At 66.9% G+C, this 57184-nt stretch carries 54 protein-coding genes and 1 other RNA gene (2 of these 55 only partly in view); 38 read left to right on the top strand and 17 right to left on the bottom strand.

Annotation, left to right across the window (positions count from 1 at the left end; genetic code table 11):
• A protein-coding gene (locus IPN47_18930; GenBank protein ID MBK9410077.1) for an amidohydrolase crosses the window boundary here: on the top strand, window positions 1-1210 show its 3' portion. The gene continues 134 nt to the left of window position 1, outside the view; 1210 of the gene's 1344 nt are visible here — the last part of the coding sequence; the start codon falls outside the window, past its left edge; it ends in the stop codon at window positions 1208-1210.
• Between the two features lie 118 nt (window positions 1211-1328).
• Here the strand turns inward: IPN47_18930 and IPN47_18925 are convergent, their stop codons facing one another.
• From IPN47_18925 to IPN47_18905, 5 genes are all read right to left on the bottom strand, one after another.
• The gene (locus tag IPN47_18925) at window positions 1329-2357 is read right to left on the bottom strand and encodes a TerC family protein (GenBank protein ID MBK9410076.1); all 1029 of its coding nucleotides are present in this window, start codon (window positions 2355-2357) and stop codon (window positions 1329-1331) included.
• 97 nt (window positions 2358-2454) lie between these two features.
• Window positions 2455-4404, bottom strand: coding sequence for an ABC-F family ATP-binding cassette domain-containing protein (locus tag IPN47_18920; protein MBK9410075.1), 1950 nt, complete (start codon window positions 4402-4404; stop codon window positions 2455-2457).
• Window positions 4401-4748, bottom strand: coding sequence for an arsenate reductase (locus IPN47_18915; GenBank protein MBK9410074.1), 348 nt, complete (start codon window positions 4746-4748; stop codon window positions 4401-4403). Before IPN47_18915 ends, IPN47_18920 begins: the two co-directional genes overlap by 4 nt.
• Entirely contained in the window at window positions 4745-6058 is a 1314-nt protein-coding gene (locus IPN47_18910) for a sigma-70 family RNA polymerase sigma factor (GenBank protein ID MBK9410073.1), read from the bottom strand. The genes IPN47_18915 and IPN47_18910 overlap by 4 nt, the downstream gene beginning before the upstream one ends.
• Window positions 6055-6402 (bottom strand): transcription initiation protein, encoded by a 348-nt coding sequence (locus tag IPN47_18905; GenBank protein ID MBK9410072.1) that lies wholly within the window; start codon window positions 6400-6402, stop codon window positions 6055-6057. Before IPN47_18905 ends, IPN47_18910 begins: the two co-directional genes overlap by 4 nt.
• 185 nt (window positions 6403-6587) lie before the next feature.
• Here IPN47_18905 and IPN47_18900 point away from each other — a divergent pair, with 185 nt between their 5' ends.
• Together IPN47_18900 and IPN47_18895 are read left to right on the top strand one after the other, a co-directional pair.
• Window positions 6588-7649 (top strand): alpha/beta fold hydrolase, encoded by a 1062-nt coding sequence (locus IPN47_18900; GenBank protein ID MBK9410071.1) that lies wholly within the window; start codon window positions 6588-6590, stop codon window positions 7647-7649.
• A gap of 55 nt (window positions 7650-7704) precedes the next feature.
• On the top strand, window positions 7705-7977 hold the full coding sequence (locus IPN47_18895; protein ID MBK9410070.1) for a hypothetical protein: 273 nt from the start codon (window positions 7705-7707) through the stop codon (window positions 7975-7977).
• A 45-nt stretch (window positions 7978-8022) separates the two neighbouring features.
• Here the strand turns inward: IPN47_18895 and IPN47_18890 are convergent, their stop codons facing one another.
• The gene (locus IPN47_18890; protein MBK9410069.1) at window positions 8023-8325 is read right to left on the bottom strand and encodes a hypothetical protein; all 303 of its coding nucleotides are present in this window, start codon (window positions 8323-8325) and stop codon (window positions 8023-8025) included.
• 196 nt (window positions 8326-8521) lie between these two features.
• Between IPN47_18890 and mnmG the strand changes: the two genes are divergently transcribed.
• The 14 genes from mnmG (at window position 8522) to IPN47_18820 (ending at window position 24453) form a co-directional block, all read left to right on the top strand.
• Window positions 8522-10456 (top strand): tRNA uridine-5-carboxymethylaminomethyl(34) synthesis enzyme MnmG, encoded by a 1935-nt coding sequence (gene mnmG, locus IPN47_18885; protein MBK9410068.1) that lies wholly within the window; start codon window positions 8522-8524, stop codon window positions 10454-10456.
• 61 nt (window positions 10457-10517) lie between these two features.
• A complete protein-coding gene (locus IPN47_18880) occupies window positions 10518-12623 on the top strand; it encodes a glycosyltransferase family 39 protein (GenBank protein ID MBK9410067.1) in 2106 nt (701 codons plus the stop codon).
• A 303-nt stretch (window positions 12624-12926) separates the two neighbouring features.
• Window positions 12927-13607, top strand: coding sequence for an SIMPL domain-containing protein (locus IPN47_18875; GenBank protein MBK9410066.1), 681 nt, complete (start codon window positions 12927-12929; stop codon window positions 13605-13607).
• A gap of 419 nt (window positions 13608-14026) precedes the next feature.
• Window positions 14027-14836, top strand: a complete 810-nt coding sequence (locus IPN47_18870) for a ParA family protein (GenBank protein MBK9410065.1) — start codon at window positions 14027-14029, stop codon at window positions 14834-14836.
• Between the two features lie 57 nt (window positions 14837-14893).
• Window positions 14894-15826: a ParB/RepB/Spo0J family partition protein gene (locus IPN47_18865; protein ID MBK9410064.1), complete on the top strand. Its 933-nt coding sequence runs from the start codon at window positions 14894-14896 to the stop codon at window positions 15824-15826.
• A 78-nt stretch (window positions 15827-15904) separates the two neighbouring features.
• Window positions 15905-16351: a polymer-forming cytoskeletal protein gene (locus tag IPN47_18860; GenBank protein ID MBK9410063.1), complete on the top strand. Its 447-nt coding sequence runs from the start codon at window positions 15905-15907 to the stop codon at window positions 16349-16351.
• Between the two features lie 249 nt (window positions 16352-16600).
• Complete coding sequence (locus IPN47_18855; protein MBK9410062.1) at window positions 16601-17512, top strand: BMP family protein; 912 nt, start codon at window positions 16601-16603, stop codon at window positions 17510-17512.
• A 2-nt stretch (window positions 17513-17514) separates the two neighbouring features.
• On the top strand, window positions 17515-18288 hold the full coding sequence (locus tag IPN47_18850) for a Nif3-like dinuclear metal center hexameric protein (protein MBK9410061.1): 774 nt from the start codon (window positions 17515-17517) through the stop codon (window positions 18286-18288).
• On the top strand, window positions 18285-19769 hold the full coding sequence (locus IPN47_18845; protein MBK9410060.1) for an ATP-binding cassette domain-containing protein: 1485 nt from the start codon (window positions 18285-18287) through the stop codon (window positions 19767-19769). Before IPN47_18850 ends, IPN47_18845 begins: the two co-directional genes overlap by 4 nt.
• Before the next feature lie 122 nt (window positions 19770-19891).
• Entirely contained in the window at window positions 19892-21040 is a 1149-nt protein-coding gene (locus IPN47_18840; GenBank protein ID MBK9410059.1) for an MFS transporter, read from the top strand.
• Window positions 21041-21127: 87 nt separating this feature from the next.
• Entirely contained in the window at window positions 21128-21604 is a 477-nt protein-coding gene (locus tag IPN47_18835; GenBank protein ID MBK9410058.1) for a hypothetical protein, read from the top strand.
• A gap of 1 nt (window position 21605) precedes the next feature.
• Window positions 21606-22676, top strand: a complete 1071-nt coding sequence (locus tag IPN47_18830; protein MBK9410057.1) for an ABC transporter permease — start codon at window positions 21606-21608, stop codon at window positions 22674-22676.
• Window positions 22673-23593 carry an ABC transporter permease gene (locus tag IPN47_18825; GenBank protein MBK9410056.1) on the top strand — a complete coding sequence of 307 codons (921 nt, stop codon included), beginning with the start codon at window positions 22673-22675 and terminating at the stop codon, window positions 23591-23593. Before IPN47_18830 ends, IPN47_18825 begins: the two co-directional genes overlap by 4 nt.
• A gap of 5 nt (window positions 23594-23598) precedes the next feature.
• Window positions 23599-24453 (top strand): metallophosphoesterase family protein, encoded by an 855-nt coding sequence (locus IPN47_18820; GenBank protein MBK9410055.1) that lies wholly within the window; start codon window positions 23599-23601, stop codon window positions 24451-24453.
• Window positions 24454-24525: 72 nt separating this feature from the next.
• On the opposite strand, the gene IPN47_18815 is transcribed toward IPN47_18820, so the two are convergent.
• Window positions 24526-25476 carry a hypothetical protein gene (locus IPN47_18815; GenBank protein MBK9410054.1) on the bottom strand — a complete coding sequence of 317 codons (951 nt, stop codon included), beginning with the start codon at window positions 25474-25476 and terminating at the stop codon, window positions 24526-24528.
• Between the two features lie 83 nt (window positions 25477-25559).
• Here IPN47_18815 and IPN47_18810 point away from each other — a divergent pair, with 83 nt between their 5' ends.
• Together IPN47_18810 and IPN47_18805 are read left to right on the top strand one after the other, a co-directional pair.
• Window positions 25560-26954: an MFS transporter gene (locus IPN47_18810; GenBank protein ID MBK9410053.1), complete on the top strand. Its 1395-nt coding sequence runs from the start codon at window positions 25560-25562 to the stop codon at window positions 26952-26954.
• Between the two features lie 17 nt (window positions 26955-26971).
• Entirely contained in the window at window positions 26972-28327 is a 1356-nt protein-coding gene (locus IPN47_18805; GenBank protein ID MBK9410052.1) for a 1-acyl-sn-glycerol-3-phosphate acyltransferase, read from the top strand.
• Here the strand turns inward: IPN47_18805 and IPN47_18800 are convergent, their stop codons facing one another.
• From IPN47_18800 to IPN47_18780, 5 genes are all read right to left on the bottom strand, one after another.
• On the bottom strand, window positions 28328-28732 hold the full coding sequence (locus IPN47_18800) for a hypothetical protein (GenBank protein MBK9410051.1): 405 nt from the start codon (window positions 28730-28732) through the stop codon (window positions 28328-28330). It lies immediately after the preceding gene.
• A 24-nt stretch (window positions 28733-28756) separates the two neighbouring features.
• On the bottom strand, window positions 28757-29140 hold the full coding sequence (locus tag IPN47_18795; protein MBK9410050.1) for a prepilin-type N-terminal cleavage/methylation domain-containing protein: 384 nt from the start codon (window positions 29138-29140) through the stop codon (window positions 28757-28759).
• Window positions 29141-29363: 223 nt separating this feature from the next.
• The gene (gene polA / locus IPN47_18790) at window positions 29364-32297 is read right to left on the bottom strand and encodes a DNA polymerase I (protein MBK9410049.1); all 2934 of its coding nucleotides are present in this window, start codon (window positions 32295-32297) and stop codon (window positions 29364-29366) included.
• 211 nt (window positions 32298-32508) lie between these two features.
• Window positions 32509-32709, bottom strand: coding sequence for a cold-shock protein (locus IPN47_18785; protein ID MBK9410048.1), 201 nt, complete (start codon window positions 32707-32709; stop codon window positions 32509-32511).
• A gap of 161 nt (window positions 32710-32870) precedes the next feature.
• On the bottom strand, window positions 32871-34139 hold the full coding sequence (locus tag IPN47_18780) for a GWxTD domain-containing protein (GenBank protein ID MBK9410047.1): 1269 nt from the start codon (window positions 34137-34139) through the stop codon (window positions 32871-32873).
• Window positions 34140-34256: 117 nt separating this feature from the next.
• On the opposite strand from IPN47_18780, the gene IPN47_18775 reads away from it, so the two are divergent.
• Both IPN47_18775 and pyrE read left to right on the top strand, forming a co-directional pair.
• The gene (locus IPN47_18775) at window positions 34257-35300 is read left to right on the top strand and encodes a serine/threonine protein kinase (GenBank protein MBK9410046.1); all 1044 of its coding nucleotides are present in this window, start codon (window positions 34257-34259) and stop codon (window positions 35298-35300) included.
• Between the two features lie 8 nt (window positions 35301-35308).
• Complete coding sequence (pyrE, locus tag IPN47_18770; GenBank protein MBK9410045.1) at window positions 35309-35875, top strand: orotate phosphoribosyltransferase; 567 nt, start codon at window positions 35309-35311, stop codon at window positions 35873-35875.
• On the opposite strand, the gene IPN47_18765 is transcribed toward pyrE, so the two are convergent.
• Window positions 35828-36658, bottom strand: a complete 831-nt coding sequence (locus IPN47_18765; protein ID MBK9410044.1) for a helix-turn-helix domain-containing protein — start codon at window positions 36656-36658, stop codon at window positions 35828-35830. The two genes, pyrE and IPN47_18765, sit on opposite strands and share 48 nt — an antisense overlap.
• A 343-nt stretch (window positions 36659-37001) precedes the next feature.
• Between IPN47_18765 and rnpB the strand changes: the two genes are divergently transcribed.
• Window positions 37002-37378, top strand: an RNA gene (gene rnpB / locus IPN47_18760) — RNase P RNA component class A.
• A gap of 934 nt (window positions 37379-38312) precedes the next feature.
• Here the strand turns inward: rnpB and dnaN are convergent.
• A complete protein-coding gene (gene dnaN, locus IPN47_18755) occupies window positions 38313-39419 on the bottom strand; it encodes a DNA polymerase III subunit beta (GenBank protein ID MBK9410043.1) in 1107 nt (368 codons plus the stop codon).
• A gap of 188 nt (window positions 39420-39607) precedes the next feature.
• Window positions 39608-40993 carry a chromosomal replication initiator protein DnaA gene (dnaA, locus tag IPN47_18750; GenBank protein MBK9410042.1) on the bottom strand — a complete coding sequence of 462 codons (1386 nt, stop codon included), beginning with the start codon at window positions 40991-40993 and terminating at the stop codon, window positions 39608-39610.
• Window positions 40994-41153: 160 nt separating this feature from the next.
• Between dnaA and rpmH the strand changes: the two genes are divergently transcribed.
• From rpmH to mnmE, 5 genes are read left to right on the top strand one after another with little or no spacing between them, the layout of a single operon-like run.
• Window positions 41154-41318, top strand: a complete 165-nt coding sequence (gene rpmH / locus IPN47_18745; protein ID MBK9410041.1) for a 50S ribosomal protein L34 — start codon at window positions 41154-41156, stop codon at window positions 41316-41318.
• A 28-nt stretch (window positions 41319-41346) separates the two neighbouring features.
• On the top strand, window positions 41347-41691 hold the full coding sequence (locus IPN47_18740) for a ribonuclease P protein component (GenBank protein ID MBK9410040.1): 345 nt from the start codon (window positions 41347-41349) through the stop codon (window positions 41689-41691).
• Window positions 41679-41888 carry a membrane protein insertion efficiency factor YidD gene (gene yidD / locus IPN47_18735; GenBank protein ID MBK9410039.1) on the top strand — a complete coding sequence of 70 codons (210 nt, stop codon included), beginning with the start codon at window positions 41679-41681 and terminating at the stop codon, window positions 41886-41888. The genes IPN47_18740 and yidD overlap by 13 nt, the downstream gene beginning before the upstream one ends.
• A gap of 15 nt (window positions 41889-41903) precedes the next feature.
• Window positions 41904-43628: a membrane protein insertase YidC gene (gene yidC / locus IPN47_18730; protein MBK9410038.1), complete on the top strand. Its 1725-nt coding sequence runs from the start codon at window positions 41904-41906 to the stop codon at window positions 43626-43628.
• 37 nt (window positions 43629-43665) lie between these two features.
• The gene (gene mnmE / locus IPN47_18725; GenBank protein MBK9410037.1) at window positions 43666-45039 is read left to right on the top strand and encodes a tRNA uridine-5-carboxymethylaminomethyl(34) synthesis GTPase MnmE; all 1374 of its coding nucleotides are present in this window, start codon (window positions 43666-43668) and stop codon (window positions 45037-45039) included.
• Window positions 45040-45111: 72 nt separating this feature from the next.
• Here the strand turns inward: mnmE and IPN47_18720 are convergent, their stop codons facing one another.
• Both IPN47_18720 and upp read right to left on the bottom strand, forming a co-directional pair.
• Window positions 45112-46050, bottom strand: a complete 939-nt coding sequence (locus tag IPN47_18720; protein MBK9410036.1) for a hypothetical protein — start codon at window positions 46048-46050, stop codon at window positions 45112-45114.
• A gap of 149 nt (window positions 46051-46199) precedes the next feature.
• The gene (upp, locus tag IPN47_18715) at window positions 46200-46847 is read right to left on the bottom strand and encodes a uracil phosphoribosyltransferase (GenBank protein ID MBK9410035.1); all 648 of its coding nucleotides are present in this window, start codon (window positions 46845-46847) and stop codon (window positions 46200-46202) included.
• Window positions 46848-46939: 92 nt separating this feature from the next.
• Here upp and IPN47_18710 point away from each other — a divergent pair, with 92 nt between their 5' ends.
• The 11 genes from IPN47_18710 to IPN47_18660 form a co-directional block, all read left to right on the top strand.
• Entirely contained in the window at window positions 46940-48322 is a 1383-nt protein-coding gene (locus tag IPN47_18710) for an MBL fold metallo-hydrolase (GenBank protein ID MBK9410034.1), read from the top strand.
• Window positions 48323-48327: 5 nt separating this feature from the next.
• Window positions 48328-48915 carry a TetR/AcrR family transcriptional regulator gene (locus tag IPN47_18705; protein ID MBK9410033.1) on the top strand — a complete coding sequence of 196 codons (588 nt, stop codon included), beginning with the start codon at window positions 48328-48330 and terminating at the stop codon, window positions 48913-48915.
• Window positions 48916-49058: 143 nt separating this feature from the next.
• Window positions 49059-49676, top strand: a complete 618-nt coding sequence (locus IPN47_18700; GenBank protein MBK9410032.1) for a YdcF family protein — start codon at window positions 49059-49061, stop codon at window positions 49674-49676.
• 3 nt (window positions 49677-49679) lie between these two features.
• On the top strand, window positions 49680-50387 hold the full coding sequence (locus IPN47_18695) for a hypothetical protein (GenBank protein ID MBK9410031.1): 708 nt from the start codon (window positions 49680-49682) through the stop codon (window positions 50385-50387).
• Between the two features lie 38 nt (window positions 50388-50425).
• The gene (locus IPN47_18690) at window positions 50426-51760 is read left to right on the top strand and encodes an insulinase family protein (GenBank protein MBK9410030.1); all 1335 of its coding nucleotides are present in this window, start codon (window positions 50426-50428) and stop codon (window positions 51758-51760) included.
• Complete coding sequence (locus tag IPN47_18685) at window positions 51757-53130, top strand: insulinase family protein (protein MBK9410029.1); 1374 nt, start codon at window positions 51757-51759, stop codon at window positions 53128-53130. Before IPN47_18690 ends, IPN47_18685 begins: the two co-directional genes overlap by 4 nt.
• A gap of 45 nt (window positions 53131-53175) precedes the next feature.
• Window positions 53176-53727, top strand: a complete 552-nt coding sequence (locus tag IPN47_18680; GenBank protein MBK9410028.1) for an NUDIX hydrolase — start codon at window positions 53176-53178, stop codon at window positions 53725-53727.
• Window positions 53728-54014: 287 nt separating this feature from the next.
• On the top strand, window positions 54015-54656 hold the full coding sequence (locus tag IPN47_18675; GenBank protein ID MBK9410027.1) for a sigma-70 family RNA polymerase sigma factor: 642 nt from the start codon (window positions 54015-54017) through the stop codon (window positions 54654-54656).
• 178 nt (window positions 54657-54834) lie between these two features.
• A complete protein-coding gene (locus IPN47_18670) occupies window positions 54835-55413 on the top strand; it encodes a hypothetical protein (GenBank protein ID MBK9410026.1) in 579 nt (192 codons plus the stop codon).
• A gap of 51 nt (window positions 55414-55464) precedes the next feature.
• Window positions 55465-56517, top strand: a complete 1053-nt coding sequence (gene holA / locus IPN47_18665) for a DNA polymerase III subunit delta (GenBank protein MBK9410025.1) — start codon at window positions 55465-55467, stop codon at window positions 56515-56517.
• A gap of 15 nt (window positions 56518-56532) precedes the next feature.
• Window positions 56533-57184, top strand: partial view of an SPOR domain-containing protein gene (locus tag IPN47_18660; protein MBK9410024.1) — the 5' portion only. The gene runs 410 nt beyond the window's last position; only the first 652 of its 1062 coding nucleotides appear in the window; the start codon lies at window positions 56533-56535; its stop codon lies off the right edge, out of view.

Raw genomic sequence — 57184 nt, 5'->3', positions numbered from 1 at the left:
CGCCGGGGAGATCGAGACCAAGGTCGTCGCCTGGCGCCGGGACATTCACCAGCACCCCGAACTCTCCTTTCAGGAGGTGCGGACCGCCAAGCTCGTCGCCGATCACCTCAAGGCGCTGGGGCTCGAGGTGCAGACCGGCGTTGGCGGGAACGGAGTCGTGGGGGTGCTGCGCGGCGGAAAGCCGGGGCCGGTGGTGGCGCTCCGCGCCGACATGGACGCCCTCCCGGTCACCGAACTCGTCGACCTCCCGTTCAAGAGCACCGTGCGCGCGGTCTACAATGGGCAGGAGACCGGCGTCATGCACGCCTGTGGACACGACAACCACGTCGCCATCCTCATGGGGACCGCCGAGGTTCTCGCCGGGATGAAGGCATCCGTACCGGGCACGGTGAAGTTCATCTTCCAGCCCGCCGAGGAAGCGCCGCCGGTGGGCGGGGCCGGACCCATGATCGAGGCTGGCGTCCTCGAGAATCCCAAGGTCGACGCCATCTTCGGGCTGCACGTCGGCCCCGGGCCGTTAGGCAGCGTCTCCTGGCGCGGCGGCGCCACCGCGGCCGCCGGTGACATCTTTCGCATCGTCGTCCACGGCAAGCAGACCCACGGCGCCTACCCGGCGGCCGGAGTCGACCCCATCGTCGTCGGCTCGCAGATCGTACTCGGCCTGCAGACGATCATTAGCCGCCAGTCCGACCTCACCACGGCGCCAGCCATCCTCACCGTTGGCGCGTTCCATTCCGGCCTGCGCGAGAACATCATCCCCGACAGCGCCTGGATGATCGGGACCGTGCGCACCCTCGACCCGCAGATGCGCACCGAGATCCACCAGCGCCTCACGCGCACCGCCGAGATGATTGCCCAGAGCGCCGGCGCCACCGCCGATGTGAAGATCGAACTCGGCTACCCCGTGACCGTGAATACCACGGCGCTCGCCCGGCGCATGCTCCCGTCGCTGCAGCGCGTGGTCGGCGCCGACAAGACCGTCGAGTCGCGCCCCGGCACCGCGGGCGAGGACTTCTCGCGCTATCTGGAGAAGGTCCCCGGCTTCTTCTTCTCGCTCGGCGTCACCCCCGCCGGCAAGGACCCGCGCACCGTCGCCGCCAACCACTCGCCGCTCTTCTTCGCCGACGAGCAGGCGCTTCGCGTCGGCGTGCGCCTCATGTCCAGCGTGGCCGTCGACTTCCTCGCGTTGGGCGCGCAGGTGCAACCCTGACCAGGTGCAACGCCGCTCGGATGCGCCCCCGGGGCGACATCGGAAGGCGATATCGGCAGGCGACACGCCATCGCACGACGGGTCGCCGGTGCGCGGACGACCCGTCGTACGGTGGCCGCTAGTCCGACGGCATGTCGTGCCGAGCGTCCGCGTCCCGCCGCGCGCGCGCCCACGACGCAATGACCCCCGCCGCGAGAATCGCCGCCACCATCCCCAGCAGCCAGAAGTTGAAGTTCGGCCCGAGGTAGTCCTTGAGCAGGTCGGCCACCAACATCTTCACCCCCACCAGCCCGAGGATGGCCGCCAGCGACACCTTGAGGTAGCGGAACTTCTCGATCGCCCCGGCCAGCGCGAAGTACAGCGACCGAAGGCCAAGGATGGCGAAGACGTTGCTTGTGAAGACGAGGAACGGGTCGGTCGTGATGGCAAAGATCGCCGGAATCGAGTCGACGGCGAAGATCAGGTCCGTCGTCTCCACCAGCACCAGCGCCACCGCCAACGGTGTGAGCACCCACCGCCCGTCCTGCTGAATGGCGAAGTGCTGCTCGTGGTACGTCGGGGTGATCGGGAAGGCGCGGCGCAGCAGCCGCAGGACGACACCGTCGGCCGGCGCGTCCCCTTCGTGTTCCTCCTCGCGCGTCACCAGCATCTTGATCGCCGTGTAGACAAGAAAGACGCCGAAGAGGTAGAGGATCCAGTGGTAGCGCGCGATGAGCGACGCGCCCAACAGGATCATCGCCCCGCGCATCACCAGCGCACCGAGAATCCCCCAGAACAGCACGCGATGCTGGTACAGCGGCGGCACCCGCATGTACTGGAAGATCATGGCGATGACGAAGACGTTGTCCGCCGAGAGCGACAGCTCGATCACGTAGCCCGTGAAGAACTTCACCGCCGCCAGACGCCCGTCGTTCATCACGCCATCGAGCTTGTCCACCTGCAGGCCGAGCCCCAGCCAGTGGTGCTCGTACAGCCCGTAGACGAGCCCTCCGAAGCACACCGCCAGGAAGGCCACCACCGCAGTGAAGCGGAGCGCCTCCCGGATGGTCACGACATGGGCCTTCTTGTTGAGGACCCCGAGGTCGATGGCAAGGACGAGCAGGACAAAGGCGAGAAAGCCGCCCCACGCCCAGAGTTCGGGATTGATGGGAATACCCCTGGTTGAATCGAGTTAGGTCAGCGTCGGGTCGGCGTGCGTCCGACGCGCGTCCCGTGGGTTTCTTGACGGAGTCGACGTCCGCCGCTCACGTGGCATCCAGCGCTTCGGCCGCGACCAGCGCGGCTTCCCAGGTCGCCATCGCGTCGGCCAGCGACGCCTTCACTTCGGCAAGTTCTCGCGAAAGGGCAGTGGCGTGCGCGCGCCCATTCGGGCGCGAGTACAGCTCCTGATCGGCGAGCGCGGCGTCGAGCTCGGCCACCTTCTGCTCCAGCTCCGTGACCCGACCTTCGGCCCGCTCAGCGTTGCGGCGGATGTCGCGCGCATTGCCCCGCTGCTTCGAGTCGCTCTCGGTTCGCTTCTTGGCTTCGATCTTCTCCTGCGCACGGCGCTCGGCCGCCGCCGCTGCCACACGCGCGGCACGATCCTGCTCCTCGCGTTCCCGCGCCTCCTCGAACTCGGCAAAGTCGCCGTCGAAGGCGCGGATCTTCCCGTCCCGGAGTTCCCACACCCGCGTCACCAGCTTGCGCAGCAGCTCCCGGTCGTGGCTCACCAGCACCACCGTCCCGGCGAAGCGCTCGATCGCATCTTCGAGCTGCTCGATCGATTCGACGTCCAGGTGGTTCGTTGGCTCGTCGAAGACGAGGAGGTTGGCCCCCTCGAGCATCATCATCGCCAACGCCACGCGCGCCAACTCCCCCCCCGACAGCGACGACGCCGAGCGCATGACCTCGTCGCCGGAAAACTGCACCATCCCCAAGTGTCCCTGGATGGCCCCGCGCTCCCACATGGGGCGCAGGTCGCCAATGATGTCATACAGCGTCTTGTGGCGCGGCACGTTGGCGAAGTCCTGGCGGTACATCGTCGCCTGGATCCCGCCCCCCATGCGAATCTCGCCCGAGGCGAGTTGTCGCTCGCCGAACAGCGCCTTGAGGAGCGTCGTCTTCCCCGCCCCGTTCGGCCCGATGAGCCCCACCACGTCGCCGCGACGTACCCACCCGGTGAAGTCCTGGAGCAGCACGCGATCGCCGATCTTCACCGTCGCATGCTCGAAGATCGCCACCTGGTCGCCCCCGCGCTCTCCGGACGCGAAGCGCACCGCCATGGCGCCTTCGTCGTCGGGCGGTGGGCTCAGGCGCGGCAACCAATCCAGGCGCTTGCGACGCCCCTTGGCCTGCTTGGAGTTCGTCCCGGCGATGTTGCGCCGGATGAAGTCCTCTTCCCGGGAAATCGCTTTCGACTGTTTGTCAAAGGCCCGCTGCAACGACAGCCGGCGCTCCTCGCGCTGTCGCACGAAGTGCGCGTAGCCGCCGTCGTACGGCACCGCCGACAGGTCCTCCAGGTGCAACACGTGGTCGACCACGCGGTCCAGGAAGGCGCGGTCGTGCGAGATCACCAGGACCGTCTCGTTCGTGTTGCGCAGGTACTCCTCGAGCCAGCGCGTCGTCTCGAGATCCAGGTGGTTGGTCGGCTCGTCGAGCAGCATCACGTCGGCGGGGATCACCAGCTGCCGCGCGAGCGCCACCCGTCCGCGCTCGCCGCCGCTCAGGTGCGACAACGCTTCGTGACGCGCCTGCTCCGGGTCGAACCCCAACCCCGTGAGGACGGTGTCCACGCGCGTGATGTAGCTGTACCCCCCCTCGTGTTCGAATCGCTCCAGGTCCAGCGCATATCGCTTGAGCTGTTGCTCGGTGACCTGCTCACCCGCGTGCGCCAACGCATCGGCCTGCCGCGCCAGGTCGGCCTCCAGGTCGATCAGGTCGCGGAAGGCATCGGCCACAGCCCCCCACACCGTGGTGACCCCGGCAAACTCGCGGTGCTGGTCCAGGACGGCGAAGCGCAGGTTCGGCGTCTTGGCGATCGTCCCCGTCGACGGGCTCTGCTCGCCGGTGAGCATCCGGAAGAGCGTCGTCTTCCCCGACCCGTTTCGCCCGATCACCCCCCACTTCTCCCCCGCCGCGACCGTGAACGTGACGTCGCGCAGGATCGTCGTCGCGCCGAACGAGACACCAATTCCGTTGAACGAGAACTGGGTCATGCCGTCCATTCCTTCCACGCGGACTCGGCCAGCCCGATCGTGAGCTTGTGCTGACAGCGCGTGAGCGGGACGCGCAGCATCATGGGCTCGTCGACCAGCTTCTCCAGCCAGCGGTCGTCCGAATAGCGCGCAACCCCTAAGCCGAGCTCCTGGAAGCGTTTCGACTCCCGGTCGAGGAGGGCCTCAACCCCGAATTTCTGCGCAAAGCGCTTCAACTCCCCCAGCGACGCCCCCCGTTCGTTCAGATCGACGAAATGGGTCCGGATACGTCGCTCGGCGAAGAACCGCAGTGCCTTTCGGGTGTCCGCACTCTTCTTGGTGCCGAATATTTGCACTTCCATCATGCAGAGGAGTCTAACAGGGCCGCGTGGCGCTCCTCCAGCCAGCGTACCAACGGCGTGCTGCGCGTGAGTGCCGACGCACGCCGCAGATCCTGTCGCCCCCCCTCCGCATCCCCCGCCTTGGCGCGGAAGTGCCCACGCACCGCGAAGAACCAGCGATAGCCACTCGCCGCCGGGTCGCGCGACGCCTCCTCCAGCGCCAGCAATGCGGCGGCGGCGCCGAACCGCTGCCCCACCACCACCGCGCGATTCACGCGCACCACCAGCGTCGGCTCGCACTCCAGCAAGAGGTCGTACGCCCGCAGCAGCCCATCCCAGTCGGTCTGGTCGAACTGGACCGCCAGCAAGTGCCGCGACGCGATCTCCGCCTGCAGGTGCAGCGAGGTCAGTCGATCGCCGCGCCCCGCCTTCTCCAACTGCCGAAAGCCCTCCGCAATCAACCTGCGGTCCCAGCGCGTGCGATCCTGCGATTCGAGCAGGACCGGCGCTCCATCCCCCTCCGTCCGTGAGGACAGCCGCGCCAGCTGGAACAGCAGTAGCGCCGCCAACGCGTGGACCTCCGGGGTGGTCGTCGCCGGATGATCGGCCAACAGCAGCGCCAGCCGCGTCGCCTCGCCGCAGAGGTCTTCGCGCACCAGCGCGTCCCCTTCGGTGGCGTCGTACCCCTCGTTGAACATCAGGTAGACGACGCCGAGCACGCGCGGAAGACGCGTCGCCAGTTCCTCGGCATCAGTGGGAATCACGACGCGCGCGCCGCTCTCCCGCAGCCGACGCTTGGCACGCACCAGGCGCTGCGCCATCGTCGCCTCGCTCACGAGAAAGGCCTGCGCTACTTCTCGCGCCGTGAAGCCGGCCACCACCGATAGTGTGAGGGCCACCGCGGCCTCGCGCTCCAGCGCCGGCGTGCAACACGCGAACAGCATCCCCAGTACGTCATCATCGAAGAGGCCCGCGTCGTCCCCGCGAACACGGTCCGCATCGGCCGTGTCGTCCGGATCCATCGCGACCGCCAGCTTTCGCTCCAGCACCGCGCCACGGCGCAGCACATCGAGCGCCTTTCGCTCCGCCACGGTGCGCAGCCACGCCGCCGGTTCGCGCGGCACCCCCTCGAACGGCCAACGACGCAGTGCCTCGAGGAGGGCGTCCTGCACCGCGTCCTCGACCATCGCCAACTGCTCCAGTCCGTAGCGCCTCGCGAGCCCCGCCACGATTGCACCGGCCGACCGGCGAAAGAGGTTGGCGACGAGCAACTGAACCGAATCGTCGCCGCCAGCTGCCTCTCCCTCGGTCGGGCCGGTGCGCACCTCGCTCACCCGATATCGATGGGGCGAATCTCGATCCACCCGCGCTCCAGGTGCGGACACCCGCCAGCGATCGACTGCGCCTCGGCATCGTCGGCCGCCTCGATCACGTAGAAGCCGCCCACCACATCCTTCGCCTCGGCGTACGGTCCATCGGTGACGGCAATCCCGGAACCGCCGCGGCGCATGTGCCAGCCGCCGTTGTCCCCCAGCTTCATGCCGGAGTGCATCTTCCCGGCCTCGGCAATCGAGCGCCCCCACGCGGAGTAGCGTTCGATCATCGCCTGCATGTCGGCGGGGCCCAGGTCGGTGTAGTTCGCCGGGTTCTCGTGCAGGAGCAGGATATACTTGGCCATCGGGTCCTCTATGGATGACGGTGGGAACGACCGCACCATGCGATCGCCTTCACTCCGATTGACGGATGGCGGCGCCTGTACTCGACATCGTCCCTGATGGGTCGCCCCAAAGGGGACCCGCGGCGGATCACGGGAAAGGCCGTCCCTCGCTGCTTCGCTCTTCATCGCGCTCGCCAAACCTCGCTGTGTCGTCGCCGTTCCGTCCACTCCCCGTCCCCGCCTCGGACTCCGCCTTTCGCCCGGCGTGGTGGCTCACCAACCCCCACGCGAGCACGATGTGGGGGAAGTTCTTCCGCACGCCGCCGCCGTTGGATGCGCGCATCGAGCGATGGGACACCCCGGACGGCGACGTGCTCGACCTGATGCGCCTTGCCGCTCCCCCAACCGCCCCGACCTTCCTGCTGCTCCACGGGCTCGAGGGATCGATGCGATCGCACTATGCCGCCGGGACACTCCGCGAGGCGCAACGCGCCGGGTGGCAGGCCAATCTCCTCCTGTTCAGGAGCTGCAACGGCGAACTCAATCGCGCGCCACGCTCCTACCACTCGGGCGAGACCACCGACCTCGCGCACGTCGTCGGGCGCCTCCTCGATGAGCGCCCGGGCACGCCGCTCATCCTGGCCGGCGTGTCGTTAGGCGCGAACGTCCTCCTCAAGTGGCTGGGCGAGCAAGGGCGCGACGCGGTGGGACGCGTGCAGGCCGCCGTCGCCGTCTCGGCCCCCTTCGACCTCGCGCGCTCCTGCGCGCAGATCGACCGCGGCCTCTCGCGCGTCTACGCCTGGAACTTCCTCAAGTCGCTCCGGAGCAAGGCCGTCGAGAAGATTCGCCAGCACCCCGGCATCGCCGACCCGGCACGCGTCCTCGCCGCCCGCTCGCTCTGGTCGTTCGACGATGCCTTCACCTCGGTCGTCCACGGCTTTCGCGACGCCGCCGATTACTACTATCGCTCCTCGTCGATCCGGTACCTCCGGGACATCCGCGTCCCCACACTCCTCCTGAGCGCCCGGGACGATCCCTTCCATCCCCCGGATGTCCTCGACGACGTGGCCCGGATCGCCGCCGGCAACCCCGCGCTCCACCTCGAGTTCCCCGCGCGTGGCGGCCACGTCGGTTTCGTCGAAGGGCGAAGCCCGGCACGTGTCACGTACTACATGGAGCGCCGCATCCCTGAATTCGCCGCGGCCCAGCTTGCCATGGCCGGCACGCAGGCACGCAGCGCTATGGAGGGTTCTCCCTTCGGACGTTAGGATAGGTGGCGCCGGTCGCGCGCTTCCCCTCGACTTCTCCTCTCGTGATGTGCCGATGAGTGACGCCCTGCTCTTTGTCGCGATCTTCGGAGGACTCGTCGTCCTTCGGTTCGTCGTCGCGACCGTGGCGTTCCTCTTCATCCTGCCGCGCGGCGACCGCTGCCCCAACTGCGATCACCCCACGCTACGCGTGGAGTCGGTGCTCTTCGATCGCATCCTCCCCTGGTTCCGGAAGAGTTGGTGCATCACCTGCGGGTGGCACGGCCTGCTGCGCCGGGGGCCGCTCTCCGAACCGACCCCCTCGCGACAGTTCACCGGGAAGCGTTAGGCACGTCCCCCATCCCGTGCCACTCGGCCGCACACGCCGAGCGCCTTACGATGGTGGCCCCTCGCGACGCGCCATCACGTGTACGTCGAGCCAATCGGGCCAGTTGCCGGTGAGTTCGAAGAAGTCCTCGAAGTACGTCAGTCCGGCGTCTTCAAGGTCGGCGATCAGGTCCTGCATCGCATCGTCCTCCGGGATGGGACCGATGCACACCAGCGCCCCTTCCACGCGAAACTCGTCGGCGGTCAGCCCAAGCCGCTCGTCGATCGCCGCGCGGGTCAACCCGCTCCGCTCGAACGCGTCCTTGCGAATGATCAGGGCCGGATGGCCAGCGGGGAGATAGAGCGGCATCGGGGCAATCGGCTGAAGGTCTGGTTCAGGCGGCGCGCCCACTGGCGCGCGTACACGCAAGGACACGCACGCAGACGCGCGCGCTCACACACTGCGCGGCAATCGCATGGGATCGATGCGACGTCCGGATCGCTCGGCACTCTAACTCCGCATCCCGGTGGGTGTAAGCGGGAGGCAGGATTAGCTTCATCACGGTATGTCCGCTCACGAGCAGGATTTCGATGTCATCGTCGTCGGGGCCGGCCACGCCGGAACCGAGGCCGCGGTCGCCGCCACCCGTGCCGGTGCCAGCGTCGCGCTCATTACGAGCGCGCTCGAGACGATTGGCCAGATGTCGTGCAACCCCGCCATCGGCGGCGTGGCGAAGGGGACGGTGGTTCGCGAAGTCGACGCACTCGGCGGGATCATGGCCCGGGCCACCGACCTCGCCATGCTCCAGTTCCGCATGCTCAATCGCGGAAAGGGGGCCGCCGTCTGGGCCCCACGCGCCCAGTGCGACCGAGGCCTGTATCGTCGGGCCGTTCGCTCCCTCATCGAGCAGCATCCGGGGCTGCAGACCATTCAGGGGACGGTCGCGCGCCTCCTGATGGACGATGCCGGGCGAACCGTCTACGGGGTCGAGACACTCGAAGGGCGCCGATTTGGCGCCCGCGCCATCGTCATCACGGCCGGGACCTTCCTGCGCGGCCGGATCCATATCGGGACGGAGACGAGGATCTCCGGCGGCCGCGCGGGCGAAGGGGCCGCCCTGCATCTGGCCGAGCAGCTCGAGCGGTCGGGACTCGAGGTCGGGCGATTCAAGACAGGGACCCCGCCGCGCATCGACGGCCGCAGCGTCAGCATCCATTCGCTCGAACGGCAGGGAAGTGAAGTCGAACTTTTCGACTACTCATGGTCTCACTTCTGGGAGACGCCTAGGCGCCACAACAGCGGCACAAGACACCCTGAGCAGCTCGATTGCTGGATTACGTACCTCGGCGATGCTGGCAAGAAGATCGTAGAAGAGAACATCGCGAAGTCGGCGATGTACGGCGGCGCTATCGCGTCGCGAGGCCCGCGCTATTGTCCGTCGGTCGAAGACAAGATCGTCCGATTCCCTGCCGCCGAGCGACACCAGGTCTTCTTGGAGCCCGAAGGGCACGACACCGCCGAGCTCTACGTCAACGGGATGTCGACCTCGCTCCCCGCCCCGGTCCAGCTCGAGGTCCTGCGCACGATTCCTGGGCTTGAGAACGTGCGCATGACCCGCGCAGGCTACGCGATCGAGTACGACTATTTCCCGCCGACGCAGCTCGATGCCTCGCTGCAGGTGCGCGCCGTCGCCGGACTCTATTTCGCCGGGCAGATCAACGGCACCACGGGCTACGAGGAGGCGGCTGGTCAAGGAGTCGTCGCCGGCCTCAACGCCGCCTTCGCGGCCACCGGCAGGGAACCGCTCTACCTCGGGCGCGAGACATCCTACATCGGCGTCCTCGTCGACGACCTCGTCCACCGGGGTGTGGACGAGCCGTACCGGCTCTTCACGTCGCGTTCCGAGTTCCGGCTCACGGTGCGACAGGACAACGCCCTCAGGCGCCTCGCGCCAATAGCCCTCGAGCGCGCCCTCTTCACAGAAGGAGAGGCGGCGATTGTCGCGCGGCGCCTCGACGACGAGGACCGCGCCATGCGCCTCGCCACCGCGACCAGCATTCGCCCGGAGCAGGCGAATCCGCACCTCGCCGGAACGGGGGGCAGCCCCATCGCGCACTCCCTCAAGGTCGTCGAGCTCGCGCGCCGGCAGGACGTGCAGCTCCGCGATCTCTTCGCGCTCACTGGAGTGGGCGGCGACATCGCCCTCGACGCCGTCGTCACGACGGAGTTGCAGATCAAGTACGCCGGCTACTTCGAGCGCGAGCGCGTGCAGGCCGACAAGATGCGCCGCATGGGGCACTTCGCCCTCGAACTCGACTTGCCTTACGAGTCCATGCAATCGGTCTCGTTCGAGGCACGGCAGAAGCTCGCCATGCAGCGCCCTCGTTCGCTTGCACAGGCCTCGCGCATCCCTGGCGTCTCCCCCAACGACCTGCAGAATCTCGTGCTCGAAGTGGAGCGCCACCGCCGCGTTGCGGGGAAGGCCGACAGCGCGTCCTGAGGGTGGCGCACCCATCGCGCCGCGTGACGTGAAGCCCGGGTCGCGGGCACCCATCTCCCTCATGCCTGCAGACCACTCGCCCTCCCCGTCGTCGCGCCCGCGCGGGCGCCCCCAACTGGCGATTGCCGCGATGCGACTCGCGGCGCTGGTCATGGCGATTCTCGGCTTCGTCCCGTTTGCCAACTGGATCGAGGGCGGGCATGCCTTCGAGAACTACGGCCACTTCATGGGTGAGTGGCTCAACGGCCTGCTCATCGTTGCCGGGTGTGCCGCCGTCCTGACCATTCTCTCGCGGCGCGCACCACTCTGGCGTCCCGGCTTCTTCGCCGGCGTCGTGCGCGTCGCCCACGCTCGGCCGGCACGCACCGGTGTCCTGCTCTTTGGCGTCGCACTCGGTGTCTACCTCTTCGCCGCGCTCTGGGTTCTCTCCGGGCGCCCGCTCCTCATCGACGAGATCGACACGTTTCTCAACGCGCGCATCTTCGCGCAGGGGAAGCTCTGGATCGATCCACCGCGTCATCCGGAGTTCTTCAGCGCGTTGCACGTGATCGACTTCGGCGGGAAGTACTTCACGCACTTCCCGCCGGGGGGGCCGCTGGTCCTCCTTCCGGGGATCCTCCTCGGCGTCCCCTGGCTCACCCACCCACTCCTCGGCGCCACCTCAGCCGTCGTCTTCTGGGGGCTCGCGCGTCGCATCGAAACGCGACCGGCCGTGTCGTTGGCCGCCACCCTGCTCTTTGCGTTCTCTCCCTTTGTCGTCTTCCTCTCCGGCTCGTACATGAATCACGTGCCGGTGATGACCTGCCTGCTCGTCGCGATGTATGCGCTCGTGCGGCAGACCGAGGACGAAGCGACCCACATCGGGTGGGCCGCACTCGCTGGCTTCATGCTTGGCCTCCCAGCCTCCATGCGCCCGATGGACGCGATCTCCTTCGCCGTCCCCGCCGGGATCTGGATGCTGTGGCGCACCGTCAAGCGGCCCTCGCGCCTCCCCGAGCTGCTCGCCGCCGGAGTCGCGATCGCCATCCCGCTGCTCGGAGTGCTCTGGTACAACCGGCAGCTGACCGGGCATCCCCTCACCTTCCCCTTCGAGCTGCTCTGGGGAAAGAGCCACGGACTCGGCTTTCACGAATCGCCTTGGGGAGCGCCTCACACCCCGGCGCGCGGACTTGAGCTCATCAACCTCTATTTCCTGCGCCTTCAGACCAACCTCTTCGAGCTCCCGGGACCGTCGCTCCTCGTCCCCATCGCTGCCCTGCTCGCCATCCCGCGGGTGCAGCGCTTCGATCGATACCTGCTGGCGACCGGCGCCGTCGTGATCACGCTCTACTTCGCCTACTGGGGCGACGGCATCTATCTCGGACCGCGCTACTTCGTTCTGCTCGTCCCGGCGCTGGTCCTGTGGAGCGCGCGCTTGCCGTCGGCACTGCGTGAGCGCTTTCCCTCGCGCGAACTGCTGCATCGTGGCGTCGGCTTCGCGACGCTCAGCGCCCTCGTCATCGCCGCGTTCATGAGCGTCCCGTACCGGGCGCTCCAGTACAAGAGCGGCTTCCTCCCGATGCGCGTCGACTTTGATGCGCTCGCGGAACGACAGGGGGTGCGTAACGCGATCGTCTTCGTCCGCGAAGCGTGGGGGGCCCAGATGATCGCCCGCATGTGGGCCCTCGGAGTCACGCGCAGCCAGACCGAGTCGATCTACCGCGCGGTCGATGCCTGCGTCCTCGACGGGGCACTACGTGAGCTCGAACGATCGAACGTGCGCGACCAGGACGCCTACCGTCAGTTGCAAGCCATGGCCGGCGATTCTGCCCGCTTGCAGACCGGCATTCTCTCTCCCGACAAGTGGCTGCGTGGCCTCCCGGGAAGCACATACTCGGACGACTGCGCCAAGCGCCTTGTCGAGGATCGCGCCGGCTTCACGCTGGCCACGTCGACGCTCGCGTATCCGTCCAGGAGCAACGTCTTCGCGCGCGACCTCCACGCGCGTGACACGCTGCTCATCAAGCAGTACCCGGGGCGCCCGCTCTACCTGCTGCGTCCCGCGTCCAGCGAGATCGGCGCCGAGTTCGTGCTCGAGCGCCTGCGGCCGGACTCGTTGGCCAACGACTGGCAGTCCGCGACACCACTTGGCGGCGTCCCCTCGGGCCTGGGCTCCGGACGGGACTAGCCGTGCGCGTGCTTCGGCGCGGGTCGCTGGATTGCACCTGACGGAATCCCGGCCGTCCACACGACACGTCGCACCAAACGACGGCAGGCGAGACGCACCCACCCATCCATCCCTCGTACGGAAGACCTCGGCGCGACTTCGGACCGTTGCTTACAGATCATTGTACCATAGGGTGACGCCAGACCGATCGAACCGTACGGTTGCGTCGACCCATTTAGTATCACATAGGCACTAATTATGACTCTTCTCCGCCGTTTCCGCGTTCTGGCCGCCGTGCCCACCCTCTCTGCTATCGCATTGGCAATGACTCCGTTGAGCAGCACCGCACAGTCGTCACCACAGGCTCCTCCCCAGATCATCGCGTCTGGCGTTGGCGAGGCGACCATCATTCCCGATCGAGGGATGATCTACCTCTCGGTCGAGACGCGTGCGCCCACGGCTGCCGGCGCGGGGGCCGAGAACGCGCGCATTCAAACGGCCGTGATTGCGGCGCTCCGGGCAAAGGGGGTCCTGGCTGAGCACATGACGACGTCGGGCTACTCGGTAGGCCCTGACGAGCGTTACGACAACGGCCAGCGACAGGTGGTGGGATACATCGCCCGCAACTCCGTTGTCGTGGACGTGCAGAAGATCGGTCAGGTCGGGACGTACATCGATGTCGCACTGGGCGCCGGCGCGAACGCCGTTGGGGGGCTCCGCTACTATTCGACGAAGTACGAAGCCATTCGGCGCACGGCGCTGGAAAGTGCGGTGTCGCGAGCCAAGGCAGATGCGGAAGTGATGGCCCGTGCCGCGGGAGGGTCACTCGGCACGCCAATCGAGATCTCGGCGAATGATGCTGGAGGCCCCCGTCCGATGTTCGATTCGAACGTGCGAATGGCGGCCATGGCGGTAGCCGAAGGGGCGGAGACGCCGGTTGCGGTGGGAGAGCAGAAGGTGACGGTAAGTGTGACCACGCGCTGGACCTTCGTACCGGCGCGCTAGGCGCTGTCCGAGCGTCGGGAGAGGCGTCCCGATTCGAGTGGCCAAAGAGGGGCCGATCGCCGAATTCGGCGAACTTCTGGCCTGAAGGAGGGAAGGGCCCGCGCGAGGTGCGCGGGCCCTTCGTGCCTGAGGGTATCTGCGCTCCTCACATACCTGCGCCCGTTTTCGGCGTGTGGACAGATCCCGTAAGTCTCGCTTTCACAGTACGGTGCTCTGTGGGTATCTCCCGCGCGCGTTTCACGTGAAACGTGCCCACGTTCAGTCTGAGCGGTGCGCCGTCGGATCTGCCTTCCGCCTAGCCCGCCTGTTGAGCCCCGAGGTGGCGGATGTTTCACGTGAAACCGCTGGCACCATCCCGCGGTCGAGGCGATATTCCGCCCCCTCGCACTCCCACCACGCCAATCCCCGGCATCGCACTCGTGGCAAGAATCATCGCCGTCGCAAACCAGAAGGGAGGCGTCGGCAAGACTACCACCGCTGTGAACCTGGCAGCAGCGCTCGCCGCAGCCGAACAGCGAACACTGCTCATCGACGCGGATCCGCAGGGGAACGCGACCAGCGGACTCGGCGTCGACAGAGGCGAGATCAAGCGCACCACGTACGATGCACTGCTGGCCCTCGCTCCCACACGCGACGCCATCATTCGCTCAGTCCAGTTCCGCTCCCTCGATCTCATGCCTGCCACCGCGGATCTCGCGGCAGCTGAAATCGAACTCGTGGATGTCGAGCATCGCGAGCACGCCATGCGACGTGCGCTGGACCAAGTCCGCGACGACTACGACTTCGTCCTCATCGATTGTCCCCCGTCGCTGGGGCTGATCACGGTCAACATGCTGGCGACCGCGAACGGGGTCCTCATTCCACTCCAGTGCGAGTACTTCGCGCTCGAGGGGTTGAGCCAACTCCTCAACACCATCCAACTCGTACAGCGCGCCCTCAACGAGCTCCTTGTCGTCGACGGCGTCCTGCTCACGATGTATGACGCCCGCCTGAACCTCTCGCGCCAGGTTGCCGGCGACGCCCGAGCGTACTTTGGCCCGAAGGTCTTCGACGCCGTCATCCCTAGAAACGTTCGCCTCGCCGAAGCCCCGAGCTTCGGTAAGCCAATCATCGTCTACGATGTCGGATCCGTCGGCGCAGTCGCCTATCTCAGTGCTGCAAAAGAGGTTATACAGCGACTGGGAACGCATGTTTCCGCTGGCGCCGATGATAAGCCTCGCCAGGCTTAGCGAGATTTCCCCTTCTCGATACTCCAGACGTCTTTCCACATGGCCCTCGACGGCAACATGACCGAAAAACCGCGTCGCCTTGGACGAGGGCTCGAAGCCCTGATCGCCGCCGCGGGCGCCCCGCAGGTCCCGGTCGCCGCCTCCGAGACTGCCCCTGCAGCGCCCACGCCCTATCGCACCATCCCGATCGCCGACATTCGCCCCAACCCGTTCCAGCCCCGCCGCGAGTTCAAGCCCGAGGAACTCACCGACCTCGAAAACTCCATCCGCGCCAGCGGATTGCTCCAGCCGGTCACCGTGCGCGAACGCGCCGAGGGGGGCTTTGAACTCGTCGCCGGCGAGCGGCGCTTTCGCGCCGCCACCCGCCTGGGCTGGGGCGAGATCCCGGCCATCGTGAAGACACTCGACGACCGCGAGATGCTCACGCTCGCCCTCATCGAGAATCTCCAGCGCGCCGACCTCAACCCGCTCGACGAGGCCCTCGGCTTCCAGCGCCTCATCGAGGAGTTCGCCCTCACGCAGCAGCAAGTCGCCGAGGCCGTCGGCAAGGATCGCTCGACCGTCGCCAACCTGCTGCGCGTGTTGCAGCTGCCGGAGGGCATCAAGCGCCTCCTGCGCGAAGGGGTGATCTCGTTAGGCCATGCCCGCGCGCTGCTCGCCATGCCCAACGAGCGCCTCATGCTCGAGACGGCCCGGCAGGTGGTGGAGCGCGGACTCTCCGTGCGCGAAGCCGAGCGCATTGCCCAAGAGGCACGCCCGGCCGATGCAGCGCGCCCCAAGACCGGGCGCCCCGCCGCCGACCGCCCGCGCGACGCGCAGTCGGCCGAGTTGCGTCGCCTCACCGAACTCCTGCGACGGCACCTCCAAACCGACGTGCGCATCACCGTCGAAGGCGAGTCGAAGGGCGACATCTCCGTTCGCTTCTACTCGGCCGACGACCTCCATCGCCTGCTCGAGACGATCCTCGGGCGCTCGCTCGACGACGCCTAACGACTGCCGCGGCGCTCGCCCCCCCCCCGCTGGCCGTCCCTCCCTCACTCCCGCGACCCCACGCCCGCACCACCTCCCATGGCCATCTTCAACAAGACCGCCGGCGATCGCCCGGCCACCCGACTTGACTCCGGCAGCGCCGAATCCTCGATGTCCGTGATCGGCAGCGGCATGCGCGTCGTCGGCGACATCGAGAGCAGCGGCGTCATCAAGGTCGAAGGCGTCGTCGAAGGGTCGGTACGCGGCGCACGGCAGCTCCTGCTCGGCAAGGGCGGCACGATCCACGGCGACATCCACGCCATGGATGCCATCCTCGGCGGCACGGTCGTCGGGAACGTCGTCGCGAGCGAACGCGTGGAAGTTCAGGGAACATCCAGCGTGGAAGGCGACATCCTTACCAAGAGCATGGTCGTGTACGAAGGCGGCACCATCAACGGCAACGTGCGCATGGGTGACCCGGCCGCGATCGCCCGCCACACCCCGGCCGCCGGACAACCCGCCATGGGACTGGTCGCCGAGGGGTAGCCCGACGGAGGGAAGGGGGTTGGCGCCCTCGGTAGCCCAACGTGGGTACGTCCGGGGAGCATCTGTTTCTCTACATCGGCACATCTCCCACGGACCGAACATCTTCCCGAGGTTTTCGCTGTGAGCGCGTCGCGATTTTCCACACGTCTCCACATCGTCGTCCACACGGCGATCACCCTCGCGCTCGCCGCATGCAGCGGATCGGGGGAGAAGGGTGGCGCCACCGCCGACTCCACGGCAGCGCCCACCATGCGCGTCGCCCTCCTGACCCCCGGGCCGATCTCCGATCAGTCCTGGAACGGGAGCGCCTACGCCGGACTGATGCGCATCCGCGATTCGCTCGGCGCCGCTGTCAGCCACATTCAGACCAAGACGCCAGCCGAGTTCGAGGAGAACTTCAGGCTCTACGGCGCCCAGGGCTACACCATCGTCTTTGGCCACGGCTTCGAGTTCCAGGACGCGGCAGGGCGTGTGGCCCCGGAGTTCCCCAAGACCATCTTCGTGACGACGTCGGGGAACACCAGCGGCCCAAACCTGGCTGGCATTCGGTTCGCCTTTGAGGAGCCTTCCTATATGGCCGGGATGATCGCCGGCGCGATGACGAAGACGAACGTCATCGGCGCCATCGGCGGCACCGAGCTCCCACCGGTGAAGGACTCCTTCAAGGCCTTCGCCGACGGCGCCAAAGCCGTGAACCCGAATGTGCAGGTCCTCGTCTCGTACATCGGCTCATGGGAAGACGCGAGCGCAGGAAAGGAGCAGGCGCTCGCGCAGATCGCACGCAAGGCGGATGTCCTGTTCCAGAACGCCGATGCGGCGGGGCTCGGCGTCTTTCAGGCGGCGCGTGAATCGGGAAAGACGTACGTGTTCGGGTCCAACTCCAACCAGAACGCCGTCGCCCCTGAGGTCGTCGTGGGGAGCGTGGTGGTCGACGTTCCGCATGCCTTCCTTTCCGTCGCGCGCGACATTGCGGCCGGCACCTTCGTGCCGCGCGTTGTACCGATGGGGTCGAATGCCGATGCCGTGCGTCTCGAGCTCAACGAGGCCCTGAAGTCGGCGATCCCGCCTGCGGTGCTCGTCGCCGTCGACTCGGTCAAGGCCGGGATCGCCGCGGGGAGGATCAAGATCGAACCGGGGCGCCCTTTCCCGCCCACCCCCTAACGATGACTTCCGCCGCCGACATCGCCGTCTGGCTCGACGAACTGCTGGAGTCGCGCGCCTTTCCCGACTACCCAGGGGCGCTCAACGGACTGCAGCTGGATCATCGCGGTCCCGTGCGACGGGTCGCGGCCGCGGTTGACTTCTCCGGACGCACGATCGACGCGGTGCTCGCCGCCGACGCCAACTTCCTCATCCTGCACCATGGGATGTTCTGGGGCGGTGCGCAGCGCATCACCGGTCAGGTATACGAGCGGCTGCACCGACTCATCCAGCACGACGTGGCGGTGTACGCCTCGCACCTCCCGCTCGACGCACATCCGCTCCTCGGCAACAATGCCCGCCTCGCCGCCGCGCTCGGGCTCGAGCCGACCGAGCGTTTTGGCGCCTACGAGGGGGTCCCGATCGGTGTCGCGGGTGAGACGTCGCTCACGACCGCCGAGCTGCTCGCGCGCGCCGACGCGTTCGCCACGAAGTTCGGCGGGCGCGCCCGTGCCTCGTGGATGGACGAGCGACGCCAGACGCAGCGCTGGGCGATCATCACGGGGGCGGGGGCGGGCTCGAAGGAGATCCGCGACGCGCAGGCGCGCGGCATCGACACGCTCATCGTCGGCGAGGGACCGCACCACACCACCGTCGATGCGGCCGACGCCGGCGTGGTGATCATCTACGCCGGTCACTACGCCACCGAGACGCTTGGCGTCTGCGCGCTCGCCGACGTGGTCGGCGAGCAGTTCGACCTGCCGACCACCTTCCTGTTCCTGCCGACCGGGTCGTGACCCTGGCCCTCGAGATCGACCAGCTCCACAAGTCGTTCGGCGCGATCGAGGCACTCGCCGGCGCATCGCTGCAGGTGCGCGAGGGAACGGTGCACGCCTTGCTCGGGGAAAACGGGGCAGGGAAGACGACGCTCATGCGCATCGCCTACGGCATGCAGCGCCCCGATGCAGGGTCGCTGCGCGTCTTTGGAGCGCCGGCGCACTTTCGCTCCAGCGCCGATGCGATCGCGCGCGGCGTGGGGATGGTCCACCAGCACTTCACGCTCGTCCCGGCGATGACCGTCGCCGAGAACGTGGCGTTAGGCATGCGCGGCCGGTACGACGCGGCCACGGCGGCCGATCGCGTGCGCCGCCTCGGCGAGCGCACCGGGCTCGTGCTCGACCCGTCCGCCCGTGTCGAGACGCTCCCGGTGGGCGCGCAACAGCGGCTCGAGATCGTCAAGGCGCTCGCCCGCGATGCGCGGCTGCTCATCCTCGACGAACCCACCGCCGTGCTCGCCCCCGAGGAAGCCGATGAGCTCATGCGCTGGGTACGCCGCTTTCGCGACGAAGGGCGAGCCGTAGTCCTCATCACGCACAAACTGCGCGAAGCGCTCGCGGTGGCCGACGACGTGACCGTCCTGCGACGGGGGCGCACCGTGCGCTCCGGTGCCGCGCGCACGCTCGATGAACCAACGCTCGTCGCGGCCCTCCTTGGGGAGGACGCCGGCGCCGGCGCCACCGCCGCGGCAACACGTGCGGCGGCTCCGCGCCAGGGAGTGGCCGAGCACACGGCCCCGCAGGACTTCGGCGCGGAGACGGTCATCGCATCGCTGCGCACCGTCAGCGTCGCCGATTCGCGCGGAGGCGTCGCGTTGCGCGACGCCTCGCTCGACGTCCACTCGGGAGAGATCGTCGGCATTGCCGCGGTGGAAGGGTCGGGACAGCACGAACTCCTGCGACTCCTTGCCGGGCGGCTCGCTCCCACGAGCGGCCACCTGACGCTCCCGGCGAACATCGCCTTCATTCCCGAGGATCGTCACCGCGATGCGATGGTCCTCGACATGTCGCTCGTCGAAAACGTCGCGCTGCGAGGGCTTGGCGCGCGGCGGGGGCGCATGCCGTGGTCCGCTCTGCGCGCCGCCACCGCCAAGGTGATCGAGCGCTTCGACGTACGGGGGCCAGGCGCCGGCGCCGCCGGGCGCGCACTCTCGGGCGGTAACCAGCAGAAGCTGGTGCTCGGGCGCGAGCTGGCCGATCGCCCGGCGATGGTCGTGGCCGAGAACCCGACGCGTGGCCTCGATATCCGCGCCACGGCCGCCGTGCTCGAACAGCTACGCGCGGCGGCCGACGACGGAAGCGGCGTCGTACTCTACTCGAGCGACCTGGATGAGGTTCTCGGGCTCGCCGATCGCATGTTCGTCGTGCACGCAGGGCAACTGCTCGCTGTGGTGCCGCCGACACGAGAGACCGTGGGCCGCGCGATGCTCGGCGCCGAGTAGTCGTGGCGCCGGTCAGCGCGGCTCCTGGCGCCCCCTCCGCGTCTCCTCCGCCGGCGCTGCCGCCCGCGCGCGCACGAGTCGCGACGCAGCTCTCCATCCTCTTGCTCGCCGTCGTCCTGGGGATGTCGCCGTGGTTCAGCGCCACCGTGGTCGCGCAGGCGATGGCGGCCGAGTGGGGCGTGGGTGCTTCGGGAGGGAGCGCCATCTGGCTCACGCTCGGGGTCCAGCTGGGCTTCGTCATCGGCTCCACAGTCAGCGCCGCGCTGCTCTTGAGCGATCGCTGGCGGCCGGCGCGACTGGCGATGTGGAGTGCCTTTCTCGCCGCGGCGGCCACGGCCGCGCTGGTCCTCCCCGGCATCGGAGGCGCTGGCGCTGTCGGGCTCCGAATTGCCGTCGGCGTCGCGCTGGCCGGCGTGTACCCACCGGGAATCAAGCTTGCCGCCGGCTGGACCACGACACGGCGCGGGACCGCGATTGGCGCGCTGGTTGGTGGAACGACGTTGGGGTCGGCCGTTCCGCACCTGCTCGCGCTCACCGTCTCCACCACCGCGTGGCGTTCGCTCGTCCTGCTCGCCGCTGCGTGCGCCGCGATCGGAGGAGTCCTGTTTGGCACGCTCGTTCGAGAGGGCCCGTTTCAGGGACGTTCGGCGCGCTTCGACCCCCGGGCGCTCGGGCAGGTGCTGCGAAATCGCGGGGCACGCCTGGCCTCGCTCGGCTATCTCGGCCACATGTGGGAGCTGTACGCCATGTGGAGCACGATCGGCCTGTTCTGGCGAGCGGCCGTGGAGCGGTACCTCGCCCCCGGATGGCTCGCGCCCACCATGGCCTTTGCGTCGATCGGGGCAGGGGCAATCGGCTCAGTGGTGGCCGGGCGCATCGCCGATTCGGCAGGACGCAGCAACGTCACGATCGTCGCGATGGCGATCAGCGGTGCCTGCGCCATCGCGATCGGCCCGGCCCTTGGTGCCCCGATCATCGTGCTCATCGTCATCTCTCTGGTGTGGGGCGCCTCGGTCGTCGCCGATTCGGCGCAGTTCTCGGCGGCCGTCACCGAGTTTTCGCCCGGGGACTACGTCGGGACGGCGGTGACCGTGCAGACCGCGTCGGGCTTCCTGCTCACGATGGTCACGATCCGGATGGTCCCGACGTGGGTCGCCTGGTGGGGATGGGAATGGGCGTATCTCCCGCTGGCGATCGGGCCGATACTGGGCATTGGGGCCATGTGGCGCCTGCGTCCGCTGGAGCGTCACGGGCGAGTGCGACACGGCTGACCTCGTTCATGTTCTGGTGACAGCGGGACACCCTGCCGCGCTGTCGCGTTGGCTCGTCCGCGTGTCATTCGAGTAATATCCACGCGTATGCCTGTCCCGACTCCGCAGACGCTGCCGAAGGTCGCGCCGCCCGCCAAGGCTGCGCGGCGCGTCAAGCCGTGGATGATCCTCGTCGGGATCAGCATCGGGTGGAAGGTGGTGGTGCTCACGCTGGGGGCGGCGGTCCCGCGCTGGGTCATCGGCGACGGACTCGACCTCGTCCCGTTCGCCTCGCGCGCCTACGCGCAGCAGGCCAAGATCACCGCATTGTCGCTGTGGGATCACCCGCTGGAGCGACTGGGGATCGTGCAGGCGCTCCGGGTGATGCGCGTGGACAGCGCGACCGCCCCTGCGCCAGGCGCCGCCAGCATCGGCGCGCGCGGCACCGTCTCCAAAGCCGCCAGCTGCAAAGGCCGCACGGCGACCGTGCGGGCCTACACCTACTTTGCCATTCCCTACTCCGAGGCGCGCACCGTGTGCGACACGGGAGTGGTCGAGTACCGCGTGTTCAAGCGACGCTCGTAGCATGAGCGCTCCGGCGCCCGGGCGCCTGCCGGCGTTCGCCGGTTCCCTCTCGGTCGCGGTCCTCCTCGCCCTCGGCATCGTCGCCCTGCTGGCGGCGGTGCTTGCCGCGAGCGGCTTCGACGTCTCCTCCGCGTTGACCGCCCTCGTCCGCGGCGCGGCCGGGAGTTCGTACGCCGTCTTCTCGGCCACGCTGGTGCGAGCAACGCCGTTGATCCTCACGGGACTGGCGGTGGCGTTGGCCTTCCAGGGGGGGATCCTCAACATCGGCGCCGAGGGACAACTGCTGGCGGGGGCGGCGGTCGCGTCGGCGGTGGCGCTGGGATGGGGAGATTCGTTAGGCGCCGGCGCCCTGGTCCTCGCCCTGGTCGCCGCGGCGGCGGCGGGTGCGGGCTGGGCTGCCGTCCCGGCCTGGCTCAAGCGCCGCTTCGGCGTGCTGGAGGTCATCAGCACGATCATGATGAACTTCGTGGCGCTGTACGGCGTGGGCTACCTCGTGCGTGGCCCGCTGCAGGAGCCGACGCGCATCTATCCGCAGTCGTCGTCGCTCCCGGCCGCCACGCACCTCCCGATGCTCATCCCGGGGACGCGCCTGCATGTCGGCTTCGCCGTAGCCGTGATCGCGGCGCTCATCGCCTGGCACGCGGTGCGCAACACCTCGGCCGGCTTCCGGCTGCGTGTCGTTGGGGCCAACCCGCACGCGGCCGCCAGCGCCGGAGGGGTCGATGTGGCCGCCGTCAGCCTCCGGGCCTTCCTCGTGAGCGGGGCCCTCGCCGGCCTCGCCGGCGGGGTGGAAGTGGCGGGGGTGACCTACGCACTGTACGAGAATATCTCGCCGGGCTACGGCTATACGGCGATCGCAGTAGCCCTGCTCGCCGGACTGCATCCCGGGCTGGTGCTGCTGAGCGGAGTACTGCTGGGCGCCCTGGAGGCCGGGGCAGCCGCCATGCAGCGTGACGCCGGAGTCCCGCTCGTCCTCGTGAGTGTGGTCGAAGCGATGATCATCCTCGCGATCGTCGGCGCGCGAGCGGTCCTCGCGCGGCGCGTGCGCGGCGCCGTGGAGGTGGGGACATGACCGATGCCCTGACCACCTTCCTCGAGGCGACGGTGCGTACCGCCACCCCGCTCGCCCTCGCGGCACTGGGCGAGGCGGTCTCGGAGCGTGCCGGCGTGATCAACGTGGGGCTCGAAGGGGTGATCATCGCGGGGTGCTTCGGGGCCGTGGTCGGGGCTAGCACCGGAAGCGTCACCGCCGGGCTGCTTGCCGGAGTCGCGGCCGGCATGCTGGCGGCACTCATCTTTGCGCTCTTCGTCGTCTGGCTGCGCACCGACCAGATCATTACCGGGACCGCGCTCACGTTAGGCGCGTTGGGGCTCACGGGGACACTGTACCGCGCCGTCTTCGGCACCGCGGGCGCCGCGCTCAGCATCCCGACCATGCGCCCACTCGCCATCCCGGGGTTCAGCGCCATCCCCTTCGTGGGACCGGCGCTCTTCCGGCAGCCGGTCGTCACGTACCTCCTGTACGCGCTCATCGCCCTCGTCTGGTGGGTCCTCTATCGCACGCACCTCGGCCTCGCCGTGCGCGCCGTCGGCGAACACCCGGAAGCCGCCGAGGCCGCGGGCATCCGGCCCGCCCACCTGCAGGCGGGGGCCGTGCTGGTGGCGGGTGCGTTAGGCGGGATGGCGGGGGCGTCGCTCGTGCTGGCGCAGGTGGGAACCTTCGCCGAGGGGATGTCGGCTGGTCGCGGCTTCATTGCGATCGCGATCGTCGCGCTCGGGCGCTGGCGACCAGTGGGGGTGGCGCTGGCCGCGCTCCTCTTTGGTGCCGCGACCGCGTTGCAGTACCTCTTCCAGTCGTCCGGCAGCCAGCTCCCGTACCAGCTCTTCCTCGCCCTCCCGTATGCCCTCACCCTGGTGGTGCTCGCCGCCGGGACCGCCCGCGTCCGCGCGCCGGCGGCATTGGGACGCCGCGACCTCGGGATGCCCTGACGCTGATGCTGGTCGCGCTCGTCCTGTTCGCCGCGATCGCGCTCGGCGCGCTCGTCTGGCACGTAATCGCCTTCGCCCCGGGTGACCTGCGGCTGACCTTGCACGACGTCGCCATCCCGGACCTCCCGCCGGCGTTCGAGGGCTATCGCCTCGCCATCCTCACCGACTTTCATCACGGCCCGCAACAACCCCTCGAGCGAGCGGAGCGCGCCGTGGCCTTTGCCAACTCGCAGGCGCCGGACCTCGTGGTCCTGCTGGGCGACTATGGGACATCCGAGGGGATGATGCCCGGGCTGTCGCGACGGTACTACCAGCGCACCTACGCCGAACTCGGCCCGGCCCTACAGAAGTTGCGCGCCCGTGACGGCGTGGTCGCCGTGATCGGCAACCACGATCACTACGCCAGCGCCGACGAGACGGCCAGTTGGCTGGGAGCGTTAGGCGTGCGCGTCCTGCGCGGCGAGCGCCTCGAGCTCGCCGTCGATGGCCAGGTGCTCCATGTCGTCGGCATCCCGGACCTGTGGGAAGGCGAGGTGAGCACCGCATCGGTCGCGGCGCTCGTCGACCACCAGACGCCAACCATCATCCTCTCGCACCACCCCGACGCCGTGCAGCACTGCGCCCACCCGGGCGTGCACCTCGTACTCTCCGGGCACACGCACGGCGGTCAGGTGGTCCTGCCGTGGATCGGGGCACTCGTGACCCGCTCGGAGGTCTGCACACGCCAGCACCCCGCCGGGTGGGTCCCCAATCCCCATGCCCGACTATTCGTGTCGCGCGGCATCGGCACGCAGATCCCGCTGCGGTTTGGCGCCCCACCAGAGGTCGTGGTGCTTACACTGCGCGCGGCGCGCGACTAGTTCGCGAAGCGGCGCAAGCACACAAGCACTCGCGCGGGTCGCCCGTGCGCCGTGCGCGCGTGGAGCATGGTGTCAGCAGCCCACGTACGGACTGGTCCAGCGCAGGCGCCAGCGGCGCGCGCCGGCACGCTCCAGCAACGCGTACACCACGCCGTCACCCACGTAGCGCGCAAGCAGGACCTCGACGTCGCGGGTCGGGGCGAATCGCGCGATGGCGAGCAGCTCGCTCGATTCGATCAACTCCTCGCCCCCGGCTGCACGCTCGGTGTAGGCGATGTCGAAGCGTCCGCGGCTCGTGCTGTCACGCTCGGCGATGACCAGGAGATGCTCCTGTTTGGGGTTCGCCTCCTGATTCAGCGTCCGCATCACCTCCGCCACCAACCCGGTCACCCCCGGGGCGATCTCGAATCGGTACGCCCGCCGCACCTGATAGGGGAGCCCGCGCAGCTCGGCCACCGTGTCGCCCGGTACCGCCGAGGCAATGCGCGCGACCTCCATCGCCAAGCGCGATGAGTCAGACGAGGAGAGGGCCGTGATCGAATCGTAGGCGATCGGGGAGAGCTTCCCCCGCTCGAAGCCCACCACCCACGAGCGCGAGGCGGTGTCGGCACTTACATCCGACAGCTGCACGAGCGGCCACCCTGAGCATTCCTCCGGCGCGTCCAGCGGCACGACGCCGCTCACCGTGGCACCGCTGACCACGCGACCGTTGGCCAGCAGGTCATACGCGGTCCCCTTGAGCGGCGAGGCATCGAGTTTCGACGCATCCACCTCCGCGTCGCTCGCCACGGCGGGAAAGACCACGCTCGCCGTGGTCGCATTGGGCCCGATGACCAGGAAGACAGGGCCTGCCGACGAATCCCACGGCGCCTCGATCGGCGTCGTGGGCGTGGTGACCCCTCGAGGTGGCGGGGGGGAGACCGCCGCCGTATCGTTGCTCGGCGCCGGCGCCGGCTTGTCGCACGCGACGCCCAGCAGCAACACCCCTCCGAGCACCAGTCCACGCGCGGATCGACGGCTCATGCCGAGTAATCTGTGCGCGGCGTCAGTTGCGTCAACCAAGACACCCACGCCGCGTCCGGTGTTCGGCCCCTCTCGAACCGCCCATGTCGCCTGACGACTCCGCCCGTGCCCCCGCGGCACCACGGTCCTTTCTCGCACGCATTGGACTTGACCGCTCCGACTTGCGAGCGTGGGCGATGTACGACTGGGCGGTGTCGTCGTTCCAGACGACCATACAGGTCGCCGTCTTCCAGATCTACTTCGTGAGCGTGGCCGCGGCCACGCTCCCTGGCAGCCGCGCCACGCAGGCTTGGGCCAACGCCAACACGATTGCGTCCATCCTCGTCGCCATCGCCTCCCCCGTCCTCGGCGCGATCTCCGACGTTGCCGCCGCCAAGAAGCGGATGCTGGCGATCTTCATGCTCATCGGCGTCGTGGCGGTGGGCGGGATGTACTTCATCGAGCGCGGCGACTACGTCCTCGCCTCCTGGCTCTACATCATCGCCACCGTGGGGGCCACGGCGAGCGTCGTCTTCTACGAGGCGCTCCTCCCGCACCTGTGCCGCCCTGAGGAGATGGATCGCGTGTCGAGCGCCGGCTACGCGTTAGGCTACGTCGGCGGCGGCGTCCTGCTCGCGCTCAACCTCGCGTGGATCCTCGCGCCGCAGGCATTCGGCCTCCCGCACGGCGACGCCGCCACCCCCGAGCAGAAGACGCTCCCGGCGCGCCTGGCCTTTGTCTCGGTCGCCGTCTGGTGGCTCCTCTTCTCCATTCCGATCCTCCGTCGCGTCGCGGAGCCGGCGCGCACCGTGGAGCCTGACGAGTCCACCACCGGGATCAACCTGTTCGTCACCCCGTTCCGCCGCATGGGCGAGACGGTGCGCGAGCTGCGCACCTTCAAGCACGCCTTCCTGATGCTCCTGGCCTTCCTCATCTACAACGACGGAATCCAGACCATCATCCGCATGGCGACGGCGTACGGCACGGAGCTCAAGATCCCCTCGAGTGCCCTCACCGTGGCGATCCTCATCGTGCAGTTCGTCGGCATACCGTTCGCGTTCCTCTTCGGGATGCTCGCCGATCGCATTGGGGCCAAGCGCTCGGTCTTCCTCGGCCTGCTCGCCTACACCGCGATCAGCGTGATCGGCTTCTACATGAAGACGGCGCGCGACTTCTACGTCCTCGCCTTCCTCGTCGGCATGGTGCAGGGCGGCACCCAGGCGCTCTCACGTTCCCTTTTCGCCTCCCTCATCCCGGCGCACAAGTCGGGCGAGTTCTTCGGGTTCTACTCCGTCTTCGAGAAGTTTGCCTCGATCTTCGGCCCGCTCCTCTTCTCGATCACCATCGCCACCACTGGCAGCAGCCGCAACGCGATCCTCGGCGTCATCATCTTCTTCGCCGTGGGCGCGGCGATCCTCGCCCGCGTGAACGTCGAGGAGGGACGACAGATGGCGCGTGACGCCGAGCGAGACCTCGTGCGCATCAACGGCGGCCACTGAGCTCCGCGAGCGGCCGCATGCTTTACAAGATCCTGCGCGTCCTCGCGACCATCGCCGTGCGGTGGTACTACCGGCGCATCGAAGTCGAGGGGTTGGACCGCATCCCCGCCTCGGGGCCGGTGATCATCGCCGCCAACCACTGGAACGCGCTCGTCGATGCGCTCCTCATCGCCACCGCCACCTCCCGCCATGTGCGGCTGACGGCCAAGGCGACGCTGCTGGACAATCCCGTCACGCGCCTCCTCGTCTTCGCCGTCGGCGTCATTCCGCTGCGCCGCGTGAGCGATGAGCAACGGACGACCGACGGCCCCGTGAGCGAGTCGCGCAATGCGCAGTCGTTCTCCGCCATCCTCGACGCACTCGCCGCCGGTGAAGTCGTCCTGATCTTCCCCGAGGGCAAGAGCCACTCCGAACCCGAGCTCGCCCCGCTCAAGACCGGGTGCGCGCGCCTCGCCCTCATGGCGCATGCCGAGCGCGGGCTCGCACATGTCCCCATTGTGCCGGTCGGACTCACCTTCGAACGCAAGGGACGCCCACGGTCCCGCGTCGCCATTCAGGTCGGGCGGCCGGTCATCGCCGATGGCCTCGATGACGTCTCCCCCGAAAGCGTCCAAGCACTCACCACCCAGGTGGATGACGCCCTGCGCCGCGTCACCCTCAACTTCGCGTCGCACGACGACGCCGAGCAGGTGCTCGAGGTCTCGGCCCTGCTCAACCAGCTGCTCGACCGCGTGCGACCGCTCGAGGCCCCCGACGCGCCGCTCAGCGACGCCGTTCGCATCGCCCGCCGCCTCGAAGTGGCGCGCCAGGCACTGCCGTCAACACCGAACGAGACCGCGTCGCAAGCCGACGCCTTTCTCGCACGCCTCGACGCGTTTCGATCCCGCACCCGGACGGCCGCCATCCCGATCAACGACCTGTGGATGTCGGTCTCGGTCGCGGCCGGCGCCTGGTTTGCCCTTCGCGAATGCGTGATCGCGATCCTCGGCTTTCCCGTGGCGCTCTGGGGGCGCATCAACCACTGGATCCCGATCACCCTCGCCCGGTGGGTGGGGCGCGCGACCTCGACCAACCCGGACGAGCCCGCGATGCACACGCTGGTCAGCGGTCTCGTCTTCGTCCTCGCATTCTACCTGCTCGCCGCCCTGTTCATCGGCCATCACCACGGGGCGATCTGGGCCGTGGCATATCTGGCGTCGCTGCCGCCGTCGGCATCGTTCGACTTCTGGCTCTCCGATCGGATCCGTCGCGCGATCCGTCGGGCGCGAGCCTACCTGTCGATGCGCCGCGATCCCACCTTGCGCGCGTCGTTGCGCGCCGAGGCGAGCGACCTTCGGGCCGAGGCGCGCCGGCTGGACGCCGCCCTGCGCTGATCAGGCGTCCCCGTGTGGCGGCGCGTCGGTCGCGGCGGGGTCAGGGGTCGAGGAGGGCGTCCTGGGCGGGAGGAAGCGCCCCAGAAGGTCCCAGTGCCACGCCTCGCGACGCTCTGTGGTGCGAGGGTCCTTGAGCGGCTTGAACTGGAGTCGTGCTTCGGTGAGCCCGACGGCGCGCCCGTAGGCCAGCAGCCGTTCGCGGTCGGTCGACACCAGATGGGCCATGGCGCGCCCCTTCCAGACGTGGCGATGCAACCAGAGCCCACCGTCCATCGCGTGGATCATCCCATCGCGACGACGTTCGAACTCGATGTACAGGGTGTATTCGTCGAGCACCCCCTCGAGCGGCGAGTCGGATCGCGCGTCGAGGTCGGTGCGGTCGCGTTCATCGTGGGGCGCCGTCATGACGCCCAACGATAACGCGTCACCCTATTGGCAGTTAATGACCCCTTCGACGATGGCCGGCGCGTACGCGGGGACCCCGCCCATGAAGAGCGCGCATTCGATCGGGAACGCCTGCGGGTGCGTCACCTTGGCCGACCATCCGCCCCCGGTCACACTCCCGAAGGTGAAGCTCACCCCAGGCGAGGGGAGGAGGTTCAGCTGCACCAGATTCGAGGTGTACGTCCCGTTCTGGTAGAAGTACGCCTCCTCGGCCGTGGCCAGGTTGCGCAGGTCCGACTTGAGGGCCGCGAGGTTCGCCTTGCCCTTGGTGTTCTGGAACTTGGGGACGGCGATGGCCGCGAGCACCCCGATGATCACGACGACGATCAGGAGCTCGATGAGAGTGAAACCACTGCGTCGCTGGCGCATGTGCGCACCTTGGCTGGCGTGCTGTCGAACGGGAGCCCCGCGGCTGTGGGGGCTGGACTGCCTTGGGGAAAGGCAATGCCGGGGCCGTTCGGCGCCCACAAAACCAACGGGTTGTTGCGTATAGACTTAGCAACCCCATGTGACGTCACGCACAATTCCTGAACCGCGTCGATTCGCCTCAGATCGCGCAGGATGCAAGGCGGCCTGGTGAGCCGCGTCCCGACTATTTGGTGTCCAGCCAGTTGTCCCCGACGCCCAATTCCACCACCAGCGGGACGTCGAGCTGGGCGGCCGATTCCATCTTCGTGCGCACCAGCACACTGAGCGGCTCTACCTCGTGCTCCGGGCATTCGAAGACCAGTTCGTCATGCACCTGGAGGAGCATCCGCGCCTCGAGCGCTCCCGCATCGAGGGCGCGCTGGATCTCGATCATCGCGATCTTGATCAGGTCGGCGGCCGATCCCTGAATGGGCGCGTTGGTCGCCACACGCTCGCCGAACGCCCGAATGTTGAAGTTGCGCTCCTTGAGCTCGGGGATGTAGCGACGGCGGCGGAAGATGGTCTCGACGTAGCCGTTGGTCTTGGCCGTCTCCACCATCCGATCCAGGTACTCCCGCACTCCGCGAAAGCGCTCGAAGTAGGTCGTGATGAACTCCTTCGCCTCGGCGTTCGAGATCTTGAGCTGGCGTGAGAGGGCGTGCGCACCCTGCCCGTAGATGGTGGCAAAGTTGATGGTCTTGGCACGACCGCGCATTTCGGAGGTCACGTCGGCCAGCGGCACGCCGAAGATGATCGCCGCCGTTTCCCGGTGGATGTCTCCCCCCGACTGGAAGGCCTGCACGAACGCCGGATCGTGCGAGAGGTGGGCGAGCAACCGCAGCTCGATCTGCGAGTAGTCGGCGCCGACGAACTTCCACCCCTTCTGCGGGACGAAGCCGCGCCGGATGTCGCGCCCGAGTTCGCGCCGGATCGGGATGTTCTGCAGGTTGGGATCGCTCGATGACAACCGTCCCGTTGCAGCCACCGTCTGGTTGAACGAGGTGTGCAGGCGCCCGTCGCGCGGGTGGATGAGCGCCGGCAGCGTGTCGAGGTAGGTCGACTCGAGCTTGGCCAGCTCGCGATACTCCATCAGCAACGTCGGCAGCGTGTGCCCCTCATCGGCCAGCTCCTGCAGCACGCTGGCGTCGGTCGAGGGGCCGGTGGCGGTCTTCTTCTTGATCGGCAGCTGCAACTTCTCGAACAGGATCGCGCGCAGCTGGGGGTTGGAGTTGATGTTGAAGCGCTCCCCCGCCTCGACGAAGATCTCTTCCTCGACCCGTTCACGCTCCCGCGCGAATCGCGTCTTGAGCGAGTGGAACCACGCCACGTCGATCGACACGCCGGTCCATTCCATCTCGGCCAGCACGTCCACGAGCGGCATCTCGATGTCGTGAAAGAGTGCCGTCATCCCCGCCGCCTCCAGCAGCGGGGCAAAGTGCTCCTGCAGGCGCCACGTCATGTCGGCGTCCTCGCACGAGTAGTCGCGCGCTGCCTCGATGGGGACGACGTCGAACGGAAGCTCGGTCTTCCCCTTCCCGCACAGCGCCTCATACGAGGTCATCGTGTGGTCCAGGAACTCCGACGCCAGCAGGTCGAGCGAATGCGAGCGGCGCCCCGGGTCCAGGACGTAGCTCGCCAGCATCGTGTCGAACGTCAGCCCGCGGACCGCCACGCCAGCGGTGCGCAGCACCAGCACGTCGAACTTCGAGTTCTGGCCGATCTTCCCGATCGTCGGATCCTCGAGGAGCGCGCGAAAGTCGCGCAGCGCGTCGCTCAGCAGTGGCGGCAGGTTGCGCACGGGCGAGGCACCATGCGCCAGCGCACGCGCCGCGATGCTGTCGCCCGCTGGCCCCCGCGACGTCGACGCGGCCGTCTTGGCGTTTCCCGCTGCCGGCGCATCCCCCTCACCTCCGAAGATGAGCGATCCCTGCTCCGGCTCCCACATGCGATGGGTGAAGGGGAGATAGAATGCCTCGCCCGCACCCGTGGCAATCGAGATCGACACCAGGCGCGAGCGCAACGGATCGACCTTGGTCGGGCTCCCCGGATCGGCCACCGTTTCGGTGTCGAAGGCAAAGCGCCCGGCCGCACGCAACGTCGTCACCAGGGCGCCTAACGCCTCCTCGGTGTCGACGACCGTGTAGTGCACGCTGGCCGCGACCGGTGCGTGCTCGGCCAGCGATTCGCCTGCGACGACCGCGGGAGCCGGCGCGTCCTTGACGTCCTTCAGCAACGAGGTGAACTCCAGCTCGTTGTAGAGTTGCCGCAGTCGGGTCGCGTCGGGAGTGCGCCGCTCGAGTGAGGCCAGGTCGAGCGTGATCGGCACGCTCTCGCGGATCGTCACCAGGTCTTTCGAGAGACGCGCTTGCTCCACGTGCGCCAGCAGCGCCTCACGCGGGCGCTTCTTCGTGACCTCTGCTGCATGCGCGAGGATCGCCTCCAGGTCGCCATACGCGTCGACGAGTTCCTTCGCCGTCTTTTCCCCGATCCCCGGAACGCCGGGCACGTTGTCCGAGGTGTCGCCGACCAGTGCCAGGTAGTCAGTGACGAACTTCGGCGCGACGCCCAGTCGATCGCTGGCATTCTCCATTCCGACCCAGCTCTCATCCACCGATGCCGGTCCGCCGCGTCCCGGATTGAGGAGCCAGACCCCGGGCCGTACCAGCTGCTGGAAGTCCTTGTCCCCCGACACGATCACGACGTTGACGCCCTGGGCCACGCCCTGTGACGCCAAGGTGCCGATGACGTCGTCCGCCTCGAAGCCCTCCACCGCGAGCACCGGCACGCGGAAGGCTTCCAGCAGCTCCTTGATCCGCTCCACGCCGGTGTCGAAGTCGGCCTGAAGTTCATCGGTCAGCTTCTCGCGCGTCGCCTTGTACGCCGGGTAGACCTCGTGCCGGAACGACAACCCGGAATCGTGCACCCACCCCAGGTACTCGGGGCGATGTTTGGCCACGAGACGCTGGAGGAAGTTCACCACTCCCCATGCCGCCGAGGTGTTCTCTCCTCGGGCCGTGGTCAGGGGACGCGAGAGGAGGGCGAAGAACGCGCGATAGATGAGCGCATAGCCGTCGACCAGAAAGAGCGTCGGCGACGGTGGCGGGGTGACAGGGGGCACGCGAGGGCGGGGGCGAAGGTCCTGGATCCGCGGCGAAGAGCGCGTGGGATCGTTCGCACAACTCTAGCGCCATTCCCGGCCGCTGGAGAGACCGCCCGCTCACCCGGCAGCTCGTGACGCGCGTGCCGTGTGCCACCGAAAGCCAAACCGCCTGCCACACGCGGGCAGGCGGTATAACGACTCAGCGTGGTGACTCGGGAGCGCGGCGCGCTCAGGCGCGGGTCACACTGCTCGCGTGCAGCCCCTTTGCCCCACTCTCCACCTCGAACTCCACTTCCTGCCCTTCAGCGAGAGTCTTGAATCCGTCCATCTGGATCGCAGAGAAGTGCACGAAGACGTCTTCTCCCGACTCCTGCTCGATGAAGCCAAAACCCTTGGCGTCATTGAACCACTTCACCTTCCCCTTGGCCATACGAGTTGCCTCCTACCAGGTATCGGAACGCATGCGAGCTGGACCGGAGCCTCCAGCAATCCTGCGCCGGCCTATTTAGGACCGATATTCTGATATGTCAAGAGAAGACTATGTGAATCAAAGGGATAAGGGCCTTCGCATGTATGGACTCGTTGACACAACTAGGGTAGCACGCGCCTGACGACACCCTCGAACTCCGTCTCGGAACTGATCGTCATTCGCCACCGCCCGAAGCCAGTCTGGTCGATGAACACGATCTGTAACCGGTGCTGGCGGTACTCCCATATCTGCGACCGTCCGCGCTGGTTCATGTCGCTCAGGTTGGGTTCGATGACCTGATCCGGTGGTCCGAGCGCAACGAACGCTCGTCCGCGATCGGTCAGCCACCCCGCCGCTCCCTCTTCTCGGAAGCGCGCGTTGGCCTGGGCAATGCGCGCGAAGTAGTCGCGCATCCCCTCGTGCAGCGGTGTCTGCGGGACCGGGTCGGTCTCGCGCAGGAACGCCGCCCACAGCGCGGCCCGTGCATCCGGCGCGGCGTCGCGCATGGCCTGCAGCCGCGGTCCCGAAACGAAGTAGCGCAGGTACTCGAGCATCTCGTTGAACGTCGCGACCGGGAGGTCTTCACCAAACGCGACGAACAACGGCGTCCGCAGCGTGTCGCGGCTGCCGAAGCGCGACACGCCGATCGACATCACACCGACGCCGAGGCGCGACACCGGGACGTTGAAGGTCCCGGCGAAGAGGTTGCCGCGGCGTGGGAGCGACAGCGAGTCGCTCCACAACGTCGCGTTCGCACCCTCGGCCCGCACCGAGATACGCAGCGGAAAGGTCGTCCCCGCCCCGTATCCTTCCACGTAGACCGGCACGATCGTGTCGCGCCCGAAGACCACCGTGCTCCGTGGCGTCGCCACGAAGCGCGGGAGCGAATCCAGCGTCTCACGAGGCGTCGCCTCGTAGAACGTGATCGGCGACGACACCGACCCATCCACGAACTTCGGCACCCCGATCGTCGCCTCGATCGCGCTCCCGCGTGACACCGAGTCGTCGCGGACCGTGAGACGTACGTCGTACATCCCAGGGGCGAGCGTCACGATCTGCCGAAACAGCACCGCCTCGTCGGTTCGCTGGGTCTCCCGAAATGCCAGGACTCGCACACTCTCCTTGGCATTGATGTCCTGCACGACCGTCGTCCCGCGCTTGATCTCGAGGCCAACGCTGTACGACGCGCGGTACCGGTCACCCTCTCGCCCGAAGCGGAGCGATCGGTTGGCCATGGAGACCGTCAACACCATGACGGTCGAGTCGTTGCTCTTTGCCGCGAGAAAGCCCAATGCCCCGACAAACGGGGTCTCTCCCCCTTCGGCGAGCAGACCGAGTCGCCGGTACAGCGTGATCGGATCCGGCTGCGTCGGAATGCGTCGATTCGACACAGCCGCCGCCGGGGCTGCTGTGGGCTGCGGAGCCTGACCTCCGGGAGTCGCGCCCTTCCCCGACGCACAGGCAGCGAGGGTCACGACGGCGGCGAGCGCGGTGAAGAATGTGCGCATATGGCGGGAAGCCGCGTTCTGGACGCGTGCAAGGGAAGCGTGCATGGCGTGCGAGCGAGGAAGATACCAGTCCAGCGAATTGTTGCGCATTGCTTGCTGCCCTACTGGGGGACCATTAGGTTCGGCGCCGTGTCCAAGGAAAATCTTGTCGGGCGATCGCTCGCCGGCTACACGCTCAAAGCTCTCGTGGGAGAAGGCGGCACTTCTGTCGTCTATCGCGCTGAGCATCCCACCAACGGCCAGGTGGCCTTCAAAGTGCTGCGCGACAAGCTGCGGCACGAGAAGACCGCCGTCGCGCGTTTCAACCGCGAAGCCGAGTTCGGCAAGCGCGTCATTCACCCCAATGTCATCCGTACGATCGAGACAGGGGAAGCCGACGGATACCACTACCTCGTCATCGAATGGGCCCCCGGCGAACTTCTGGAGTCCTACGCCAAGGAGCACGCCCCACTCCCCCGCGACGAGGTCGCCCGCATCATCCTGAGCATCGGGGAAGCGGTCAAGGCAGCCCATGACTCCGGCATCGTGCATCGCGATCTGAAACCCGACAACGCGATGTACGATCCCGTATCCGGGGCCACCAAGCTCCTCGACTTCGGAATCGCAGCCGCAACGGACACGCGCCAGGATGAGCGCCTCACGCGCGCCGGCTACTTCGTCGGCACGTTGATGTACGTCGCCCCCGAGGCACTCTCCGGTGAACTCGTCACCCCGGCGGCCGACCAGTATTCGCTCGCGACCATCGCCTACTTCCTGCTCACGGGAGCCCTGCCGTACCTGGCCAAGAGCCCCCGCGAGATGTTCACGCAGCTCCTCTCCCAGCCTCCCATCTCCCTCAACAAGGCACGGGCGAACCTCGATTTCGGTTCGCGTGTCGAGGGGGTCATCATGAAGGCGCTTTCCCGGCAACCGGGCGATCGCTACCCCGACATCCTCGTCTTTGCCCGGGAACTGCACGACGCACTCCTCGCTGCGGCTCCGGCCCCGGAGCAACAGGAAGAGTCCGGCCTCTTTTCGAAGATGCGGGGACTGTTCCGCCGCTAGCTTCAGTCATGGACACGCAGCAACAACTCGTCACCCTACTCGCGCAGCGTTCGGCCCGACGCGGACACTTCGTCCTGTCGTCCGGGCGGACGTCCAACCTCTACATCGACGCCCGCCTAACGACGATGAGCCCCGAAGGGCTCGCGCTCATCGGCGCCCTTGGCCTGGCTACCGTGCAACGCGTCTTTGGGGCCAACACGGTCGATGCGATCGGTGGGCTGACACTCGGCGCCGACCCGATCGCGTACGCGATCGCCTATGCCAGCGCCAACACCCCTCGCCCGCTACGCGCCTTCACCGTGCGCAAGGAAGCGAAGGCCCACGGCGCCGGACGCCAGGTGGAGGGACCCTACCGCGAGGGAGATCGCGTCGTGGTGGTGGAGGATGTCATCACCACCGGTGGCTCCGCGTTGAAGGCAGTCGAGGTCCTGCGCGCACATGGTGCGGAGATCCTCGGAGTCCTCGCGCTGGTCGATCGTGAAGAAGGCGGGCGCGAAGCGCTCGAGGCCGCCGGCCTGACGGTCGTCTCACTCGCCCGAGCCGCCGACATTCTTCCGCTCCTCCCGTCGATCTAGCTCGGCCACATCGGATCGGGGATCGACCGCCGTGCGCTCCGGCGCGTGCGATCGTGCCCTCCCGGTCGATTTTTCGATGCCGATTGTGCGTGCCGAACGGCCAAACGGATCGAACCGTTGCCACGCTGCGAGGTGACGCAGCACGAGTTGCTCCCGAAAGCAATCGAGCATGCCGTCGCCATCGTAGCGGACACGAAACTCGACCGCGCTCATGTTCAGGAGCGCGCGCACATGCCGGCTGAAGCTCTGCGGTGAGGAGTAGTCGAGCTGCACCGCCACGCTCGACACCGAGACGCCGGGATTCTCAAACAGCCGTGCCGCGCAGGTGAGGCGGGCATAGGCCAGGAACCGCTTGGGTGGCGGAAGCTGCGCCCGAAAGAACCGGCTCATGAGCGTCCCCGGCACGATCCCGAGCGTTCGCGCGAACCCACGAATCGTCGGGGTCTTGGCCGCCGCATCAAAGAGCAGCGAGAAGAAGCGCCGCGCCCCTGCTGGCGCATTGGCGAGATCGAGCGCCAGACGAGACATGGCAACGCGTTGCACGTCCGACGTGCGCTCGCTGAGCAGAACTGACCGCAGCTCGCGCCATCCGGTTGGTTCCCGCACATCGATGAGCGTACGTATCCCACATTGCCCGAGCGAGAGCACGGTGCGTACGGTCGCGCGATCGAACTGCGAGAGGATGGCCACGGTTGGAACGCGCGGAAACTCGCGCACCATGCGCGCCATGCTCGAGACACTCGTGCGCTGCGCCATGGCCGTCGACAGAATGAGGGCGCGCACACGCTCGTTTCGCAGATCGCGTCGGAGATCGTCGACTGTTTCCCGGTGATACGCCTGGATCAACCCCATCCCGACGGCATCAACCCGCATTCGCTCATCGGGGGTCAGCATCGTCGTGACACGCGTGATGTCGCCACGCGGAAGCCCTCCTTCCGTTCCGGCACCCAAGGATGCCCCATGCCATTCCCCAGTCATCGCGTGTCGTCCGTTGATGTCGGACGCAAGCCTACACGCGACCCGTCACGCATCCGTCACCTCTGGTTCCGGCACGCGCCAGCAGAACGGGGTGATTTTGGTCCGCCCGTCACGTGAGACCTACCCCTTATATTCCCAGCGTCAGGTACATGCTGGCCGGATGATCGCGTCAGAGACGGGCAACTGTCTTCTGCCGAGGAAAGTCCGGGCTCCTTGGACAAACTGCCAGGTAACACCTGGGCACGGTGTTTCTACCGTGACGGAAAGTGCCACAGAAAACAAACCGCCAGTATTTCGGTACTGGTAAGGGTGAAAAGGTGGGGTAAGAGCCCACCGCGTCATCGGTAACGATGGCGGCACGGTAAACCCCGGTCGGAGCAAGGCCAAATAGGCGGCGAGAGACAGTCCTTCTCGACCAAGACGCCGCGGGTTGGCTGCTGGAGCGTGATGGCGACATCACGCCGAGAGGAATGATCATCCGGATCTTTGATCCGACAGAACCCGGCTTACAGGCCAGCATGCACCTGACACCTCCCCCTGCTCGGGCGGTCGAACGAACACGTCGATTTCATCGGCGGCTCGTCGACCGCTTCCGTGTTTCCGGGGGGGTCCCCCTGATCATCGCGATCCTAGTCGTCGCCAGCTGCACCACTGCACCACGAGTTGCAGTTCCGGCCCCACCGCCGGCGCCGACTGAACCGACACTGCCTTCCACCGCACCGACGTTCCGGCCATCGGCATTGAGTCCCGATGCCTCCACGTACGACGTGATCTCACAGGTCACGACAACAGAGACTGCCTCGACCGGTGATGTTGTCCGTGACAGTATCGAATATCGCGAAGCCCTGCACGCGATCCTCGCCCTTTCCGCCGGTGGCCTCGCCAGCGTGTCGCTCCGATCTGACTCGGCTACATCGTGGTCCGAGGACGTGATATGGCCCCGGAAGTGGCAGCTCGATTCAAGCGTCCCATTGCGCACGTGGTGCGCCAATCAGCTTCCACCCCGCGAATCGTACCCGACTCCGTAGCAGGTGAATGCTCGTCAGTTGCAACACTTGCTTCACCACTTCTGCCGGCATTGGCGCTTCGTCTGGCCCTGCAAACAACCAAGGAGCCACGTGCAGCACGTGACTCCCTGGTGTATTCCTCATGTCAGGCCGGTACGATCATTCACAACGTCGTCGAGATCAATTCTGCGACCTACGAACCCTCATCAGGTGTCGCTGACACCATTCGATACGAGATCCGTGGTGCGGTCGCCGCTGACTCCACCCGCACGCTCCCAATGCGATTGACCGGTCAGATCAAAGGGGAGGCATTTCTGGTACGTGAACGACTTCAGCGGTCCCTTCCCGTGCATGCGCAGGTTGTGCTCCAACTCGATCTACGCTTCGAGAACAGCCTTCGTACGCAACGGGTGCAACAGCGCGTCGTGACCGACTACCGACCTCGCTCTTGATCAGTCGACCAGGCGCAATGGCATCACCAAGCAGAGGTACTTGCCATGTTCCTGCCAGTTTTCCGGTTCCAGTGTGGCCGCGCGCTCCGGCTCCTTGAAGGTGAACCGAATCTCTTCTGTCGGCATGTAGCGCAGAATCTCCAGCAGATACATCCCGTTGAACCCGATATCGATGGGATCTCCATCATAGCGGATCGGAAGTTCGTCTTGTCCTTCACCCAGGTCCGGAGTCGCTACCGAAAACTTCAGCAACGCTGAATTGAACGACAGTTTCACCCGATGCGTCTGATCAGATGCAACGACTGCCATGCGTTTCAGCGCACTTTGCAGTGCCGACTTGTCGATCATCGCAACGCGGTTGTTGTCACGCGGAATGACTTGATCGTAGTTCGGATACGGCCCTTCGATCAGTCGAGTGAAGACCGAGGTAAACGGCGACCGAAACGCAAGATGATTCTCTCCGCGCGCCACTTCGAGCTCCTCGTCCGAAGGAAACAAACGACGGACTTGTTCGAGAGCCTTTGGCGGGATGATGAAATCACCAGTTAGCGTCCCAGTATAGGGAATCTCCATCTTCGCGAGACGGTGGCCATTTGTCGCCACCATTCGTGTCTCCTTCTCCCGAACTTCCCACAGCACTCCGTTCAAGATTGGGCGACTTTCTTCTGTCGAGACAGCAAACGCAGTATGCGAAATCAGTTTTTGAAGATCACCTGATCGCACGCGCCATGCTTTGCTGAAATCAACCCCAGGAAACGCGGGAAACTCATCTCGAGGAAGTCCGAGAAGCTTGAAACGAGAACGTCCACATTCAAGCGTGATTCGTTGTTCTCCAGCTGCTGACAGCTTCACCGGCGCGGGAGGCAGCTCACGAACGATTTCTGTCAGTTTTTTCGCTGGAACCGTGATAGCACCTGGAGACTCCACATCAGCTAGAACTTCGGTGCTTACCCCAATATCCAGATCAGTCCCAGACAGACGCAGACCCTTATCAGTCGTCTCGAGAAGAATATTCCCAAGCACTGGCAGTGTCGTCTTCGTTGGAACCGCTGCAGCGACAGCTGTGAGAGCTTCCTGGAGCTTCTCACGACTGATGGTAAGACGCATTGGGGTGTCTGGCCTCGTGTCGGAGGACTTTAGGTGTTGTATCTAGGTTTGTAAAAGAAGAAGAAAGCAGTAGAGCTAGTATACTGTGTTGAAGAATTGGGAAAAGGGGGCAAGTGGTTGATTTATTGGCACTTGGGCAGCGACTAGAAATGTGGAGTGTCGCTGTATGAAATGTGCGGGAGCGGTGATTATGACGTTAGACGGCGGCGTGCCTGTGCAATTCGAGCTTGGAATGTTGAATCTGACTCTGAGAGCTCGCCTGCTCGTTCTAGGCTGTGGATAACTGTCGAATGATCTCGTCCGCCAAATCGTTGGCCTATCTCGACGAGCTGCATTCCGAGTAGCTCTCGACAGAGATACATGGCTGCTTGGCGTGGAACAGTGAGTGTCTTTGTCCTGGTCTTCGACTTGAGCCCATCCGGAGTCACTCCCCACTCGGATGCGATGATCTCCTGAATTCGTTCCGGAGTTATGGGAGCCAGTTCACTGAGCTTGCCATTGTCATCACGTCTCAGCTTGTCTCGCAGGGCTTCCTGCGCCAGTGCAATCGTGATGTCTCGTCGTCGTAGCGAAGAGTACGCAAGAAGGCGAATAACGGCTCCTTCAAGTTCCCGTACACTGGAACGGATATGCTCGGCGAGGAACCGAATGACCTCATCCGGGATGGTCTGTTGGAGCTGATCTACTTCCGATTTCTTGCGGAGGATTGCGATACGGAGCTCCAAATCAGGAAGCTCGATGTCCGCGACCATTCCCCACTGAAATCTCGTGACCAGTCGCGCCTCAATACCTGGGATTTCGGAAGGAGGGCGATCGGACGTCATGATGATCTGACGTCCGTTCTCGTACAGAGTGTTGAAGGTGTGGAAAAACTCTTCTTGCGTGGCTTCCTTTCCCTTCAGGAAGTGCACGTCATCGATCAACAGGAGATCACACTCGCGGAAACGCCGGCGAAACTCGTTGGTGGCACGAGTCTGAATGGCGTTGATGTACTCGTTGGTAAACTGTTCCGCGCCCATGTTGAGAACTCGCAGCGTCGGATTTCGCTGCAGAAGTTCATGCGCGACGGCCTGCATGAGGTGAGTCTTCCCGACCCCTGTTGCGCCGTAGATAAAGAGCGGATTGTAGACTCGACCAGGTGCCTGCGAGACGGCAAGCGCGGCAGCAGCTGCAACTTCGTTGGATTTGCCGATGACGAACTGATCGAACGTGTAGCGAGCTGAGAGAACCGGGGGGGTGTGAGTTCTGTTTTGTGCGCTCGACCCCTTGGGTGCTGCCGGACCTGTTTGGGAGAACAAGTCCATCTGCGGTCGCTGCTGTCGCTCCTCGTCGGCGCGAAAAACGACATGACAGGGGTGCCCCAAAGCCATAGGAGCGCAGGAGTCGATGAGGTCCCCGAATTTGGATTCGTTCCAATCAGCGGCGAACTGGTCGGCGACACGCACCACGAGTTGATTGCTCGTAACTTCAATAGGCACAGCCGGTTCGAGCCATGTACGGAACATCTGTTCCGGCATGTCTCGTTTCACATATTCGAGCAGTCGCTGCCAGGCGTCGTGCGCCGAGAGGTCCATTTGTGTGTGGAAAAGGCAGGGCGGGCGAACGTAGGCACGGTGTGTGGAAAAGTCAATTCCTCGCGAATGCGAGCAACAGCTAACCCGTTGACATACAAGGCGTAAGCCTCTATCCTTCGCGTTCTTTCCCCACGATTTTCAGTAGCTTTCGGAGATAGGAATGGGCAAGCCGACGTATCGTCCGCGGAACAAGCGCCGACTTCGCACGCATGGCTTCCGTGCGCGCATGGAAACGCGCTGGGGGCGTGCTACTCTGAGCCGCCGTCGCAAGAAGGGGCGCAAGCAGTTGACGGTCAAACTGCCGTCGAAGTACGCGGCCGCCTAGCCACCGCCGGTTTGCGCGCGCGAGTCGCCTGACGCGCGGTGCAGACCTCGAGCGGATTCGACTTGAGGGGAAGGCTCTCCGAACGAGCGCACTACTGGTTCGGGTGAGTGCTTCCCCTCATGCGCGCCCACGAGCCGGGGTGGTCGTGCCGCGCTATGGCCATGATGCCGTGGCACGCAACACGCTGAAACGGCGGCTGCGGGAACTCGTACGGACGGTCGTGCTACCGTTAGGCATTCCTGTGGACCTGGTGATCTGGGCGCAGCGTTCGGCGTACGGACGCCCTTTCGACCGGTTGCGTGACGACGTGGAGCAGTTGGTGCCCAAGCTGCAGCGACTGGACCCGAGGAGGGACGCGGCATGCGACACGTAGCCGTGGCGCTGGTGCGCATCTATCAGATGTTCATCGGTCCGCTGCTTCCTGCAGTCTGCCGGTTCTACCCGTCCTGCTCGCAGTACGCCATCGAGGCGCTCCAGAAGCATGGCGCGTTTCGCGGTTCCCTCCTGGCCGCGCGGCGCATTGCCCGCTGCCATCCGCTGCATCCCGGCGGATTCGATCCTGTGCCCTGATCCACTCTCGCTGCGATGGATAAACGCACCATCTTGGCCCTCGCGCTGGTCGCGATCGTCATCATCGTCACGCCGAAGCTGTTTCCGACGGCGCTGCCCAAGACTCCCGCCAAGACGCCTGCAGCTGCTGGTGCAGCCGCTGGTGCGGCCGCTGTGACCGGCTCGACCGGCGCCGCGAGTGCGACGCCCGCTCCGGCGTCGGCTCAGACGCCCCAGACCGTGGAGGCACTGCCGACGGTCGCGGCGCAGGGAGCGGCGACGCAGGACTCGACCGGTGCGTTCCGACCGGAGTCGACCTCTGTCTCCAGCGCTGCCTCGGATTTCCTCTTCAGCAACGTGGGCGCTGCCCCGCTGCAGGTGCGGCTGCCGAGCTTCAAGGCGCTCGACAAGGTCAACGCGAACGTCACGATCACCGCCGGGACGGGGCAGTCAATCCTCGGCTATCGAGTATTAGGGGTCAACGATACGCTCTCCCTGGGCAAGGTCCCGTTCACGCTGGAGCGTTCGACGGCGAGCACCGGAGCGTCGGTGCTGACCTATCGCGCCACGGCCAACGGTCGGGCGCTCGAACTCAAGTACACGATCGTCCCAGACTCCTTCCTGGCGCGTGTAGAGGGGACGATTGGGAACGATGCGTCGGGCAATCCGGCGCGCTTCGTCCTGATCGACCTGCCGTCGACGTTCCATTCCTTCGAGGCGGATTCGATCGACGACCAGAATCACTTCGCCTACGCCGCCAAGCCGCGCACGCGGAATGCCGAGGGTATTCCCTTCGGGAAGCTGGATCCAGGGGAACGCTCGCTGGTACAGGGACCGCTTGCTTGGGCGGCGGCCAAGTCGAAGTACTTCATCGTTGGTGTGCTGGCAGCCGATGGTGACGACAGCTTTGCCGAGACCGTTGCCGTCGGCGGTCCTCGGACGTCGAAGCGCGCCACCGCCGCGACCGGCACGATCGTGACACGACTGAACAACGGCACGTTCCGGTTCGAGCTGTACGCCGGCCCGCAGCAGTACCAGCGGCTCAAGGCACTCGGGCGCGAGTTCGAAAACTCGAACCCGTACGGCGGCTGGTTGCAGGGTGTGGTGCAGCCGTTTGCCACGATGGTGATGAAGATCCTGCTGTGGATGCGCGCGACCCTCAAGCTGGATTACGGGTGGTTGCTCGTCATCTTCGGCGTCGCGGTCCGACTGATCCTGTGGCCGTTGAATCACGGCGCCATGCGCACGAGCATGAAAATGCAGCGCATCCAGCCGGAGCTGAACGACATCCAGAAGCGCTACAAGGCCGACCCGGCGAAGCTGCAGTCGGAGATGATGCGGGTGTACAAGGAGCATGACATGAGCCCGTTCAGCACCTTTGCCGGGTGCTTGCCGCTCCTGCTCCCGATGCCAGTGTTGTTCGCGCTCTTCTTCGTCTTCCAGAACACGATCGAGTTCCGTGGTGTCCCGTTCCTTTGGCTGGCGGACATCTCGATCAAGGACCCCTTCTACATCGTGCCGTTGCTGATGGGGGTCTCGATGTTCTTCCTGTCGTGGGTGGGGATGCGCAACTCACCGCCCAATCCGCAGGCGAAGATGATGCTGTACATCTTCCCGGTGATGATGACGTTCCTGTTCGCCAACTTTGCTTCGGGCCTCAACCTCTATTACGCCATCCAGAACATTGCGGCGATTCCGCAGCAGTGGTTGATTGCCAACGAGCGAGGGAAGCAGGGAGGCGGGGCGGGAAAGAAGGGGTGACAACGGCCACGGCCATCTAGCAGCACAAGGAGCGTCGATGCTGGTCCGCAATGACACCATCGCCGCGCTGAGCACCCCCGCCGGGCGCGGCGCGATTGCGATCGTGCGCCTCAGCGGGGGTGACGCGCATCAGGTAGCGGCCAAGCTGATTTCGCCGTGGCCGGCCCGCGCACGCGAGGTGTCGCGCTGCGTCGTGCGAGACGAGCGCGACGACGCAATCATCGACCGGGCACTCGTCACACGATTCGATGCTCCGCGCTCGTATACCGGTGAGCCGATGGTCGAAGTGGCGTGCCACGGGGGCGTGGCCGTCTCGTCGGCGATCCTCGAGGCGCTCTCGCGTCTCGGGATCCGGAGTGCGGAGCCCGGCGAGTTCACGCAGCGCGCGGTGCTCAACGGCAAGCTCGATCTGCTGCAGGCGGAGGCCGTCGCCGATCTGGTCGACGCACGCACGCATGCGCATCGACGCGCCGCCATACGCCAACTCGACGGCGGACTGACGCGGACACTGCGCGAGCTGCGCGAACGCATGTTGCACGTCGAGGCGCTGCTGGCGTACGACATCGACTTTCCCGAAGAAGATGACGGGCCGATCGCGCGCGAGACGATATCGGCCGCCGCCGGCGAAGCGCGAGCCGGAGTCGAACGACTCCTGACCACGGTCCCGCTTGGTGAGATCGCGCGCGACGGCGCCGTCGTCGTGATCGCCGGCCCACCGAACGCGGGAAAATCATCACTGTTCAACGCCTTGATCGGGGAGACGCGCGCGATCGTTACGGACATCCCCGGGACGACACGCGACGCGATCGAGGCGAGAGTCGAATCCGGAAGCTGGCCGCTGCGGCTGGTGGATACGGCGGGCCTACACGAGACCTCCGACGTCGTCGAGCGGCTGGGCATTGAGGTCAGCGAGCGGCACATCCGGGATGCCCATGTCGTGCTCGTGTGCGGTGAGACGCCGGCGGCGCTTCGCACGGCGCTCGGGCACGTGGAGGCGCTGGGAACGACGCCACGCGTCGCGGTGCTGACGAAGGCGGATGTGCTTGCGGCGAACCTCGTCGCCGAGGCGGATGAGCTGGAGGGCGTTGAAGCGACGGTCGCAGTGAGCGCGACGATGCGCGAGGGACTCGATCGCCTGCTAAGCGAAGTGCACTCGGTGCTCGAGCGATACGTGGGCGACCTGCATCCGGAGCTCCCGGTGGTCACGCGCGAGCGTCATCGCACGGCGCTGCGCTCGGCTCAGGACGAGCTCGATCGTTTCCTGTCCATGTGGGGCACACGTGCGGCGCCGGCGTCGGTGGCGGCGGTGCACATCCGGAGCGCGACGCATGCCCTGGACGAGTTGATCGGGAGCGTGGAAGTGGACGATGTCCTCGACCGTGTCTTCCGATCGTTCTGCGTGGGGAAGTGAGCCGCGCCCCACGCCAAGGCGGCGGCGGCGGCACCGACGCGGTCGACCCGGGTCGTACGCTGCGGTGACGCGTTAGGCGGAGGCGGCGGTGTTGCGGGCCACGTCGAGGAGGTCCTCGGCCGAGGCGCGAATGGCCCAGGCGGCGCCGCGCTGCTCAATGGCGGCCTCCACCATGCGCGCACCGATGTAGTAGCCAGCGCGCTCGGGGATTACGACGCGATCGACCGTGCGCGCATCGTCGCCGGTGCCTCCCATGAGGTACCGCAGCCGCAAGCCGAGGGCGTGGTGGTCGAACTCCTGTGCGACAGCGCGCGCGATGTGCGACTCGAGCTCGCGCACGCGGGCGTACTGGCGACGCCCGTAGCCATAGTACTCCCAGGCGGCATGCCCGGGGCTCACGAGGCGCGAGACGCTGACGGCGAGCCCTTCGTTGGCGAGGAGTTCACGCACCGAGGCGCGGCGTCCGGTCTCCCAATAGGAGTAGTAGCCGTCGGCCTCGTCGATGAGGTGCCGCATCTCGCTGCGGCTGCGCGGCGAGGTGTAGCGTACGGCGTGCGCGATCTCGTGTGCGAGCCAGAGCGGGATGAGCTCGGGGTCGAGGCCCAGTCCCTGCGTTTCGGGGTTGGCGATCCCGGTGAAGTGCTCGAGGCAGACGAAGGCGATCCCGCGACCCGCGACGACCAACTCGCCGGCGTTGGCGCCGCCCACGCCCACCATGAGCACCACATCGATATCGACATCGGTGCCTAACAACTCGGCGCACCGGGCCTCGGTGTCACGCGCCAGGGAGACGACATCCGTGCGCTCGAGCATCGCCCGCAAGTCGGAGCGATCGGCCTGCGTCGTCATCTTCACGACGTCGAGGAAGTGCTCGCTGTCGGGATCGAAGACGTAGTTATGCCAATAGGCAGACAGCCGGGCGCGGTACGACTCGAAATACTGCTGGTAGGCGGCGACTCGGTCGGTGCTGTTCAGGACTGCAAAGAAGTCCGGCAGCAAATTGATGAGCATCAACGACCAAGGCGCAGGTGGAGCGGCGCAGCAGATCCCGGAATCGGCCGGAATGTAGTAATGCTCGTGTTTGCGAACAAGAGACGATTTTCCCAGCAGTCGTCAGCTGCCGTGAGACCAAGCAACTCGGCGTGTGGCGGCGCCAGCGTTCAGCGCGTGCCGAACAGTCGGTCGCCGGCGTCGCCGAGCCCGGGGAGGATGTAGCCGTGTGCGTTGAGTTCGCGGTCGAGCGCGGCGCAGTAGATCGGCACATCGGGATGCGCCTCGTGCACGCGCCGCACACCCTCGGGCGCCGCGACCAAGCAGAGAAAGCGAATGCGCGTGGCGCCGGTGCGCTTGAGCGAGGCGATGGCGGAGACGGCGCTCCCGCCGGTGGCAAGCATCGGGTCGAGGAGGAAGAAGTCGCGCTCGGCCGCGTCGCCGGGGACCTTGAAGTAGTAGTCGACCGGTTCGAGTGTGTCGTGATCGCGATAGAGACCGATGTGCCCGACGCGCGCCGAGGGGACAAGGCGCAGGATCCCTTCGACCATGCCAAGGCCTGCGCGCAAGATCGGGACGAGCGTGAGCTTCTTGCCGCTCACCTGCCACCCGGTCGCCTGTTCGAGCGGTGTCTGGACGACGATCTCGTCGAGCGAGAGCGACGCAGTGGCCTCGTAGGCCATGAGCATCGCGATCTCGTCCACGAGCTCCTTGAAGATCTTCTTGGGCGTCCGGCGGTCCCGCATCAGCGTGAGCTTGTGCTGAATGAGCGGATGCCTGACGATCGTGAGCGAGGGCTCGGCAGGGGTGGTGTGCATGGCGGCCAAGGTACTAATTTCGCGCGCACGACAGAAGACTGGGACGGGGGCGCACGCGCCGCCGCCATACCGACGAAGGCGGGAGTGCACGCGTGGAGATCGAGTTTGCAGGCGCCGCACGTGAAGTGACGGGGTCGTGCCACCTGGTGCGCGCGAACGGGAAGACGATTGCGCTCGACTTCGGCCTCTTCCAGGGGCGACGCGCCGAGTCCGAGGCCAAGAATCGCCGCCTGCCGGTGAATGTCGCGGAGCTGGATGCCGTGGTGCTCTCCCACGCGCACATCGACCACTCCGGGCGCCTCCCGCTCCTCTTGCACGAGGGGTACACCAACACGATCTGGTGCACGCCGGCGACGCGCGACCTGTGCGCGATCATGCTCGCCGACTCGGCCCACATCCAGGAGAAGGACGCCGAGTACCTAAGCCGACGAAACAAGGCGCACGCCGACCCTCTCTACACGATGCGCGATGCCGCGCAAACGGTGGAGAACATGATCTCCGTCCCGTTCCACAAGCGCGTCGAGATTCTTCCGGGAATCCACCTCACCTTCGTCGAAGCGGGACATATCCTGGGCTCCGCGTCGGTGATCCTCGAGTGCGCGGAGGGTGGCACGGTGCAGCGGCTCGTCTTTTCCGGCGACATCGGACGTTCCGGGCTCCCGATCATTCGGGACCCGGAGCCGCCGGCAGGGGCGGACGTGGTCATCATGGAGTCGACCTACGGCAACCGCGACCATCCGGCACTCGAGGATGCGCAGGCGCGGCTCGCGGAGATCGTGACAGAGGTCGCGAAGCGCGGAGGCAAGCTGCTGATCCCGGCCTTTGCGGTCGGACGGACCCAGGAGTTGGTGTACGACCTGCACGCGTTGGCGCGTGCCAAGCGCATTCCCGAGATCCCGATCGTCATCGACTCACCGCTGGCGATCGACGCCACGTCGGTCTTCGAGATGCACCCGGACATCTTTGACCGCTCCGAGCACCTGGTGCAGGAGGCGGCGGAGCTGTTCCGGTTCGAGATGGTGCGGTACACACGCGACACCGAGGAATCGAAGGCGCTCAACGCGATGCGCGGGCCGATGGTGATCATCGCGGCGTCAGGGATGGCGGAGTCCGGGCGCATTCTGCATCACCTGGCCAATGGAGCGGACGATCCACGGAACACGATCCTCATCGTCGGCTTCATGGCCGAGCACACGCTCGGGCGACGCATTCTCGAACGGGCGCCGGTGATCAAGGTGTTTGGCGAGGAGGTGCCGCTGCGAGCGCGGGTGGAGGTGCTCAACGGGTACAGCGCCCACGGCGACCGGGGCGACCTGCGGCGTTGGGTGCATCGGGTGCGCGGGAGCGGCCCGGGGCCACGAGCGGTCTATCTCGTGCACGGCGAAGCGGAGGCGCAGGACGCGTTTGCGGAGGTGCTGCGTGAGGACGGATTCCACGTCGTGGTGCCGTCGTTGGGCGACCGCGTGACTGCCTGACGAGGATGCCCGCCGCCCGCCGCCAGGACGTGCGTGCCAGCGAGGCCCGCGAGCGGTTGCTCGCGGCGACGCTGCGCTGCGCTGCGCGCGATGGGGGCGGGGCGCTCTCGCTGCAGTCGATCGCCGAGGAGGCGTCGGTGTCGAAGGCGCTCGTCCTGTATCACTACCAGGACAAGGAGCGCCTGCTCGCCACGACCATTCGCTGGCTGACGGGGCGCCTCCTCGCGCGCGAAGCGAGCGCGCTGGCGCAGAGCACGGCGGGCTCGGTGCTCGAGGACTTCTGGCGCTGGCTGGACGAGGAGCTGCAACGCGGTGAGTTGCGCGTGCTCATCGAGCTCGCGCAGGAACGTGGCGTGGAGACGCGCCGGGCGCTGGAGGAATCGGCGCTGCAGCGACAGCAGACGGCCGAGCAGACGGTGTCGCGTGTGTTCCAGCTGCTGGACCTCTCGCCACGCCTTCCGGCGGCGATGATCGCCTCGAGCGAACTGGCGTTTCGCGATGGGTTGGTCCTGTGGGCGTGGAGACAACCTGATCGCAGCGCGCGGGTCGCCTTCGACGTGTTCTGGCTGTCGCTCCTGAGCCTGGCGCGGTAGACGAGTCGTCCCGCGCCGCTGGTGTCACGCGAGGGGCCGAATTGTCGCGCGCCGTGCTTGGTATTCGCGAAGATTGCGCGCCCGGGGACAGGGAGCGCAGCGACCCTATCGTTGCGGGACGACGGGGCCTTATTGTTCGCGTGATGGAGTCCTCATCGTGGACGGCCCGGCGACTGGTCCTTGGAGGGCTGCGCCTCTTCGCGGCGGCATGGTTGGTGTCGCTGGGCGGTGTGCTGCTGTGGGGAACTCGGGATAGCGCGCGTCCAGCGGACGCGATCGTGGTGCTGGGCGCCGCACAGTACGCGGGGCGGCCGTCGCCGGTGCTCAAGGCGCGCCTCGATCACGCGCTCGGACTCTGGAAGCGCGGACTCGCCCCGCACGTCATCCTCACCGGCGGCAAGGGCTCGGGTGACACCACCAGCGAGGCGGCCGTCGGACGGGTATACATGCTCCGTCGCGGCGTCCCGGACAGCGCCCTGTTGCTGGAGAACGAGGGGCGCAGCACCGCCGAGTCGCTTGGTGGCGTGTCGCGACTGGCGAGCAGCCGGCAGATCAGCAACGTGATCCTGGTGAGCGACCCGTTTCACATGATGCGGTTGCAGATTCTCTCGTGGCGTTACCACCTGCGCGCGGTTCCGTCCCCGACACAGACGAGCCCGATCTCAGCCAATCGCATGGAGTCGATCACCTACGTGCTTTCTGAATCGCTCAAGGTCCCGCTCACCGCGCTGCTGGCGCTGACGCCGGGGGCGACGAGCTAGGTCATGCGAGATGTGATCGGCGGCGGGCGACCGGGGCGGGTGGGGGCGGGCGTGAGGCGACGCCTCGCGCTGGCGGTTGTCACGTGCCTAACGTCTATGCCGGCGGCGGCGCGGGGGCAGGAGAAGGCACTGGAGCGACCGGCGGAGCGCTCGCCGGGCCGCACGCCCGAGTTCCTGTTCCAGCCGGGGATGCTGAGCGCCGACTTCGTCTCGGCGCCGGAGGGCTATCCGTCGACGAGCGGCTTCAACCTCCGGTTCTCGACGCTCGTCCCGACGTCGTCGAAATGGTGGACGCTGATCGTGGGGGCGAGCGTGACGCCGTACGGCACCTCGGGGATCACGCCACGCAGCACGAACACGCCTGTCCTGTTTGTCGGAAACGTCTTCCCCGGGATCGCGGCGCGCCGGACCGGGGGGTGGCTGGAGCTGCAGTTTCCCTTCTACCTCACCTACACGTACGGTGGCGGGGGGCCGCGCAACCGTGCGATCTACGGTCGCGACTTCGTGGCCGAGGCGGCCCTGCAGGTGCATGTGGGCCAGAAAGTCCTTCGGGAACTCGGACCGGCCTTCGCGCGGTTGCGCCTGTACGCGATGGTGAACCAGGTCATCACGCCTAACGAAGACCCGACGAGCGGTCGCACCGATCGCTTCAACCCGATGGCGCTCTACGGGATCACGATCCCGATCGGTCGATACAGCACCGAGCGCTGACCGGCAGTCGCTCCGTCCCTTCGCCCCGCCTCCCCGCCATGCAACTTCCCCTCGAGACCTACCGGTTGGACAACGGGCTGCGCGTGACGCTGTCGGAGGACCATACGGCGCCGATCGTGGCGGTGAACCTCTGGTACCACGTCGGGAGCGCGAACGAACGTCCGGAGCGCACCGGCTTCGCGCACCTGTTCGAGCACATGCTCTTCCAGGGCTCAGAGCATGTGGCGGCCAACGAGCACTTCGAGCTGGTGCAGCGCGCCGGGGGGACGCTCAACGGCTCGACCTGGCTGGAGCGCACCAACTACTACGAGACGCTTCCGTCCAACCAGCTGGCGATTGCACTGTGGCTCGAGGCAGACCGCATGGCGCGGCTGCTTCCTGCGATGACACAGGAGAAGCTGGACACGCAGCGCGACGTGGTGAAGAACGAGCGGCGCTGGTCGGTGGACAACCAGCCGTACGGCACATGGTGGGAGAAGCTGCCGGCGCTCGCCTTCCCGCCCGATCATCCGTTCCACCATTCGCTCATCGGGTCGATGGAGCACCTGAGCGATGCGACGCTGGACGACGTGGCCGAGTTCTTCCGGACGTTCTATACCCCCGACAACGCCGTGCTGTCGATCGTTGGGGATGTGGATCCGGTGGAAGCGAAAGGGCTGGTGCAGCGGTACTTCGGAGGGATTCCGCGCGGGACGGGTCGTCCATCGCTCCCTGACATGGGGGTACCGCCGGTGTTCGGGGAGTGGCGCCGCGAAGTCGTCGCGGACGACGTCATGGTGCCCCGTCTCTTTCTCGCGATGCGAACGCCGATCCTTGGCGCGGCGGACTACTTCTCGGCCTCGGTCGCCGGCGCGGTGCTGGGATCGGGACGAGGGAGCCGCCTGTACCAGCAGCTCGTGCGCGAGCGGCAACTGGCATCGTCGGTGTCGGTCTTCACCTTCGACCTGGCCAAGGGGAGCGACCTCCTGATTGTCGATGCCACCGCCCGCCCAGGCGTCGATGGCCAGACGCTGGAGCAGGCGGTGGGCGAGGCGCTCGACGCCATGCACGAGCGGGGGGTTACCAGCGACGAGGTGGCCCGCGCCGTGGCGTTGATCACCACCGACCTGGTGACGTCGCTACAGTCCGCACAGTCGCGCGCCGACAAATTGTCGCAGTTTGCTACTTTCTTCGGCGATCCATCGATGGTGAACGAGCAGGTGGAGCGATTCCAGGCCGTGACGGCAGACGACGTGAACCGCATCGCCCGCGCGCGACTGGGGCGCGACAATCGGGCCTCGCTGTTGTACGTGCCGCGGGAGACTCCCGAGGGAGATGGACCCGACGGCGCCGCATGGGATGACGTCGGTACGAAGCCGGAGGAACTGGCATGAGCGCCGCCGAGCGTCCGCAGCCGGGGGTGCCGCGCCCGTACGCCTTCCCCACGGCCGAGCGGCAACGATTTGCCAACGGCCTCGACGTGCTCGTGGTCCCGCTACGTCGCCTCCCCATCGCGACGGCGCTCCTGATGTCCGACGCCGGGGCCGAGTGCGATGCGGTCACCCTGTCGGGGGTCGCCTCGCTCACCGCCGAGGCGCTGGCCGAGGGGACGCGCTCGCGCGACGCCGTCTCGCTCGCCGACACGTTCGAGCAGCTGGGCGGGTCGCTCGACACGGGAGTGACGTGGACGCACGCCGAGTGCAGCACGACGGTGCTGGCGGGGCGGCTCCCCGACGCGTTGCAGCTGCTGGCCGAGGTGCTGCGTGAGCCGGCCTTTCCCGAGGGAGAGGTGACACGCCTTCGGGAGGAGCGGCTGGCCGAGCTGCTGCAGCAACGGACGGAACCGCGCGGGCTCGCCGACGACATGTTCGCGCGCTTCTGCTTCTCGGCGGCGAGTCGCTATGCGCGGAGCGAGGGCGGTGACGAGGAGACGGTGGCGCGGCTCACGCGCGACGCCGTGGTCGCGCATCATGCGCACTTCATCGTCCCCTCCCGAAGCCGCCTCATCGTCGTCGGCGATGTCGACGTGGACGGGGTGATGCAGCTGGCGGAGTCGGCCCTGGGGACGTGGCAGGCGACGGGCGCGACGTCTCCGGCGGTGGAGGTGACCCCCGCGCAGGCGCACCGTCAGGTGCACCTCGTAGCCAAGGCCGACGCCCCGCAGTCGGAGCTGCGCGTCGGTCATCCGTCGGTCACGCGCGCGCACCCCGACTTCCATGCGCTGTCGGTGATGAACGCCATCCTGGGCGGACTCTTCAACTCTCGGATCAACCTGAACCTGCGGGAGCGGCACGCCTACACGTACGGCGCCTTTTCCCAGTTCGACTGGCGCCGTCGCGCGAGTGCGTTCGAGGCTGCCACCGCGGTGCGCAGCGACGTGACGGCGGCGGCGGTGCGCGAGATCCTCCACGAAATCGACCGGATGCGGAACGAGCCAGTGAGTGCGAGCGAGTTGTCGCTGGCGGTGGACTACCTCACCGGCGTCTTCCCCATTCGCTTCGAGACGTCGGCGGCGATCGCGGCGGCGTTGGCGATGCGCGAAGGGTACGAACTCGCCCCCGACTACTACGACACGTATCGCGAGCGCATTGCCGCCGTGACGGTGGACGAGGTGCTGCGCGTGGCGCAGACGCACCTCGATCCCGCGCGCCTGCAGGTCGTGGCGGTGGCCGATCCCTCGGCGGTTCGCGACGACCTGACGGCGCTGGGGATCGGCGCGGTCCGGGAATACGATGCCACGGGTGCCCCGGTGACGTCGCCGTAGGGCGTTGGTGCAGCGAATAAGTCACTCGCAGAGAACAAATACATCATGACCGACTCCCCGAAGGTGGACTCCGTTCGGGTCTACAACGGACGCATCCTGAACCTGGACCTCGACCGGGTGCGCTTTCCGGATGGGTCGGTGGGCGAACTGGAGATGATTCGGCACCCGGGCGCCTCGGCCGTCCTGCCGTTCGCCAGCGACCCGCTGGGCGACGATCCCCAGCTCCTGCTGATCAGGCAGTACCGGTATGCAGCCGAGGCCTTCCTGTACGAAATCCCGGCCGGGCGGCTCGATCCGGACGAATCGCCGCTCGAATGTGCCAAGCGCGAGCTTCGCGAGGAAACGGGATGCACCGCTGCGCGTGTCGAACCCTTGATCACCATCTACACGACGCCCGGCTTCACCGACGAGAAGATCCACCTGTTCATGGCCAGCGGGCTGACGATGGGGGAGAGCCACCGCGAGGCCGACGAGTTCATCGAGGTGGTGACGCGCCCGCTGTCGGAGGTGCTGCAACTGATCGAACGCGGCGAGATCGTGGATGGCAAGACGATGATCGCGATCCTGTATGCGGCCGGTTTCAGGCTGGGGCGTTAGCTGGAAATCCGGTATTGAAGCGCGGGCGTAGGGGAGAGGTGCGAGGCGGACTGTCCTGTCATTCGGAACACGGGGTTGTCATCCCCAGAGGACGAATTGGCTGACTGGCTCGACAGGTAACGTGACGTGCGACACGGTAAGTCCTTGATAATCATGCAGTTGTGTGGTGTGCCCAAGTGGCGGGCAAACGGGGCACGCCACGTGCCCTACAGGATGGCAGGACGTCGGACATGTTCCCCTGTTGACCGACGAGCGGGACCAACCAGCGAGACCTGAGGATACTCACCATGGCTCACTCGGCACTCCAATCGGCGCCCCTCTCCTCCGCGGGTTCCGCGGTCAGGGAGCAGCTCCGACAGGTGGACGACGGCGCGGTGGTGAGCGCCTTCCTGGGCGGAGAGGAGCGGGCGTTTCAGGAGCTCGTGGACCGGTACCAGACGCGCCTCCTCAACTTCATCTATCGCACCATCGGCGACCGCGAACGCGCCGAGGACCTGGTGCAGGAAGTGTTCATTCGCGTGTACCGACACCTGCACCGATTCGATCGGTCCAAGAAGTTCTCGACGTGGATCTACACGATTGCCTCGAACCTGGCCAAGAACGAGTTGCGCAATCGCTCGCGCAATCCGCTCGTGCTCTTCCAGGCGATCCGGAAGAACTGGCAGGACGAGGATCGTCCGCTGCAGTTCGAGGACCCCTCGTCGCGGCCGGACGACCTGTATCGCAAGCGCCATCTGCGTGACTTGGTGGAGCAGTCGGTGGATCAGCTCCCCGAGCACCACCGCCAGGTGTTCGTCCTCCGCGAGCTGGAGGGGAAGTCGTATGAGGAGATCGCCGAGATCACCGAGTGCAATCTCGGGACGGTCAAGTCGCGGTTGAACCGGGCGCGCAACGCCTTCGCGGCGATCATCAGCCCGGGGCTCCGGTAAGGCGGCAGACGGACGAGGAAATGATGGACGAGGGCCTTCCACGGAAACACCGTGGGGGGCCCTTCGTCTTTCTCTTCGGCGAGCGCTAGTATTTGATGCACGCCGTGTGCAAAATGGGAACCCGATCCGTGCGGGTGGGTACCCTCCCTCGTCGTCAGCCCCCAAGGTTTCGCGCGTCATGGATTGCAGGACGTTCCGCCGCCAGCATCTCGCCTTCGTCGATGACACCCTCCCGGGTGTGGACGTCGCGCCAATGGAACGTCACCGGAACGACTGTGCTGCCTGCGCGCGGCTCGATCGCGACGTGCGCCGCAGCCTCCTGCTGATCCGGAACAACCTCCCGACCATCCAGCCGTCCGCCGACTTCTCCGTTCGCCTCGCGCGGCGGCTGGAGGAAGAGCGGAAGCGCCAGGCCATGCCGGCGCCCATGTTCAAGGGACCGGGATTGAGCGGCTTCCTCTCCATGTCGATCGGCGTGGTCGCGATGGGGATTTTCGCCGTGGTGATGACCGACCGGCGCGAGATGGGGAGTGCGCCCCGCCTGCCGAGCGTGGTGATTCGCCCGAGTGGTGCGCCGTTGGGCGTCAACTCGACGCTCCCGGTGGCGCCGCCGGCCTTCGTGGCGTCGGTGTCGACGGGGATGGCGGTGTGGCCGGCGTTGTTGATGATGGAGGAGGCGCAATCGCGCTTCGCCGGCCGTCGGGGCGCAGGTGCGGTTCGTTCGGTGAGCTACACGCCCGACACCCCGCAGCACTGATCGCGAGCGCCGCCCCGGAGCCAGGGGGCGGGCGCGCTATATTGGGCCACCATGAGTGCCCAGGGGCTCCGCGACCTGCGGAAGGCGATCGCGAATCGCACCTTCGAGCCGGCCTACTTCTTTCACGGCGACGATGAGTACCGGAAAGAGGCGGCCGTTCGCGAGCTGATCGCGGGTGCCGTCGACCCCGCGACGCGCGACTTCAACTTCGATCTCCTGCGCGGCGCCGACGTGACGCCGGAGCAGCTCGCGTCGGCAGTGAACACGCTGCCGATGATGGCCGACCGCCGCGTGGTGGTCCTGCGTGACGTGACCGCGCTCAAGAAGGACGCGCGCGCGGTGCTCGAGCGCTACCTCACGCGCCCCTCGCGCGACACGGTATTGATCATGACGGCGCCTGCGGGGGCCAAGGCCGACAAGGGGATCGATCACGGCGCCACGACGATAGGCTTTGCGGTGTTGCGCGAGCAGGAGCTGCTGGAGTGGGTCACGCGCCACGCCCAGGACGTGCATGGCGTGACCATCTCCGACCGCGCCGTTGCGCTCCTCCTTTCCTCCGTTGGGGCTGACGCGGGGCAGATGGCGTCGGAGGTGGACAAGCTCGTCAGCTACACACAGGGAGCGCCGATCGACGAGGAGGCGGTGGCCGCGGTGGTCGGGGTGCGCCATGGCGAGTCGCTCGGCGACTTTCTCGATCGCGTGGCGGCGCGTGATGCCCCGGGCGCCCTGGCGCTCATCGAACACGTCCTGCTGCTTCCCAAGTCGGGACTGGTCCCGATCATCATCGCGCTCACCGTGCAGACGCTGGCGATCGGGTGGGCGCGACAGGCGCGGGATCGCGGGATCGCCGAGCACCGGTTAGCCAGCGAACTCTTCGGGTTGCTCAAGGAGACGGGCGCCTATCCGATGCGGTCGTGGAGCGAGGCGACGGAGTGCTGGAAGAAGAACGTCTCGCGCTGGGACATGGCGAGCGTCGAGCAGGCGCTGGCCGCGCTGCTCGCCGCCGATCGTGCGGCGAAGGACACGAAGCTCTCCTCGGACGACCAGATGCTGGCGTCGCTGGTGTGCGCGATGTGCACACCAGCGCGCCGGTTCGCTGCCTAACGATCTTTTCCTCCCATGCCGATTTCCCGACACGTTCCGCCGCTCGTCGCGGTCGCCGCGCTCCTGTTGGCGCTTCCGGGACGTGCGCGTCCGGCGCAGGCGCAGCGCCCCGACTCGACCGTCGCCCGCGTGCAGCGCCTGGTGAATGCCGGCGACCGGGCCGGGGGGCGCGCGCTTGCCGATTCCCTGCTGCAATCGGCGGCGGAAGGGACGCACGCGTACGCCGAGGCGCTGTATGCGCGCGCCTTCGCCTCGTCGAGTGCGGTGGAGGCCGAGCGCGACTACCTGCGCGTGAGCGTGGAATACTCCCTGTCGCCACGCGCCGAAGAGGCGACGATGATGGTGGCGCAGCTCAAGCTGGCGCGAAGCGACCGTCTGGGGGCGCGCCGCAACTTCGAGCGCTTGGTGCGCGAACACCCCGATGGGGCGCTGACGTCCAAGGCGGCGTTCTGGGCCGGGCGACTGGCGCTGGAGGATGGGGACCTGGTACGAGGGTGCCAATCGCTGGGACTCTCGCGCGCCCGCGTGTCGTCGGACGACGTAGAGCTGGCCAACCAGATCGACTACTACAGCCAGCGCTGCAGCGCGAGTGCCCTCGCGGCCGCGGCGAGTGCAGCGGCCGCCGATTCGGCGGCGGCGACGGCCGCGACCGGGACGGCGGGTCGTA

This window comes from Gemmatimonadota bacterium (genome assembly GCA_016719105.1).
Lineage (GTDB): Bacteria > Gemmatimonadota > Gemmatimonadetes > Gemmatimonadales > Gemmatimonadaceae > SCN-70-22.
The sequence above is the reverse complement of the archived record's forward strand: the minus strand, read 5'-3'. Positions and strand labels throughout refer to the sequence as shown.

Excerpts from the sequence above, each read along its gene's own strand:
- IPN47_18920 (MBK9410075.1), bottom strand. The coding sequence starts at position 4,404 with ATGACCCAGTTCTCGTTCAACGGAATTGGTGTCTCGTTCGGCGCGACG.
- IPN47_18915 (MBK9410074.1), bottom strand. The coding sequence starts at position 4,748 with ATGATGGAAGTGCAAATATTCGGCACCAAGAAGAGTGCGGACACCCGA.
- IPN47_18905 (MBK9410072.1), bottom strand. The coding sequence starts at position 6,402 with ATGGCCAAGTATATCCTGCTCCTGCACGAGAACCCGGCGAACTACACC.
- IPN47_18895 (MBK9410070.1), top strand. The coding sequence starts at position 7,705 with ATGAGTGACGCCCTGCTCTTTGTCGCGATCTTCGGAGGACTCGTCGTC.
- IPN47_18890 (MBK9410069.1), bottom strand. The coding sequence starts at position 8,325 with ATGCCGCTCTATCTCCCCGCTGGCCATCCGGCCCTGATCATTCGCAAG.
- mnmG (MBK9410068.1), top strand. The coding sequence starts at position 8,522 with ATGTCCGCTCACGAGCAGGATTTCGATGTCATCGTCGTCGGGGCCGGC.
- IPN47_18880 (MBK9410067.1), top strand. The coding sequence starts at position 10,518 with ATGCCTGCAGACCACTCGCCCTCCCCGTCGTCGCGCCCGCGCGGGCGC.
- IPN47_18875 (MBK9410066.1), top strand. The coding sequence starts at position 12,927 with ATGACTCCGTTGAGCAGCACCGCACAGTCGTCACCACAGGCTCCTCCC.
- IPN47_18865 (MBK9410064.1), top strand. The coding sequence starts at position 14,894 with ATGACCGAAAAACCGCGTCGCCTTGGACGAGGGCTCGAAGCCCTGATC.
- IPN47_18860 (MBK9410063.1), top strand. The coding sequence starts at position 15,905 with ATGGCCATCTTCAACAAGACCGCCGGCGATCGCCCGGCCACCCGACTT.
- IPN47_18855 (MBK9410062.1), top strand. The coding sequence starts at position 16,601 with ATGCGCGTCGCCCTCCTGACCCCCGGGCCGATCTCCGATCAGTCCTGG.
- IPN47_18850 (MBK9410061.1), top strand. The coding sequence starts at position 17,515 with ATGACTTCCGCCGCCGACATCGCCGTCTGGCTCGACGAACTGCTGGAG.
- IPN47_18840 (MBK9410059.1), top strand. The coding sequence starts at position 19,892 with ATGTCGCCGTGGTTCAGCGCCACCGTGGTCGCGCAGGCGATGGCGGCC.
- IPN47_18835 (MBK9410058.1), top strand. The coding sequence starts at position 21,128 with ATGCCTGTCCCGACTCCGCAGACGCTGCCGAAGGTCGCGCCGCCCGCC.
- IPN47_18830 (MBK9410057.1), top strand. The coding sequence starts at position 21,606 with ATGAGCGCTCCGGCGCCCGGGCGCCTGCCGGCGTTCGCCGGTTCCCTC.
- IPN47_18825 (MBK9410056.1), top strand. The coding sequence starts at position 22,673 with ATGACCGATGCCCTGACCACCTTCCTCGAGGCGACGGTGCGTACCGCC.
- IPN47_18820 (MBK9410055.1), top strand. The coding sequence starts at position 23,599 with ATGCTGGTCGCGCTCGTCCTGTTCGCCGCGATCGCGCTCGGCGCGCTC.
- IPN47_18815 (MBK9410054.1), bottom strand. The coding sequence starts at position 25,476 with ATGAGCCGTCGATCCGCGCGTGGACTGGTGCTCGGAGGGGTGTTGCTG.
- IPN47_18810 (MBK9410053.1), top strand. The coding sequence starts at position 25,560 with ATGTCGCCTGACGACTCCGCCCGTGCCCCCGCGGCACCACGGTCCTTT.
- IPN47_18805 (MBK9410052.1), top strand. The coding sequence starts at position 26,972 with ATGCTTTACAAGATCCTGCGCGTCCTCGCGACCATCGCCGTGCGGTGG.
- IPN47_18800 (MBK9410051.1), bottom strand. The coding sequence starts at position 28,732 with ATGACGGCGCCCCACGATGAACGCGACCGCACCGACCTCGACGCGCGA.
- IPN47_18795 (MBK9410050.1), bottom strand. The coding sequence starts at position 29,140 with ATGCGCCAGCGACGCAGTGGTTTCACTCTCATCGAGCTCCTGATCGTC.
- IPN47_18785 (MBK9410048.1), bottom strand. The coding sequence starts at position 32,709 with ATGGCCAAGGGGAAGGTGAAGTGGTTCAATGACGCCAAGGGTTTTGGC.
- IPN47_18775 (MBK9410046.1), top strand. The coding sequence starts at position 34,257 with ATGGCGGGAAGCCGCGTTCTGGACGCGTGCAAGGGAAGCGTGCATGGC.
- pyrE (MBK9410045.1), top strand. The coding sequence starts at position 35,309 with ATGGACACGCAGCAACAACTCGTCACCCTACTCGCGCAGCGTTCGGCC.
- dnaN (MBK9410043.1), bottom strand. The coding sequence starts at position 39,419 with ATGCGTCTTACCATCAGTCGTGAGAAGCTCCAGGAAGCTCTCACAGCT.
- dnaA (MBK9410042.1), bottom strand. The coding sequence starts at position 40,993 with ATGGACCTCTCGGCGCACGACGCCTGGCAGCGACTGCTCGAATATGTG.
- rpmH (MBK9410041.1), top strand. The coding sequence starts at position 41,154 with ATGGGCAAGCCGACGTATCGTCCGCGGAACAAGCGCCGACTTCGCACG.
- yidD (MBK9410039.1), top strand. The coding sequence starts at position 41,679 with ATGCGACACGTAGCCGTGGCGCTGGTGCGCATCTATCAGATGTTCATC.
- yidC (MBK9410038.1), top strand. The coding sequence starts at position 41,904 with ATGGATAAACGCACCATCTTGGCCCTCGCGCTGGTCGCGATCGTCATC.
- mnmE (MBK9410037.1), top strand. The coding sequence starts at position 43,666 with ATGCTGGTCCGCAATGACACCATCGCCGCGCTGAGCACCCCCGCCGGG.
- IPN47_18720 (MBK9410036.1), bottom strand. The coding sequence starts at position 46,050 with ATGCTCATCAATTTGCTGCCGGACTTCTTTGCAGTCCTGAACAGCACC.
- upp (MBK9410035.1), bottom strand. The coding sequence starts at position 46,847 with ATGCACACCACCCCTGCCGAGCCCTCGCTCACGATCGTCAGGCATCCG.
- IPN47_18705 (MBK9410033.1), top strand. The coding sequence starts at position 48,328 with ATGCCCGCCGCCCGCCGCCAGGACGTGCGTGCCAGCGAGGCCCGCGAG.
- IPN47_18700 (MBK9410032.1), top strand. The coding sequence starts at position 49,059 with ATGGAGTCCTCATCGTGGACGGCCCGGCGACTGGTCCTTGGAGGGCTG.
- IPN47_18695 (MBK9410031.1), top strand. The coding sequence starts at position 49,680 with ATGCGAGATGTGATCGGCGGCGGGCGACCGGGGCGGGTGGGGGCGGGC.
- IPN47_18690 (MBK9410030.1), top strand. The coding sequence starts at position 50,426 with ATGCAACTTCCCCTCGAGACCTACCGGTTGGACAACGGGCTGCGCGTG.
- IPN47_18685 (MBK9410029.1), top strand. The coding sequence starts at position 51,757 with ATGAGCGCCGCCGAGCGTCCGCAGCCGGGGGTGCCGCGCCCGTACGCC.
- IPN47_18680 (MBK9410028.1), top strand. The coding sequence starts at position 53,176 with ATGACCGACTCCCCGAAGGTGGACTCCGTTCGGGTCTACAACGGACGC.
- IPN47_18675 (MBK9410027.1), top strand. The coding sequence starts at position 54,015 with ATGGCTCACTCGGCACTCCAATCGGCGCCCCTCTCCTCCGCGGGTTCC.
- IPN47_18670 (MBK9410026.1), top strand. The coding sequence starts at position 54,835 with ATGGATTGCAGGACGTTCCGCCGCCAGCATCTCGCCTTCGTCGATGAC.
- holA (MBK9410025.1), top strand. The coding sequence starts at position 55,465 with ATGAGTGCCCAGGGGCTCCGCGACCTGCGGAAGGCGATCGCGAATCGC.